We start from the raw sequence: 57,671 nt of genomic DNA, 5'->3' as shown, positions 1-57,671 counted from the left end.
CGAGCTTCATTCGTTAATGCAGACCCTGTTCAGTGAATTTTCTATTCGAGAGGATGGATACGAGTCCATCTCCCAATACGTCTTGAAAGCTGTACTGGTGATCATCGATCGAATGTCCCGTCATCAGCTCACTGCAGGTGAAATTGTTCGCAGCAACACGCTTGCCGAGAGCATTAAGGACTATTTGGATACCAACTACCGGCAAAACATCAAACTGAAGGAACTTGCAGATCAATTTCATATTGATTTCTATTACTTGATTCACATGTACAAAAATCACTATGGTACTTCCCCCTATCATTACTTGATCCAGCGAAGAATGGGTGAAGCAACCCGATTGTTAGTCTCAACCAAGAAAAAAATATGGGAAATTTCCAAACTGGTCGGGTATGATAATCCCAATTACTTCACCATTCTGTTTACGAAAACAGTCGGAGAATCGCCGCGAAGTTTCCGGAAACGAAATCAAAAGGACATGTTCGGGGATGCTGCATCCAGTCAGTAAGAGGAACGTGTTATTCTCTACAGCACAAAGGCGCTCCTTTAGGAGCGCCTCGTCTTATCGTATAAACTAACCTTAAATCTAATCTAAAGAGTAAATCGACGAACCAGCTTTTGCATATTCTCAGCCGTTTTGGATAGCTGTACAGATGATGCCGAGATCTCCTCCATTGCCGCCATTTGCTGTTGGGCTGCAGCCGAAGTAGTCTGGGCACTGTCAGCCGACACTTTCGAAATATTGGCCATTTCGGCAACCGTAGCAGAGACCTGCTCCGTACTTGCTGACAGCTGCTCTGATACAGCAGATACATCTTGGATTTGATCCACAATATGCGTTGTAAATTGTTCAATGTTGGATATCGTAGCAGAAGCTTCTCGGCTAATGCGCATTCCTTCACCAACTTGATTACGTACTTTATCATTCATCAGTGAAGTGGATTTCTCAATCAGATCGAACATTTTGCCAATGGTAGCAGCAATTTGTTCCGCACTTTGTTTGGATTGCAAGGATAACATACGTACTTCACCTGCAACAACAGCAAAACCTTTTCCGTGTTCCCCTGCTCTTGCTGCTTCAATAGAAGCATTCAGTGACAGAAGATTGGTTTGCCGAGAGATATCGGCAATGGCTTCGTTCATTCGATTGGCCTCTGCTGATAGATTGGACAGCTCGTTAATTAAAGCTGAAGTTTCTTCAACGGCTCCAAGAATATGTTCCATCTGTTCTCCGACTTGGTTTATGGTTTTCCCACCGTTTGCGACTGCACGTTCCGTCTCTTCGGCCGAATCAACAATCGCACTCGCAGATTCTGCGATCGTACTGATGCCTCTGGCCATTTCTTCCACTGCGTTCGCGGTTTGTTCCGAATTCTCCGCCCCAATTACAGCTGTTTCGGCAGTCTGCTGCATGGTCTCGGCAACATGTTGAACCGATACGGTGGTTTGTTCTGTGCTTTCCTGTATCAATTGTGATGAATGACTTAGCAACGAGGATGTCTGATTCAGTTCAGTAACAACTGACTGCAGCGAAATGGTCATTTGGTCAAAATCATTTGCCAATAAGCCGAATTCGTCTTTGTTTTTCAGGTTAACTCGTTCCGAAAGATTTCCTTCCCGTACACTGCGGGTTGCCGTTCGCAGTTTTTGCATGGGTATCATAAAAGATCTCAGAATAAAGAATATGATGACTCCGGCTAACAATACAGAAACAATAATTACCGTAAGGCTAGTGACCAGAATTGGTTTCGCTGCGGCGATGAAATCTTCATGGCCCATCAAAGCAATAACATTCCAACCCGTTAAAGCATTGACACCGTTGTAAACCTCCAAGTCATACTCCAGGTCAGTTCTCACAAATTGGGAGAAGGCCATCGCTTCATCCGAACTTGAAGCCGTATTGGGATGGACTGGTATTCCGTCAATAAGTGCTCCACCGAGCTCTCCTCCCCCACCTTTTGCAATGGCACCGGACCAAGCCGCGATGGTTCGATTGGCATCAACGACGATCAGACTTCCATTGCCTCCAACATCCACATAAGATAGCTCTTTGGCTAGTGGCTCAAGATCAAGTTTAATATTTGCCACACCTTGTTCGTTAGTTAGAGCTTTTGATATCTCCACATAAATCTTTCCGGAAACCGGGTCTTTCGTGATGTCAGAAAAAGTTAGCGCCCCATTGTTGCTTTTACCATTGGTGTACCATTCCGTACTGCGTGGATCGTAGGCTGCTTCCCCTATTTCTGGAGAAGTAATGAAATTGCCCTGCTCATTCCCCACCGTGATGGCGAGAATCTCAGGATATGTATCAGCTAATTGGTTTATTTCTGCTTGAACTGCTTCGGTGTTCGCTTCGATGGATGCGGAGCCAAACATGTGATCTAAATAACTCAATAATTGTGCTTTTGCGCCCACCAGATTGTCAATGTGCTGCCCTGTCATTGTTAACATGGTATTCATTGGATCTGTCATTCTTTGTTGAACCTGATCCTGCGCACTGTGATAGGAGAAATATCCGATAAGCGCTGTTGGAATAATGAGTACAGTAAGGAAAGCTGCAATTAGCCTGGTACTCATTAGACGTAAAACAGATGCCCCTTTTTTAACAAAAGATATTTCTTTCTTTTTATTTTTCTTTTTTTCTTTCAAATGGATCGCCCTCTCCCTATGAATTCAGAACAATACTATATATCGGTATATCTAGTAAATACTTTAATTAATGGTATATTTTTATTTCAAAAGTAATAAACAGATTTTTAGAATTGAACTTTTCTCGGTTGAAAAAACACTCGTGAATCTTCAATTTGTTTCTGAAATTAAACACAAAAAAACCCATATATATACACACCCAAAGAAACTTTGGGCATTTATATACATAGGTATTGCCTGAAAAAAATCAGTAACAAGCCTTATTTGTTTGTATTATAGCATAAATAAAAAGGATGTGTTAACTATATTCAGGTTAATTGCCAAGATGTACGCGGATCACAATATCCTGGTCATGATTGCCGAATCCAGCCCCATACAAGGTTAATCCCCCGACATTTACCGCTTGTTCCTCAACCGCGAATCGAAGGGTCCAGAATGGTTCACTCAGCTTAATATCATCTAAAGTCACGCTTGACATCTGCTCTCCATCTATGTGTGTTCCTGACGCATCTATTCGAATCGTCTTCAACAAGCCATATTGATTCACGTTACGGTGCCACCATTCCGGTGTATATTTACCGCGTGCCGCTCTTCCAAAATCCGCCGGACTCGTCCAGGTTCCCAGTACAATGCCATTAAACGTAAATGTAATATCCGATGGCCAATCGTCTCTTAAGCCGGGTGCTTCAGAAGCAATCTCCATGGAAATTTCTATAGCCTCGGCTTTCGGGTCGGGGAATAGATAGTTCGGTGTCTTGTACTCAACATAACCTCTCCCGAACCACAGTATGGAAGCTTGCACCCGCTCAGGATCCAGGAAGTAACGAGGATCATCCCATATTCCTATTTCCTTCTCTCGCGTACCCAGTCCGCAAGTTGGATGGATATCAAATGCGGTGTAATGACCAACGGAAATGGTCTGCTCTCTTATATTCGCGACTCTGCTGGCGGAAGGCAGTTCAATTTCAATCTTTTTTTGTTTGAGAAAACACATTTTGTGTGTCCCACCGTTTCGACGCACTCTGCGACTCCCAATGAGTTCTGCTTGTTCGAGTTTTCGTATGTGCATCGTCACAATGGACGGACTGAGTTCGATCTTGGCCGCTATATCCTTGACACTCAATTCTTGATCGGCAATTAACTTCATGATGTTCCATCGGACTTCACTAGCCAATGCATCGTATAATGCCATAAATTTGGATTCTCCGTTTGATCGGATCATGTACACACTCTCCTGAGACACTTGTTGAAATCATATTTATATAAATTTATAGAATATTAAAAGAAAATACAACCTATTTATATTGAAATAAAATGGATAGTGGTGTTTAATTTCATTATTCCATGCGATTAGAATTCTTATTTATATGAATTTATCATTGAGGTGAAAGAACAGATGAAGTTTAATAATCCGGTCGTTAAAGGTTTTTATCCAGATCCAAGTGTGTGTAAAGTAAACGATACCTATTATCTGATTTGCAGTTCATTTCAATATTTTCCCGGCGTTCCGATCTTTGAAAGCAAAGATCTTATTAATTGGGAGCAAATCGGTCATTGTCTGACGAAGACAAGCCAGGTCCAACTTGAACATGTGAATAGCTCAGGAGGCGTATTCGCTCCTACTCTTCGTCACCATAACGGACGATTCTATATGACGACGACAAATGATACGACACGCCAAAATTTCTATGTATGGACAGATGACATTTATGGCGAATGGTCTGAACCGATTTACGTAGATCAGGGTGGAATTGATCCGGACTTATATTTCGAAGACCATAAAGCGTACTTCATGAGCAACGGCTCTGATGATTTTGGTGTATCGGGTATCGTACAATGTGAAATCGAGATTGAAACCGGCAAGAAACTTACGCCAAGCCGTACGATCTGGCAAGGGACAGGCGGTCGTTATCTGGAAAGTCCTCATATGTATAAGATCAACGGCCTATATTATCTGCTGGCTGCTGAAGGAGGTACAGAGTACGGACACATGGAAACGTATGCCCGAGGCGCCTCTGTATCCGGTCCCTTCGAAGCGTATCCTCACAATCCGGTCCTAACCAACCGAAATCTGGGCGGTTATGAGCTGCAGGGTGTAGGACATGGCGATCTGGTTCAGGATAATCAAGGGAATTGGTGGCTTTTCCATTTGGGGTTCCGGCAAATTGGACAATGGCAGACCTATCATCATCTTGGCCGCGAAGTTTTTCTGGCGCCTGTAACATTTCATGAGGATGGCTGGTTTACAGCAGGTCATAATGGGACTACTCTACTAACCTTCGAAACAGATCGGATACCCGATTCCGTTGTTCAGGCAGAGAAAAAGTCATTTACGTTTGAAAATACGGAATGGCACAAGGACTGGTGTTATCTTAGACACCCTCATTCGCAGAATTATCTCCTACAGCCAAACAAGCTCACATTGAAAGGGACTGACATTTCGCTGGATCAACCGGATACACCTACCTTCATCAGTATACGGCAAAAAGATTTCAATGCGGTTATATCATGCGATGTCAGCCTCACCGACGGAGAAGCGGGTATCACCCTCTATATGGATGAACATCATCACTATGACATAGCTATAAGGAAAGACAACGATGGCTACAAGGTTATCGAGCGGCTTAATATCGGAGATATCAAATCCGTTGAAAACGAAGTAGACTTGGGAAGCAGTAATCAAGCAACTCTGAAAATCCGGGCGACTCATGATCGCTATACCTTTATACTTCATGCAGATGGCGAGGATATTCACTTGGGCAGTGCACAAACGAAATACCTTTCCTCTGAGGTCGCTGGTGGTTTTACAGGTGTTGTTATCGGTTTATATGCTTACGGACAAGGTGCTTTGGCCGAGTTTTCCGAATTTAAGTGTGACTATATTTAATATACAACTACACCAAATAAGACAAAAAAGAAGTGCCCTTTTCTCGGTTTTCTACGGGAAAAAGGGCGCTTCTTTTTATTAGAGACAAGGTGTCCATTCAAACTAAAAACATTTGAATATACTATTCTGTCACATATAAAAGGAGGAATGGTTTATGGCTCAATTTCTGGATGCAAGAACATCCCAAAATGCAAGTTTGGCCAACTCGATTGCTATTCCCATCTTGCTTCTGAATACACCACAGTTATTTGGCCAGATTGGATTGCTGACTGCAGGAGCAGGGCCGAATCTCAGGGTCCAATTCAAAGGAACCGTTTCGGTACAATTACCGCTGGCTCTTGCGGGAATAACAATTACTGTTGTCAGAGGAACTCTGCCAACGGGCCCGGTCATATATTCCGCAACATCCACATTTGGATTGAGTGTTCTGGCGCCACAAGTGATCACCTTCTCAGGAAATGATTTTAATCCACCACTCTTACCCCAATTAACCTATAGTGCATATGTTAGCTCCAATCTGCTTGGTACGGTTCGCGTTGGCCCTGAAAACTTCGATGGATTCGTTGTCTCGGACTAATGAGATCTAAAATCTCTCTAATCAATATATTCCAGCAAAAAAGTGAGGATGTCCTCAAAGCTAAAGCTTTGGAGACATCCTCGTTTATGGTACAAGTTTGCGTTTAATGAACAACTTACATTGTGCTAATATCAATGACGAATCTGTACTTCACATCGGAAGCCAATACACGTTTGTAGGCTTCGTCAATTTGGTCAGCTGAGATGATTTCGATGTTAGGTACGATATTATGCTCCGCACAGAAATCCAGCATTTCCTGAGTTTCCCGAATGCCCCCGATCATGGATCCTGCAAATGAACGACGATGTCCGATGAGAGACATCACGTTTACTGCTAACGGTTCCCCGGGTGCGCCTACGTTAACCAGAGTACCATCCAGAGTGAGCAATTCGAAGTAAGCGTTAATGTCAATATTGGCACTTACCGTGTTAATAATCAAATCAAAGGAACCCGCAAGTTTCTCAAAGGTTTCCCCTTCACTTGTAGCATAATAATGGTCTGCGCCGAACTGCAAGCCATCCTCTTTTTTATTCAACGATTGGGACAGAACAGTTACCTCGGCACCCATGGCGTGTGCAATTTTTACAGCCATATGACCAAGTCCGCCCATACCTACTACCGCTACTTTCTTACCTGGAGCTGCTCCCCAGTGATGAAGCGGCGAGTATGTCGTAATCCCTGCGCAAAGTAATGGCGCAGCGACATCAAGCCCGATGTTGTCAGGAATGCGGACGATGAAGTCTTCGGTCACGACAATGTGAGTAGAATAGCCGCCTTGTGTAGGCTCGCCGTATTTATCAACACCTGCGTAGGTAGGAATATTTCCTTTGAGACAATATTGCTCTTCTCCACGCTGGCAGTTCTCACATTCGCCACAGGAGTCAACCATACATCCGACCCCTACTCGGTCACCGACCTTATATTTCGACACTTCGGTTCCTACATCCGTAACAATACCAGCGATCTCGTGTCCAGGTACAAGCGGATAATTCACAGGGCCCCATTCACCATGAGCCGTATGGATGTCAGAATGACAAATGCCGGCATATTTGATTTCGATCAGGACATCATGAGTATCCAAATCACGTCGTTTAATTTCAGCCGCCCGGAACGATTGGTCCGGACCGTCCACAGCTCGTGCTTTAGCAGTTATCATAATAGTAACCTCCTGAAATGTTCATTTTTTAAGAGAAATGCTCGTTAGGGACAATACATATCAGAATAAACATTAATTTTATCCCTGCTCTTTTCTCTTGCAAACTCATCATAATCCCTCTAGTTAACTCTAGGTCAAATGTCTATTCTTAAAAAAATTTAGGTGGTTTTTAGAATACCGCTTCATACCCTTCATGTTTCTGTGAATTTTGACATCCTGAATACAGAGTGATAAAATTTCACACATATCCTAGAGTTAGCTCGAGGTCTATGCCTAGAAAAGGAGAAGACAAATGCCTTATTCGATCAGTGAAGTTGCCAAAGAATTGAATCTCACCGTATATACATTGCGTTATTACGATAAGGAAGGACTTATGCCTTTTGTAGAACGTACCCCTAGCGGAGTACGCAAGTTCAAAGATTCAGACATCGATTTCTTAAAGATCATTCAATGCCTGAAACTTACCGGTATGCCAATCAAGGATATCAAAGATTTCATCGAATGGTGTTCCGAAGGCGATTCCACACTGCAGGAAAGGTACGACATGTTTATTGAGCGAAAGGCTAGTGTAGAAGCACAGTTGGAAGAACTGAGAAAGACCATGGAAGTCATAGAACATAAATGCGCCTATTATAAAACTGCTCTCGAAGCCGGAACGGAAGAAATTCATAAACAGAATAAGATTAGTCATTCGATGTCCAACTAAAGAGGAACAAAAAAAACTAGACTCCTTTGAGGGTCTGGTTTTTTTGTGCTAATCATTGCTGCAAAGTTGCCGATTCAGTTGGTGTGTTCCGTTTATCTTAAACTCAATGGGGTCCTGTTCTTCTCGGCATCCATTACAATTCCAGATATCACTCACAAATTATTTCAACTGCTGGGCATCTGTTCTTTATATTCCGTGGGACTGAATCCCGTATACTCCTTAAAAACCTTCGAGAAATAATGCTGATCGCTGAATGATAGCAAATCCGATAATTCCTTGAACTTCATGTCGGGTTGGCATTCCATCAGCCTGCAGGCTTCTTGGATCCTCAGACGGGTGTAATATTGAACAAATGTGCTTTGCGTGACGTTTTTGATCACTCTGCTGACGTAAGATGGACTGACGTGAAACTTCATGGCGATATCATTGATGGACAAGTGGGAATACTTATTGAGCTTGATGTACTCGTCAATTTGCTCGAATAGGACCGCCTTACTTTTTCGAACATGTGATTGCAGCATATCAAAGCACTGCCCTGTCCATTCCGTTAGTTCCCGGCAAAAATCAGCATATGTCTTTTCCTCATAAAGTTCTCTTGCTCTAAGCTCCAGACCCAGCCTAATTCCCGAGCCCTGTTCTTCGTACAGATGAGCAAACGTATCCACTACTAAACCGATGAACCGTTCCACTTCTTTCACATGCACATTGTCCTCCGCCCAACGGTCCTGCAGCTCGGACAGTTTCAGAGTGAATCGATCCTTCTGATGATTTTGCATCATATGGACAAAAGCAGATTCCAACACGGAATTCAGGCAGCCTGATTCCAATCTTGCCATCGAAACAGGATTTCCAGTATCCAGTGCAAGCCCTTGTTTCAGCCGCTGCTGAGCCGACAAAATCGATGCTATTTGGTGATAGAGTTCAGGCAAATGGACGGATTCAGAAGAGAGCAGCTGCCCCCCGATGATGGCATCCATGTTGTGGGCAATTAAATGCCGTCGCAACGATTCCAGACACTCATGCACAGAAGAATATAATGCAAGAACCCTCTTATTTACGAACATGATAAATTGATGTGGCGTTTGACTCAAAAACATGTGACATGGCTGTGGAGCAAATAAATCCTCCACTATGGTCTGAACCTTCTGCTTGGTCCAGCGCTCCCGGTCTGAGGTGAAGGGCTGTTTGCGTACAATGATCATCATTTGTGTAAACAGAGAAAAATCGTTCTCTTGTTGTAATTCAGCATGACACTGGGGATCGACGATCTCTTGCAATTCCTGAAGGTTCTTAGACTTCTGTTGAGCGAGCTGCTCCATGACCCGGCCCATGACCTCCTCCAACGCCTCTTGCTCCACGGGTTTCAGCAAGTAGTCGAACACCTGCAGATTCAGAGCTTTTCGTGTATATTCAAAGTCGCTATAGCCGCTGATTAATATGACTTTCAGGTCCGGATTGGCTAGCTTTGCCTGCTCGATTAACGTTAGGCCATCCATCTTGGGCATCCGAATATCTGTTAAGAGAAGATCAATGTGCTCAAGGTGAATCGCTGCCAGGGCATCCTCCCCGTTCGTTGCCGTAGCCACTACCCGAATTGGCAAGGTAAGCGCATCCAAAAGCATCTTAATATTACGTAATATCGGTTTGCTATCCTCAACGATCATGACGTTATACATCAACTGTGTCTCTCCTTTGCTCAGTAAAAATCTTTTGTCAGCGAGCCGATGATTTGAATGGTTGCTCCTCTTTCCTCGTCCGCTTGATTATTGAAAATGTTAAAAAAAAGCCGGTTACTATACATCAGTTTAAGTCGGTTAACGCTGTTGAGTATTCCCATATTACCGAAGGACGTTGGATGATGGGGCAGTTGATTCATCCCGGCATCTGATTCCTGAACATTGGCTAAGATTTCCCGGATTTTATCGGGTGAGAAGCCTTCTCCGTTATCTTTAATTTCAAGCGCCCATAATCCGTTATATTGCTTCACTGTAATTCGAATACGCCAGGGCGGCGCAGTATTGGAAAAGGCATGCTCAATGCAATTTTCCACAAAAGGCTGAATAATCAACCGGGGTAGCCGAATCTCACTCGCTAACGCGTCAGCGCTGATGTCCCATTCCAGGTCTTCCTCATATTTTTGCTGTACTAGCGATAAATAATGTTCGGTATGCTCAAGCTCATCAGCCAGGGTCACATGTGCATAAGGTGAGGATACGATATACCGCAGACTGTCCGAGAGGTGTTTGCACATATCGGATACAACTTTGGTTCTCCCCTCCTGTGCAGCGATGCTGATTAAATAAAGCACGTTATGGATAAAATGAGGGGCTATCTGAGCTTGCAGCGCCGAATTCCGAGCCATGACCTCTTCATGCAGTGCCGCTTTTTCACGGTCAATGGATTGCTGCAATCGTTCCATCAGATCCTGAAAAGCCTCATTCAACAGCAGCAAATCATTATTCTTTGGCCTTTCATCCACTTTGAGATTCATATTGCTATAGTTGATGCGCCAGATCTGGCTGCGAAGCTTGCGGATGGGAAGCAATAGATTGCGCGTCGTCAGGAAGATGTAAACAAACGAAACCAGCATCAATGCCGTAATCAACAGAATGGACATGCTCTGTACAGAATGGATCGAGCCTAATACCGACTTTCTTGGTGTAACGATATACGTAATCCAACCCGTGCTGGGAGATGTGGAATGCGTCACGTAGTTGTTGTGTTCGTCTACATACAATCCTTCGTCAATCAATGTCTTGGCCCATTTCAACGACTTGGCAGCTGTTTCCGAGCCGGTCATCTGCTCACCTTGCTGGTTCAGAATATACACATCGCCAGCTGTAATCCCTTCAGTAAGCTTTTGAATATAAGCCTGATCCATCTGAATGCTAAGATAACCGTATACCTTGCCGTTCTGATCGTTGATCGTACGAATAAAGGAGATGGTATCCGATTCCCGGACCAGAATAAATCCGCTCCCCTCCCACTTTCGTCCAACACTACTGTTTTCCACCATGGTGCTCAGGATCGCCGGAAGATTGCCTGTTCCGAGATACGACGTAAGCAGCACGCCTTGTTTGTCATAAATTGACATGTCCTTGATATTCATACTGGGCCCGATGGCCTGAAACATAATGTCTTTCAGCTTCCGGATTTGCTTCAACCTTTCATAATTACTATGAGCCGAGGAACTTTTGTCCATTGTGACAAAAATATCCTTGCTGGACAAGATTCGCTGGGACATCTGGTTCTGCTGCTCCACATAGAGATCCACCTGTTCTCTTACCTTTGTCGCTGTCACTAGGGTATCCTGTTCTGTTTTTTGTTTGAGCGGGCGGATAACGACAATGTTTACATAAACGATAAAACAGCCCAGCACGAACAAAAGCAGTGCCAGAAACGTCAAAAAAACCTTGGTTTGCAAACTGAATTGAGTTGCCCTATGTATGAACTTCGCCATTCTTCGTAAGCTCCCCCTGTTCTACATGATCTGACATTCACAATCATTTATGTCTTACTGTATCATGCACTTGAATGAAATGATAGCGATTTCAAGTTCAGGATTTTACACATAAACGTTCAAGCACAGACATGTACCGGGGACCAATAAATATTTATAATCAAATTTGTAAACGGATTCATAAAACGTTTTAGAGGGGGATTTGCTTTGAAGACGCATAAGAGAAAAAAAGCATTATCTATTGTTCTAGCCAGTTTATTATCCATCTCGTTAACCGCTTGCGGATCAGGAAGTTCTGATTCCGGCACGTCTGCTGGCGGAGACAGCAAAAATGCCAAGGTCACCCTGGAACTGGCCATTTCCAAAAGTTCGCAGGACTCTGCCTTTATTCAGCAGGACATTCTGGATGAGTTTGAAAAACAGACCAACATTCGCGTGAATCTGCAGCTGATTCCAGCTGAACAAACCACAACCGTATTACAAACCAAGCTTGCTGTTGACGAAACGCCTGACATCATTCAATACAATCTCGCGAGCGCAGTGACGGATCTGAACCTTGAACGCAACTTCGAGATCCTGGATAACGAGCCGTGGGCGAGCAGAATTGTGAACAAAGACGTCCTGTCTTCCGGTGGTCATCTCTACAGTTTCCATGTCAGCCAGGATACAGGTATGCAAGGGGTTGTTTACAATAAACAGATCTTTGAGGAACTCGGCCTATCGATTCCGACAAACTACGAAGAATTTCTGGCCATTTGTGAAAAAATCAAAGCGAGTGGCATCACCCCCGTATTTATGCCGTACAAAGATGCCTGGGCCGCCAACATCTGGCCTGCAGCAGCGTTTGCCGATTTTGCAGCCAAGAATGAGCCAACGTTTTTTGATGATTTGAACAGCAACAAGAAAAAATGGTCTGATATCCCGGAATTCAAAACATTCCTGGAACAGCAATATGAGATATACACCAAAGGATACACCAATGCAGACGTGCTTAGTGACAGCTACGACATGGCCGTGGGTAAATTTCTGAACAAGGAAGTCGCCATGATGTTTATGGGTGACTGGCTAATTGAAGGGGTTGCCCAGCAGGATCCAAACATGGAGCTCGGCGTATTCCCTATCCCGTCTTCTGAGGATGCAAGCCTGGGAGCAAGTCCACTCGGCGGACAGCTGTTCATTCCGAAAAAATCCAAGCATCTGGAAGAGGCCAAACAGTTCCTGGACTTTATCGCCTCCAAAGAAATTGCGCAACAGATCGTGGATTCCAAAGGTTATGTATCCAATTTCAGTGATGTTACAACACCGGAGCTGCCTGCCTACAAGCAGGACATCGTGGATAATTACATTACCCCTAAGAAAACCGTGTTAACAACGGATGCCTATATGCTGGTTGACCGCAGTGAGCTGTACCGATTGCTGCAGGATCAGTTTGCAGGCGGCTTGACACCGGAAGAGGTACTGAAAGCATGGGACGAGAAGTTCAGCCAATTGATGCAAGACAAAGGTGTGGCCGGTTTCTAAGAAGATAAATACAGGTCAGCATAGCACTCCTAAGTGATATGCTGACCAAGCTATAACGGAGCGTGAGACATGAAAAGGGCTAAAAATTTATATTCGTATTACATGATATTTCCGGCACTGCTTATCTACTCCATCTTCTTCGTTATTCCTGCCATGGCAGGTTTCTACTATTCATTTACGGATTGGCGGCTGGACCGACTGGAACTGCAGTTCATCGGCTGGGATAATTTCAAGAAGATTTTCTCCGACAAAACGCTGATCCTGGCACTTCAAAACACGGCGATATTTGCGATCGTCACGGTCATCGGCAAAAATGTCATCGGTCTACTGCTGGCCGTAGGACTTAACATGAGACTAAGAACCAAGAATCTGCTGCGTGCCATCTTCTACTCCCCATCCATTCTGAGTATTCTTGTCATCAGCATTCTGTTTACACCGATGCTGCGCACGGAAGGCACGATCAATCGCTTGCTGGAATCCGTAGGTTTGGATTCATTAAGCCAGGCTTGGCTCACCAACCCATCCATTGTCATCTGGACAATTGCCATTGTCTCCATCTGGCAGAGTGCCGGTTTCCAGATGGCCATCTATCTGGCCGGGTTGCAATCCATTTCCCAGGAATATTACGAGGCTGCCACCATAGACGGGGCGAGTTCATGGAAAAGCTTTTTCAAAATCACCCTGCCACTACTGCTGCCAGCCATTAACATCAACCTGATGCTGACGCTCATCGGTGGACTCAAAGTATTTTCGGAAGTGTACGTCATGACCGGCGGAGGACCGGGTAACGCGTCTCAGGTTGTGGGCACCATTATTCTGCGCTCCTTCGGTGAAGGCAACTGGGGACTCGGTACCGCAGTCAATACATTGCTGTTCGTAGTCGTCACCATTATTGCCATTCCACTGCTGATTTTTATGCGTCGTAAGGAGGTTACCGAATAATATGGGTTATACACGCAAACTGGCCATCCGCAATTACATTGTGGAAGGGTTCCTGATTCTGGCCTCCCTGATTGTTCTATTGCCGCTCGTGATTCTGATCTTCGGTTCGTTCAAAACAAGTGCTGAAGTGCTTAGCTTCTCACTGAGCCTGCCTGATACATGGCAATTCTCAAACTATGTACGCGTCTTCGAAGAAGGCGGTCTGTCCCGGGCATTTCTCAACAGTATCTGGATTACAGGTGTTTCGTCCGTGATCAACATTGCTGCATCTTCGGCTGCATCATTCATCCTGGCACGCCGGGAAACGAAAGTTTCCGGTGCGATCTACATGTATTTTTTCATGGGGCTGATCGCTCCGATGTCAATTATTACGACCATTCGGGTCGTGCAGGGTTTGGGATTTTACGGAAGTATCACAAGCGTCATCCTGATTTATGCAGCTCTTAATACGGCTTTTAGTGTATTTTTGTATAGTGGTTTTATCAAAACGATTCCTAGAGCGCTGGACGAGGTGGCGTTTCTGGAAGGCGCAAGCGTGTTCGGTGTATTCTTCCGCATCGTCACACCACTCATTCTGCCTGTTAACGCTACGGTAGCCATCATGGTGTTCATGTCCGTATGGAATGATATCACAATACCGGTGTACTTCCTTACGGACAGCTCAACGTGGACGATGCCGCTTTCGATCTATAATTTTTACGGCAAATACAGCCGGGACTGGAATCTGATTTTTGCCAATCTGGTGCTTACTTCCCTGCCTGTTTTCATCCTGTACTTATTTGGTCAGAAATACATCGTAAGCGGTCTTACGGCTGGAGCAGTTAAAGGCTGAGCTTCGTGAGGTTAGGAACTTTAAGATAGAAATTCGAAATCTCTCAAATTGCACCAAAAAAAGCCCACTCATTAAGGTGGGTTTTCATCTTTTTGGCGCAACCGTAAGCACGATTAATTGTGCTTATGATTCGCTTTTCTTTTTAACCCGCTTGGGCCTTGTTAGTTCGAAACTATGCTTGATCATTCCATGCACATCCTCTTCCGGCAGTTTACCTTCCACATTAACCGTGTTCCAATGTTCCTTGTTCATATGGTAACCAGGTGTTACCTCCGGGAATGCATTCCGCAAGAAATCCGAACGTTCAGGATCACACTTCAGATTCACACATACATGACCGTTATAGTTGTGTAAAATGAGTGCAAACAATTTTTTGTTTCCTTGGTGGCGTATCGCCGTCCATCCTTCTCCGAATGGATGATCTTCGTATGAACTGGGATAAGACAAACAGTACTCCGTTAACTCTTCCAACGTCATCTACTCTATTTCCTCCATCTGTACATTTCTGGGTTTACTCCATTCATCTCATTCATTTTGTATGAACTGTGGTATATATGCAAGCATCCTTACTCTGCAAAAGGAAAAAAGAACCGGCATTTTCCTAGCCGATTCTTCTGGACTAAACCCTTATGGATATCGCTGACTATACCTCTTGTGCAACTGGTGGTGCTTTTTCCGGCGCTTTTTGGTTCATGATCGGCACCATCACCAATGCGCCAATGAGAAACAAAAATCCTGCTCCACTATAGATCGTGCTCAGTGAAAAGGCATCCTTCAGCGCACCTGCGAAGGACATGGAAATGACCATCATGCCTACGAACATCGGATTCAGAACCCCATTCACCCGACCGACAATCGAAGACTCTGACCATTTTAGAATCATTGTGCTGATCCCAATGTGAATGCAAGGGAACACTAACCCATTCAGAAATTGAACGGTCAGAGTGACAGGAACGCTCGTTGAGTACCCTACAATGGCTGTGCAGACCGCGCCAGCGATCATGCCGATCGCAAGAAGAACTTGCGGCGGAACCTTCTTCGCGAAAACGGCTACGATACCGCCACCGATCAGCATGGCTGCTCCGTTCACCATTAGCAGGTACTGCAGGAACTCCTCGCTTCTGCCAAGCCGCTCCGTTACGATAAACAGGTTGAGCGCTTGGGCTACGCCAACAGCGAGTCCCGCAAGAATAAACGCGAGTCCAAGCATTCGCAGCACTTGACTTTGCCAAACATAGCGAAAGCCTTCCACGAATTCTTTACGGAACTGTCCTTTAACTACAACTGTTTGTGCTTGCATATTGTCCTCTGGCAGACGAATGAGCACGAGTGCGGAGAGCAGAAAAACGATGCCCATGACAGCAATGGACACTTCAAGTCCAAACGTGCTGTAAACGAAGGTCCCGAGCATCGGGCCGAGCACCATGAAGATGGCCATTAGCGATTGAAACAGAGCCATGCCTTGCTGCAGCTGCTCTTCGGCTACATGATACTTGAACAATCGCATGCTTGAAGGTTGGGAGAACTGCGAAAGAATAGCCGAGATGAATGCGACCAGGTAGACAGAATGCCAAGAACCGTAATGGATGGTCAGAAGTACTACAAATACCGATACCGCAGATAATAAATCACACCAGATCATCGTTCGCTTCGGACGCCAACGGTCCGCAAAGGTGCCTCCGATGAACGAAAAAACAAAAATGGGTGCAAATTCTGCGACGCTGATGAGGGAGATCGCATAAGGATCATTGTTTGTTGTCTCCGCAACGTATAGGAGTATAGCAAAATTACGTACCCAGATACCGATCTGCAGGAGAACGCTTGATAATAATATCGTCTGAAGGAACCGGTTGCGAAACAGGCTAGGTGCATTGGTGCTTTTTTCGTGCCTACTCAATCTCCTCAACCTCCAATTTTTGATAAAGATGCCCATACAAAATAATGATATGACGTCTCCTTTCACATCATAATTATACGGACATCGTTATCGTGCGCCTCCTACTAAAGACTGATTTTATAGCATGTATTTCCCAATGATGATACGCTTATTTTAACTCTTCGGAACGAGTACACGAAATTGTTCGTCCAGCCACTCCAGAGCAGCCTGCAGCTGATCCTGTGGTACGGTTTCATAACGATCTCCCAGTGAAAGTTCAAATGAACAATGCCCCGTCTCATTGCTTTCATTTAGATAGGAGGTTAAGCCTATCCCAAACTGCTGAGTCATTTTCGAGAAAATAGGTTCAGCCTCAGCCTGTGCTAATGCGATGTGAACATGAAACATATTGGAAACTGGTACTTCTGGCAGCGTCCGTACCGCATGACATTGATTCAGCATAGCGGCTAGCTGCTTGGCATGTTCATAATAGATTCCCATTTTATCCTTGCGCTGATCAAAATAATATTGGGAACTGAGAATGTATGGATACAGGCCGATCAGATCCCCGCCAAACCGGCGCTTCCATACTCTGGATTCTTGCATCATGTCTGCATCTCCAGCCAATACGGCTCCTGCAATACCACCAATCCCCTTATATAAGGATACATAGACACTGTCAAACAGGCTGCATATCTCTGCCGCGGTCTTCTGATAGTAGGGTGTAATTTCAAACAGCCTGGCTCCGTCCAAGTGTAACTTGATACCCTGTTCTCGGCAATAGGCTGAAATGGCTTCAAGTTCTTCATAAGAAGGCAGTTGTCCGCCGATCTCCCGCTGAGGCAGTTCAAGTAATAGACAAGCAATGTCGCCTTCGATGGCTTTTACATCTTCCAATCGAATTAAACGATCCTTCTCCCCTAGTAACACCGCTTCTATCTGATGAAGCTCTCTCAAGGTGTTTTCTTCATGAATCTCAATGTGGCATAGCGGATGATAAGCTACGCGCTTCAGTCCCTTCAGATCGCAATAGATACGCAACGCAATCTGCTGAGACATGGTCCCACTCGGGAAAAATATAGCCGATTCCTTGCCCAGCACTTCAGCCATTTGCCGCTGGAACTGTTCAATGGTTTCCCCATTTCCGTAATGGTCGCTGTCCATCTCTCCATCCATGTGCTGAAATGCTTCCTGCAGAACTTTAATTTTGCGGCTGCCATGACCACTGACGATATATTCAGCCTGCATGTACGCTTCCATCAACGAGCCTGGTGTTTCTTTCGAACCATATCCATTAGACTCTTCACCGGCTGCATCTGCCAATTCCTCTTCCACTTCATGACCAGAATATTGACCCATTACTACCCACACCTCTCTAATAGTTATATAACTAAAATGACCTTCAGATATGTTCTGTTCTTTTTATTTCCGCCAAAACGTCGAGCAGTCAGCCTTATCCAAAATGTTAAATTCGATAATTTTCTCAAGCAAAGAGAAGTCGACCGGGAGATTCCATTTCATACGGATCAATTCCTTTGTATGATCATAACCGGCCTTCACAATCTCTTCTGAAAAATGATGGATGCCTGCCTTTTCAGGGGCAACTGCCAGATGCTGTTTGGATACGCTAAAGCCTATGATAAAAGTATCATGATCAGTAAACATCGGTTGATTCCATGCAATCTTCGGCTTTAAATTTGGAAATTTCGTAGCGACCCAATGCAGAACTTCTTCTGTTCTTGCCCGGTGTTCCGGGTTATCCATACGTGCGAGGTAATCTTCAAACTCTTCCATTGAAACTCCTCCTAGGTGTAATTGATGTTATTTAACGTGGTCCTTAATGATTCAATTCCCTTCACCCAAGTATACACTCTATTTGAGAGACTCCATATAAGAATACAATTCATCGTTGCTTCTTAACGCATAAACTTCTTGCCGCTTCACTTACAGTGAGGGTTAATCGTTTCTTTTTTAGCTCCTTCTACTTTTGCTTGTTTATCACGATGGACAAGTTATAGTTTGCATGTTCATTTAAACGTACGAGAAATTGATCCAATACTTCATTAGAAGGGAATCTGCATTCCAGTAAATAACATCCGTCCCCGCTCACTTTGTAATTATTCAATACATAATGCGCTTCGTTTTTAATAAAGGACAGAAAAGATTGATGATACGGATTGGTCAGTTTGACCGTAATGAAAGCATGAACTAAACAGTTTAATTTGGCCTGATTCACTTGTAGGGTGTATTTCTCAATGATGCCGCTTTCCTCCAGCTTTAACACTCTTGAAGCAGCTGCTTGTCCGGTGAGATGAACTTTCTCCCCCAACTTTTTCATCGTCATACGACTGTTCTGGGACAGCTCTTCAATAATTAACTTATCTATGTGGTCAATCACTTATAATCATCCCCTTTCATTTATTGTCTTCTTAATTAAAATACCAATTCGTGAAATAAGTAAAGTTAACTCTGTTATGCATACAGACGATTCAATAAAAATACTTTCAACATTCAAGTAAATGTCCGGAAAGACTTTATTTCATGCATGTACGTAAAAAACCACAACGTGTAAGCTATTTATATATTCATGATCAAAGGAGAATTGCAATGAAAATAACTCACATTCGAAATGCTACGATTATCGTTGAATATGCAGGATACCAATTCCTGATTGACCCCTTTTTGGCTGACAAAGGCACTTATCCTCCTTTCCCGAATTCGGCAAGACAGGATCAGATGAATCCGTTGGTTAGCCTTCCAACTTCGATTGACAATATAATTCGTAACATCGATGCCGTCATCGTTACTCACCTGCATTTGGACCATTTCGATGATGCCGCAAAAGAAGCGCTGCCCAAAGACATCAAAATGTTTGTACAGAACGATGCAGATGCCATAGAGGTGAAAAATGCAGGTTTTAACAACGTAGAGGTTCTTCAAATAGATACTGTCTTCCAGGGAATCGAGCTGGTTAAAACCAAAGGAGAGCACGGCAGAGGTGAAATATTGAAGCTTGCTGGTGAAGTGTGCGGCGTAGTCTTTAAACATACTAGTGAACAAACCTTATACGTTGCCGGTGATACTGTTTGGATTGAGTCTGTTGAGGAAGTGATTCATACGTACAAACCTGAAGTTATCGTCGTCAATGGAGGAGATAATCAGTTTTTGCAGGGTGGTTCTTTGGTGATGGGGAAAGACGACATTTATGAAGTTTACCAAACGGCATCCGATGCCAAAATTATCGTTGTTCATATGGAAGCTGTTAACCACTGGGGGCTTTCAAGAGAAGAGCTGAGAAACTTCTTGAAGGATAAAGGTATGACCCGGAACGTTCTTGTTCCAGAGGATGGGGATTTCTACGTAATTTAATTCAATTGGATAAAAAGAGCACTCCTCTGTCACATAAGTGACGGCCAGGAGTGCTCTTGCTCAGCTTACTTCACCGAAAGCAAGCTTTCCGAGATGAATTTCAGTTGCCCTTCCAATGTTATAGGATCATTGTATGTGTCTGAAGTTTTATCAAGCTGGAAGACATGTCCTGCCTTAACAGCAGGGAGATTCTCCCACAAGGTATTGCTGTAAACGACACTGGCATCACTTGTATCCCCTGACCATGGGCTGGTGAAAATAATATCACCTGCATACTCCGGCAGTACTTCCATGGAAATCGAGGCAAAGCCTGTCCCGCTGTCAATCGCCTCCGCTTGAGCCTTGGCTGGAGCCTTGAAGCCAAACTCGCCGTATAGGATCTCACCGCCACGACCATAGTTATGACCGAATACATACAATCCCTTCGCATAGGGATTCAGGATGGAGACTGTGCGATCGCCTACTGCTGCTTGTACTTTGGGTTTCAATTCATTGATCTGTGCTTCCCAGTTTGTGATCCAGGCTTTGGCTGCGTCTTCTCGATTGGTCAGCTTGCCGAGTTCAAGCATGAGGTCTTTATAATTAAGTTTGCCATACTGAATCTGCACCACTGGTGCAATCTGTGACAACTGATCAAGCCCTTCTGTTCCGGTATAAGCAATGATCAGATCGGGCTTGAGGCTTACCAATTGTTCCGCTGTCGGCAGCTCACCCAGATCGGTTGTCCCTTGACTTGTCAGTTGATCCTTGATGTATTTGTTGCCCATTGCACCTGACAGCGCTCCAACTACCGGAACATCCAGTGCTACAAAGTATCCTGTCGTAAATGACGTCAGATCAACGATACGATTCGGTGTTTTAGGTACTTGTACTTCTCCTGCATCGGATTGATATGTAACCGTCTCTCCTTCATCAGTTGTCGCTGGTTCAGCTGCAGAGGCTGAGTCGGTTGTCTGCTCAGCGGTACTCGTGTTTGACTCCATTGCTGTACTTGACGTCGCAGACTGTCCGCATGCACTCAATACCAGCAGTACGCTCAGTGCCAGTATAAGCAAGATCGAATTGGATCGTTTCAACAATGTAAACCCACCCTTTTAATTGATATTGATAATTGATATTGATAATCGTTATCACTTTATCATGATATAGAGAATTTGACAAGATATTTAATACATGAAAAAAGCCGCCAATGGCGACTACTGAAGTAACTTTTTGTCTGTAGGTAACAATGGTGCAGCAGCTCCGATTTAACTCTCACTTATAGGGATATGATCAACGACGGTCCACTTGTTTTTCCGATATTCCAAAATTATTTTCGAAGAATAAGAACCTTCATTGGAGCGATATTTGCTTGCATCAATACTAACTTTATTCTGTTGATCCGGCTGTTCCGGTTTTGCTATTTGCAGTAATATCCCTTTCAGGTTGGATTTATCACCATCATATAAGCCTTGTTTCACCAACTGTTTGTATGTCAGCTTATAAATCTCCACTTTGTACTTCTGGTGTAGGTATTCTACGATGTGTTGTCGGTCAGAATCACCTGGTTGAATGCTTTGATCGAAGACTACGGATATATACTCCATGTTTGTGTTAAGAGCTGTATCTGTAGATATGATTTCATCCAATGCAGCACGATAAAGTCCATCTAGACTGTTTATTGCCTCAGCATCTGTAGACCTGCCTGAACAAGCTGATGTCAGAGAAACTGCTACACAAACCAAAACACAATATAATAGCTTTTTCTGTATAATATTCCCCTCCTAGTATTTCATTATTTAAATAACGGAACTCATGATGTACTTGTTGCAAAAACAAAAAAGCAGTCCCTAAGGACTGCCCACTCAGACTACATTTTCACTTCAAGAGTAAACTGCTCCAGCTCTTCTTCGGCTTCACGCAGCAAATCCAATAACTGATCTGCGTATTCTCCAAGGACTGCCCTGCTGGCCTCAAAATGAAGCCATTGAATGGTAAGCGGCATTGAAATATAACCCGTCACACCATCCCACAACGCATCCAAATTGCGTCCATAAGATTCTCCTAATCCTAGCTTCGCCTGAAGAATGTCATGTAATTCTTCTTTTCCATGAATGTCACTTCCATTAATAATTACTTTTTTCATACCATCCTACCTTTGGTCATTTGATTTGTTCAAACGTGCGATAATGATCGGTTGTTTTATAGATTAAGCCATCACTGGAGTATAGAATTCGGTCGCTTCCCCGGGTTCCTCCTGAATAATTAATATCTGCTTCATACCAGGTCCTCCCTTTTTTCTTGGGCAGCAACCCTTCACGATTCTGAAATACATCACCGCCGATACTTTTGCCTGGAGCGACGGTTTGCAGATTGCCTTCACTTGGTTCCCAACCCAGAGCTCTGGCTTCTTTCTTCGTTATATAATTTTCCGGAAGTTCTTGATGGTCGATGATATAATTGGCAACTTCATCAAATTGGGTCAGGACAGCATTCTCCTGAGCAGGATCATCCAATGGAATCGATTCAAGCGAACAACCTGCGAACAGCATGGTTGCCAGAATAATAAGTAACGTGCCTAACCATTTTTTAATAAGCATTGCGATTTGTCTCCTTTTGATCTTTTCATCGCTCCCATTGTGCTGTGATTGCAGTGACGTGAGCTAATTTATGAACTGTTTTACCATCCATTCCCTTTCATCAGCATCGCTCATTCAGGATCATGGTACAAAAAAGTATATACCAATCAAAAGTATTGAACAATTTTTCAAATTGAAGTACGATCAGATTAATATTGTAATGGTCGTATGTAACTGGCGAACACGGTGAACCGTGAGGGAGCATATGATTCTAATCAGCCGTACGCCTGGGCAGAGGTAAGGAATCTTTATTTCCTTGCCTCTTTTTAGTTGGAAAGGGCGATGAACAAGATGACTACAGATCAACTCATTTTAAATGGACAAACGGTAGCGGACTTTATGAAGGAAGAAATGGTAGCAAAAGTTGCAATGATTAAGGAGAAAGGCATCCTCCCTTGTCTCGCTACTATTCTGGTCGGCAATGACCCTTCCTCAGAAACGTACGTACGCATGAAAGGAAATGCATGTGCCCGTTTAGGTGTACACTCCATTAAGGTCGTTCTGCCGGCTGAAACGACAACAGAGGAATTAATTCAAGAAATAAACAAATTAAACGCAGACCACTCCGTACATGGCATTCTGTTACAGCACCCTGTGCCGTATCATATCAACGAAAGAGCCGCTTTTGATGCAATCAGCATTGAGAAAGACGTTGATGGCGTTACGACCCAAGGCTATGCGTTAAATGCTTTTGGGGCAGCCGCGTTCCCTTCCTGTACTCCACAGGCGATTATCCGTATTCTGGATTTCTATAGGATTCAAATCGAAGGCAAACATGCCGTTGTCATTGGTAGAAGCCCAATCTTGGGCAAGCCTGTTTCAGCCATGTTACTAAACCGAAATGCAACGGTGACGACCTGTCACTCCAAAACCGTCAATCTGGACGAAATTGTGAGGTTAGGGGATATTGTGATTGCTGCTGTTGGCAAACCGTTGTTTGTAAAAGGCAGCTGGATTAAACCTGGCGCTGTTGTGATCGATGCCGGCTACAATAAAGGTAACGTCGGTGATGTGGACTATGTATCCTGCTTGGAGCAGTCATCTGCCATTACACCAGTACCAGGTGGAGTTGGCCCCGTGACTATTGCTACGCTTATTGAACACACAATCCAGTCAGCTTATATGCAATCTGAAAGATCATAGTCGTTATAACAGCACCCAAGCCCACTCTGTCTGATGAGGGGCCTGTGTGCTCTTCTTTTATTTTCTTGTGGAAGAATATTAGCTCGTGACTACACTTTTTGGTGGCAAGTTCTGGTGTGATCGTCAATTCCTCTGGTTTTTCACACGCTCTTATCCTCCCTACGATTTTACATATTGCAAAATAGCCGTCGCTGCACGGATTCGCAAGTCTGCATCTTCACTTTGCAATGCTTCTTTCAAAACATCGAGAGCTTGCTGAATGATCCTTTCATCTACCCTAACGGTATCTTGAACTGACATTTCAGTTTTGGGAGCTATCGAAAGCCATGGGTCCAGTTGAGCCTGTGACAAGGGATGATCGAATTTTACAACAATAGAAGAATCATTAAGCAGTGCACGTACTTTGTCATTTATCGCGGTCAGAGGAATACGCCCCAACCAGGTAACTCCTCGCCGGTGACATATCAAGTCTTCACCCGTGCCCGAGGAATCATCATAAAAATAATCACCCACATCCCCAACGTATACCCACTCATCATCGTCTATCAAGATAAAGTCCCCATCCTGCATGATATTTACAAAAGTATGGAGAGTATCCATTGTCCGGTTCAGCTCCATTTCATTAAGCGCATAGCGTTGTACGAGTTGCTCTCTCCATTCTTCAGAAGACATTTGCTCGAGATCCCCTGTAGCTGGCCAAACGATACCGATAAAGTTATTCTCCAGAAACGAAGTAGTTCTATCCACTCCGTGTAATGTAGATTGTATATGATATAGGTTCATACTAATCACTCCTCGCCCAAATCCTTAATGTAGTCTAATTGAAAACTCACAGAAGTATTACAATGTTCCACTCAAAAAGTCATTACGTTTTCATTTCCCGGAAATGAGTTCGTATATTACCTTGGTCTCTACATTATAGATGGTTCATTTTTGTTTGACTATTGGCCCGATCGCTCAAAGTTGCAACCCAAAAATCAGCCAGACCTCCTTTGCTAAGGTTGCCAGATGATGAGGATTAAGCACGATTAACAAACCAAAGGAACTGCGACATCGCAGTTCCTTTGGTTTTGCTATATATCTAACACATCTCCTTATGAATTCTTGCTCCTTGGTGATTCGGCTCCAATTGCAGCGTTTCTTCAAATCGCACTTTAGCTTCGGCTGCTTTTCCTAAGCCTAACAAGCCCAAACCCAGCATAAACAGGCAGTGAATTCGATTGCGTTTGTTCAGGTCATCCTCAAATACGAGAAAATCAGGTAATGATACGGCAAAATAATCTATTTTCACGTCATCAAACAGGTGTCTCTCTGCAAAATCAATCAGCTTGTTAAAGCGGCGTTTGGCTTCTTTCTCATTGTTTAATTGCAACCATGCCAAGCCTTGATAGTAAATCATCTCTGGAGGCTGATCGTTATAATACATGGCACTGGCCGGCTCTTCCAGACCTTGCGAAGCAACGGTCCAGTGGTACACCGCTTCTTCATTCTGGCCCAATCCGTTGAATGCTTGGCCAAGCTCGTAATGAACGTTATTCTCCTGAGCACCATCCAGCTTGCCCTCGCCCAAATTCTCGGGATAATGGAGCGCACGCTTTAATAATGAAACAGCTTCCTTAAACTTCCCTTGCTGATTGGCTTGTCTGCCGAGCTCCACAAGTGCAAGCACATATTGTCCCGTAACTTTGCCTTCTCCACCCTCCCAAGGATGAAATTGGCGCTGCAGCAGAGCAGATAACGCTTCTTCGTACTGACCGAGCATGTTGAGCAAGGACACATATTCGAGATATAGGTCATCCCGTTGATGTGTGAGCTGCAAATGCTGCTGAAGCTTTGCGATTCGCTCCTGAGCGGAAACACCCACTTTTTTGTGCAGCTGGTCCAACTCATACAATACACGAGCATCTTCCGGATTACATTGAAAAGCCTTTTCAAGCGAGGACAATGCGGCCGTTGAATCATTCCGTTTATTATAATAAGCCAGGGCAAGATTACGATGTGCCGTTGCAAAACGATCATCCAATTCCACGGATCGTTGCCAATGATGAATGGCATCTTCTGCACGCTTTTTGTCATAATACAGGTTGCCCAGATAGTAATGAGCCTTGCTGTCCAGCGGATGCGCAGCAATCGCATGTTCCAACACTTGCATGTCGAACAGACTGTTCGGAAAACAATAGTCGGATGAGGCGGTTTGAGCCAACTGGTGCTCCCGGGCTGCTTTTTCACGGAAATCCATTTTGTCATACACGTAAGCGAGTGAATAATGCACCATCGGATAGGTGTGATTGCCGTGTGCCAAACGAATCTGCACCAGTGCGTCTCTTGCCTCCTCGTACATTCCGCTTTCAGCATAATCCGATGCCAGATTCAAGTAATTATGCACATCGTTTCTCATAAACTTTTCAAGAGTTGTTCGTGTCTCCTTTGCTTTCTCATGATGTCCTAACAAATTCAAGGCGAGGGCTTTCTCGTACGCTGCTCCAAAATCCGCAATATCCAGCTTCAACGTTTCCTCCGCAAACTGAGCCGCTTCCACATAACGTCCAAGCTTGCGCAGAACCGCAGTTTTCAGGAGTCTCGACTTGTAGTTCCTTACGTTCCGCACCAAAGCTCTGTCTACAAGTTCCAATGCGTCAGCATAGTCCCCTCGTTCACAGGCAATTTGGCTTAATGCATAGTAACCGCTATCCTGATAAGCGGCAGACCATACCGCCTTATAAAACGCTGCGTACGCTTCATCATTTCGCGCCTGCAGCCTGAGTGCCAAGCCGAGTTGATAATAGGCTTCGCTGTCGTACGGATTCGGGTTACGCCAGGTCAACGATTCTATGGCTGTCCGAAAATGTTCTTCCGCCTGCTTGAACCATCCCCTGCGGAGCAGCAATGTGCCATATGCAACATTGAGCCGAATGTCGGAGGCATCCCTTCTCAGCCCTTCTTCATAATAATCCTCAGGTTCAAAGGTAGCATGCCGATATTGTTCAAGGTGTAAACCGGCCAGGTACAGCTGCTCCGTACTCTTAATCTCCTTCGGAAGAGGAAGCGGTTTGGCTGGATCGGGAACTTGTTCAATACGAGGTTTTGCCGGACGATAGGATATCAGCTGATGGCCATTCGCATCCTGAATGGTTACGAATAAATCATGTGGCTGGTCTTCTTCGTCTAACGTGACAATTGATTTATAGGTCAGTTCCGGTGAGAGCGTCGTTTTATCTTTCAAATAGCTTCTCTTCCGGCCCTTCAACTGAATGATTGCCCCCGCGAACACGGATGTGGCATAGGCCATTACAGTCGCAGTGCGAAGCGATTCGTCCACCTCCAGATTCACCGCTGCATCGATCGATGCATTTTTCACGACTCCAATATTTTTGTATGGCATGAAATACTGTGCAAACGATTTTTCCTCGTACGGCTGAAGCCAAGTGAAGTCTGGTTGGTTGTCCGTGAATACGCCTGTCATCAACTCGATATATGGCCCGTCCTCATCGGTCAAACTGCGATCCCACGCTTGCCCGAATTCGCCATTGCCCCACGTCCATTGTTTCTTCCCCGGGGACACATGATGGTTCGCTACGTGAAGCAGCCCTGCTTGAACGCCATGATCGTATCCTCCAACGAAATTGTAATCTGATTTATAGGCCATATATGACGTGGGCACAGGTATATTTTTGTATCGAGAAATGTCTACGCCTTCCGAATAATCCATCTTATAATAGGTTCCCGTTGCAATGGGAAACCTCGACACATCACGCTTGCCGTGGTCAAACACTGCCGTGACGTCAGGCGGAAATACCGTTTGAGTATGGTCATTTACCGCAACAGCTGGATTTGCCCACCACAGGAAGGTTTGCGGCTCCGAAGTCCGGTTATACATCTGTGCCTTTATTTCGAGGTAGGCTTTTCCCGGATGCAGCGTGAAGCCTGTTGTTACCTTTGTTCCGTACATTCGGTCGATCTCACTGACCCATACGGTGGCGCTGCCGTCCTCATTCTCTGTTATGGCATGCTCTACAGGACCAAAGGTGTTAGGACGATGGTGCTGCGGCCAGTTAAATTCTATACCGCCAGAAATCCAAGGTCCCGCAAGGCCTACCAGTGCAGGTTTGATAACACGGTTATAGTAAACAAAGTCATAATTGTTTGTTTTGTCCAATGCCCGGTAGATACGACCGCCGATCTCGGGCATGATTTCAATTCTCACATATTCATTCTCGAGTATGGCCATGCGATAGGACTTCATTTCCTTTTCGTCCATGATTTTATCGATTACGGGATGCGGATAGACGCGTCCCGACGAGCCCTGGTAGACACGCTTCTCCAGAAACATAGGATTTTTGTCAGGCTCTCCGGTGCCATAGGTAGGAATCTCAACATGTTCCTCCCAGACGCGAACAGCGTTTGAAACGGGTAAAGTTGACTCTCTCGTGCTCATTATTTCTTTTCCTCCTCATGTGAACTGTCGGTGTATCCATAGTAAGAAAAATGAACAGCGAAGGGCCATTCAATATCCTCTGAATTTCATGGACTATATGGGGAAACACCTCGCAGATCACTGTTGAGGGCTATTTTTTCGTTTTCGGTACGCAGACGGCGTCTCACCGAACGCTTCGCGGAACTTTCTTGTAAAATGAATGCCGCAGTCGAATCCAACATCCGTCGCGATTTCGGCAATTTGCCGATTGGTGCCGTTCAGGAGCTGCGCCGCCTTTTCCAATCTGAACTTATGAACTGTATTCAGAATCGTGTCACCCACCTGCTCCTTAAACAGATGAGACAGGCGGGACGTGGATAGACAACATCGGTTCGCCAGCTCGGGTATGCTTACTTTCTGGGCGGGGTACATCTGCAAATGTCGCATCATCTCCGCGATTCTGGGATCCATTGTCGCCGGAACATCCGGAGGAAACGTCTGTTGAATACGAATCAACGTCTCTTCCAGGGCAAGCTCAGCTAATCGGCGATGGAGTTCGGAACTTCCTTCCGAACGTCCGTGACGCACCAGCCTTTGAAGTGCATTATGCACATCATGCTGCAGCTCTTCTGATGCGATCTGCTGAAAGAAGAAACGATCAGACGTTTCTGGCAGTTTCAACCACGTGCTCCAGTTTGGGTCGGGAATGAAATGAACCCATATAAATTCCCAAAGCTTCTGCTTCGTTTCATAATGATGTGGAAGTCCCGGCATGAGGATGGCTACATCCCCAGAAGTACAGGAGATTGAATTTTTGCCATGCTGAATCACCCCTTCACCAGAAAGCGTATACATCAATAACCAGTCAATACTCCCGGATGGACGATGAATCTCGTATCCCTTCTTTTCCTCATAGTGTCCTGCAATTAATATCCCAAAGGGCCGGGTTTCATGAATAGCATAATCCGCATGTTTTTCAGCCATTATCACACTACCTCGCCATATCGTATTCCGTATAAAATATAGCTATATTGATACTTCTTGTATTTGCTATAAACAGTAGAATTCATCGTAAAGAACATATCACAAGGAGGGTATTCCAACAATGTTCCAGGTATCGAAATTATCATTAAAAAACGTGGGTGACAAGGAAATCTATCCAGGAAAATTGGGTGAGAATGGCGGAGCAAACCCACAAGGTGAATCCTTTGGATTTACGAATTATTATATGACGCGTAACGGAGAACCCTTCATCCCTGTTGTCGGTGAATTTCACTTTTCCAGATTTTCGTATTTACATTGGGAAGAAGAACTTCTCAAGATGAAAGCTGGAGGGATTCACATTGTCGCAACGTATGTATTCTGGAATTTTCATGAGGAAGAAGAAGGGATTTTTGTATGGGGCGGTAGTCGAAACCTTCGCCACTTTATCGATCTGTGCGCCAAGCTCGATTTCCCCCTAATCCTTCGCATCGGTCCATTCTGTCACGGTGAAGTTCGCAATGGTGGAATTCCGGATTGGGTACTCTCTAAGCCAATCGAGATCCGCTCCAATGATCCCGATTATCTGAAACTCGCCCGCAAACTCTACCGGGAGATTGCCGTTCAGATGAAAGGCAGCCTGTATCAGGATGGAGGACCCGTTATTGCAGTACAGCTTGAAAATGAGTTCATGCACGCCGGGGCGCCCAATGATGCCTGGGGTTACAAAACAGGCAAGTTTCTGTCTTCCGGTACGGGCGGCACAGCTCACCTCGCCGAGCTGCGTCGCATTGCGGAGGATGCAGGCATTCGTCCTCTATTCTTCACGGCTACCGCTTGGGGTGGTGCAGCCGTTCCGGAGGAAGGTTTTTTGCCCATGCTTGCAGGTTACGCCTACACGTCTTGGATACCAGCCCAGCCACCGAGCACGGAGTTTTTGTATCGCGATCTTCATGATACACCAGCCGAACCGGTTCATTTTGATGTGCCCGAATACCCCGTTGCATATTGCGAGATGGCGGGCGGCATGCAGGTCAGTTATAATGTAAGGCCGTACGTTCCAGAGAACAGCATTGAGGCCATGACTCTTGTCAAGCTGGCCAGCGGCAGCAATCTGCTCGGTTATTACATGTACCATGGCGGCTCCAATCCTGTCGGCAAGAAGGGTTACCTGAATGAGCAATTCCTGCCGAAAATCACGTATGACTACCAGTCACCTTTGGGTGAATTCGGCAGGGTCGGTGCATCCTATGACCGCATCCGCGCGATTTCCATATTTCTTCAATCCTTCGGATCGATTCTTGCGCCGATGAAGACGATACTGCCTGAGGGACAATCCACCATAGATCCGACAGATACAGAGACATTGCGTTGGTGTGTAAGACATCATAACGGTTCCGGCTTTGTTTTCTTGAATAATTTTCAGGACCAAGTCAACCTAACCAGCCGTAAGATCCGAATCGAATTGGAAACCGTCAAGGGGCACGTTGCTTTCCCGGCTGAAGGTGAACTTGAGCTCCCAGGCGGAATCGGGCTGATGCTGCCATTTAATCTGGAGCTTCATGGCGTGTCGCTTGTCAGCGCAACGACTCCTTTGTTGACGGAGATTGAAACCGACAATGAGAAAACGATATTCTTCTATGCACATGAAGGAATGGCACCGGAATACGTCGTATCCAAAACGAACCTGACGGATGTGCACGCTGGAGAAGGCATATTAACGGACAGAGGTTCTTACTACGTGATCCAGCCGAGCGTAAACAAACTTGATTCAGTCCACTTCCGCACAACCGATGGCCGTAATGTACGCTTTGTAACGTTATCCAGAGAAGAAGCACAGAAAGCATATACCTTCGAACTATGGGGGCAAAAAACACTCGTGATCAGCGATTGTCCCGTGATCTTCAACCAACATCAGCTTGTCTGCACATCGATGGGAGTATCCCGGTTTGATGTTTCGTTATATCCAGCACCTGCACACGATTTACAAACGAAAAACGCAAACTCCATCCCTTGTCAAAAGGAAGAATCGACATTCTTCGCTACCTACACGTTGGAGCTGCCTGAATATACGCCTGACGTGCTGGTTACGAAGCCTGCGGAGAAATCGGCTCTCCTGCAGTTTGCGGGAGAATGGCCCTCTCATGTTCATGATGTGTGGCTCGAGGTAGATTATGAAGGTGATGTGGCTGAAGCCTTCCTGAATGGCCGGCTTATTACGGATCACGTTTATTACGGGAAGACTTGGTCCATCGGCCTGAAGGAATTCTACACGAAGCTTGAATCCTCTACCTTGCACCTATCGATCACGCCACAGCGCCGGGGAACGGTCCATACCTTTGTCAATCAGGCGCAAATTGAGCGCTTCGAAGGTGTCGAGATTGCCGAGTTCCACCGCATTGAGGCCATCCCGCAATATCAGGTTGCCTTGTATCCTGTCAAAACTTCAGCTGCGGTTGAACATTCCCCTGTTCCACTCTCCTAAAAAACCGCCCTGAAATCGTTCAATTGGAGCGATCTCAGGGCGGTTCTGGTCGTTACCATTGCTAAATCATATTTATTGTTGAAAATAGTTAGCTCCATGGTATCCTTGAGTAGAAAATACAGGCAGGACATATGTCAATAATACGAATATTGAAAAGGGAGGAGATTCATTTGATACAACCGATTTGTTTTGGAATTATTGGCTTCGGTTGGAGAGCGGAAGCTTATTTACGAATTGCGAAGCAGCTCCCCCATCTGTTCCGAATCAGCGGCATAGTCGTTCGAAATCCGGCCAAATACCAGGAAGCTGCCGATCAATGGGGTGTAACACTTTACGAGTCGTCAAGTGAATTGACCCGTCATAGTGATTTTCTTTTGGTTGCTGTTTCCAAAACTGCCGTACCCGCAGTTCTTGAAGAACTTGCTTCACTGCACGTGCCCCTCCTGGTTGAAACGCCTCCGGCTTTCGATGAAGAAAGCTTTGCGCTAATGTCCAAGTTCGCCGAGACAAACGCACATATTCAAATCGCAGAACAATATCCGCTGCAGCCCCATCATACGGCTCGTATGGCTCTCATTTGTTCTGGAAAACTGGGTCAGGTTCATCATGTTCAGGTGTCATCAGCGCACGGCTATCATGGGATCAGTCTCATCCGTAACTGGTTATCGATATCGGATATCAGCTGCGAAATCGTTGCCCGCCGCTTCGAACTTCCGATTCTGGAAGTCCCCTACCGTGGTCGACAAGTTCAGGATCAGATCGAGAACGAATTACAAGATATCGCCATGCTGACGTTCCGGAACGGCAAGAGTGCTTTGCTGGACTTTACTCGGTCTCAATACTTTTCTCCCCTCCGTCAAAACCGGGTTCTGATTCGCGGTTCCCATGGAGAGATACGGGATAACGAAGTTACAATCAGCGTGGGTGCTGAAGCGTTTGATACATACTCGATCCATCGAATTCAGAGCGGTATGGAAGGAAGCCTCGGGCCGCTGTCATTACGTGAGCTTCGTGCTGGCCAACAGTGCCTTTACCGTAATCCCTTCTCTTCTGCCCCATTTTCCGATGAAGAGCTGGCCATGGCTGAAATTTTAACACGAATGTCGACTTATGTGAGAGAGAATATCCCTTTTTATTCTCTGACAGAAGCTCTTAACGATGTACGTTTGTCCCTTGCCATTGAGAAGTCAATCGCAACTCAAGCCCCTGTATGGGTATGAGATAATGACTTGGAAATCTCTACTAACTTCTCTATTAACTTTTAATGAAATGAATGCAAGAAAGGTGTATTTTAATGTTTGCCATGATAGTCACAGGTTTACTTCTGCTTTTTGCTGGAATAGGGTATGTCATATATCTCGTATCCAAACATTCCAAAAACCCGGATCGGTCGTCGGCTCGAGTCATGAGATTTATCTTAGCACTATCCATTATAGTCCTGTTTGTTCAAGACTACATATTCAATGAAGTACCTTCTAATTCAATTATGATTTTATTTTTTGTTGTCGTTTTAATAATCACCAGTTCATTGTTTATCAAGAATGAAGAGAAGAACAACTAATGATCTTGCATTAGAATCTAATAGAAACAAACGAACTTACTCCCTGACAGGAATAAGTTCGTTTTTGACTACTCATTTAAAGTTACGGACCAATTAGGGTCGTTATATCGTTTATCAACTACTTCCCTTTCGAGGGTGAGCTCTTCCGGAATATGATCTAACCCTTCAATTTCAAATTTATAAGGATTGTTCATGATACGATCTCCCATGCTGATGTAACCTTCTTTCCAACCATTTGGCAGACTACTTTCCAGTCCTGATACCCCTCCTAAACTCACATTATACTGTTTACCTTCCGAATCATATGCTTTCCATACCTCATAACTAATTTCATTATCCATTTCCCCGTAGAACAATACAGCGAGTTCATCTGTTTTGTCTCCTCTTTGCGATTCCTCCATCGAAGTCCCAATCAGTTCGAATTTATCTTTCAAAATCGTAAAATCTTTGGGCTCGGATAACTCCGCAGGTCTAAAAGAAAACTTACTGCCATCCACTTCTGCGATCGAATATCCATCCAATACAAAACGGTAAGGTTCATTCTCAGGAAGATACTTAAAAGTGTAACTCCAACGCATTTTCCCTTCTCCAATCACGGTAGAATCAGATGTCATCAGGCTGTTCATGTAACCGGATTTTCTGGGGTTTACTGAATGTATCTCCTCGTTATCCAAGGTTTCAAAGTGAAAGCTCAACATTTGTTTTTCCCACAAATCACCGGGGGATCTTGCCATTGCTGCTTCATCCAATTCGGTCTCCACTTCGAATCGTACTCCCTGTACCATTCGTGTGATCCTTTTTAAATTGACAGTCATTCCATGTGGTGTTGTGTAAGCTCCAGAGAGTTCCTCAACTTGGGTCTTGCTATTTGCCTCTTTCATATCCAGGTCAAAGCTGAAATTCCAATTTCCTTCTATGGAAGGTACATTTCTGTTTCCAAGCGTATTAATATTCCCCTCAATCGTTATCTTGTCCGTCTGCAGCGGCTCACTAAAAAATTCAACCATATAATAAAAATCATTTGTATATCCCATATCATACATGCTGCCCACTATGTTTCCTTTATCATCTTTAATCGTTATGTTGTTTGGTTCTCCAAGAATAAGCCTTTCACGTTCATGCTTTCCCTTTTTATCAAAAAGCTGAAGTGCAACTGTCACTCGTGTTGGATCTGCTACAGCTTCCTCAATGACAAGCGTATAACCTTTGTCCTTCACCTTAATATGTGGATTATGCACTAATCCCAGTTCCTGCGCTCGAAGAAGCCCGATATCGGGGTTGTCCTTGGCAAACAAAGATCGGATCATTTCAGCAAATGTTGGCACGGTATAGATTGTAACTGCACCTATGGCAAAAAAGAGTGCTATTGCTGCGGCAGCCCATCTCCACTGTTTAAAGTACGATTTCTTTTTCGACTTTGGCTCAGAAAGTGAAGAAAGAGCGTTCTCCACCGCTAATTGGACTGTATCAGGGAGGACCACGTCTTGTGTTTTTGACTTCAGAAATTGTTTTATCTTGTGATCAACTGGATCATGATAACTCATATTTGTCTTCTCCTTCCCCTAATACAAGCTCAGATAGCTGCTTTCTAGCCCTGAACAAACGTGACTTTACTGTACCTTCAGAAACTTCGAGCACGTTGGAGATGTCCTTGACCGACATATCTTCGATATAAAATAGCGTGACAATGGTTTGAAGCTGTTCATCCAGTTCGTCAATCACCTCAAACAGCTCAATTTGTTCGTACTCCTCCTTATAAGATGTCTTTCTTAAATCGTAAGGAATGAGGGATACCCGCTTCTTTTTTCTATTGATCTGATTGCACTCGTTAATCAATATCCGAATAATCCATGTTTTAAAATAAGCAGGCTCTTTCAGTGTATGTACATTAGAAAATGCTTTGGCAATGGTCTCCTGCATCGCATCAGCACAATCTTCGTTGTTCTTTACAATTGATCTTGCTATAACAAAGAGGCTCTGCTGTATCGCTCGTACCAATAACACAAATGCTTCCTTATCCCCTTTTCTCGCAAGTTCTGCTTTCTCTGTCAAATCCACGAAGATCTCCCCTCCTTCTCAAACTATCTATTCATTAGATACTCAAAGACTTCATTTGGTTCACAAAAGAATTCAAATATTTTTCCGGTAAACTATACCTTCCTTATTATCCAACTAAAAAACAGCCGAACATAGGAAGTCCGGCTGTTTTCTTATATCACTTATCTATCTCAAAAATGAAAACACCATACGGAGACATTTTGATTTCATTCTTATAGGATGTTCCCGACAGCAGCTCTTTGGCTTCCTTCTTGAGCTTGATTCCTGCCTGTTTGTCCGAGAAGTTAAGTAAAAATAAATACGCCTTATCGTTCGATGAACGGATACCAAGTTCAACTTCGGGCGGTACCTCCATCAAGTCATCCACCGGTGAAAATAGCCCGATTTCGTCCATGATTGCATCAACGACCTGTTCATTGTAAGCGGCCCCATAATACCACACTTCACCTTGACCTACGGCACGTTTGGTCATAGCTGGACTACCTGCATAGTACTCTGAAGCATACTCCGCTACGACCTGCACTTCGGGATTCTCCACATGAAGAACCTCGTTGAATCCGACCGTTTGCATTCCCGCTTGCAGTTGCTCCCTTTTGCCTTTCCACTGCAGTTCGGCTGCGGGAACGGTTCCTTTGACTAAGGTGAAATCCTCCACGGTCACTCCGCATAGTTCTGCAGCTGCTCCTGGAAACGGTCTCATATAACAGTGTCCCTTGAGATCCTTATATCCGGTACGGGCACCCAACAACAGGGTTCCACCTTGACTGACGTACGTTTGCAGAAGTTCTGCTGTTTCGTCTGTCATGATTGCCGGGTGAGCATAGATGATCACCTTATATTTGGACAGGTCTTCCAGAACGGTTGATGATCGCAGCGTAACAAGATCGGTGGGAATATGGCGATATTGCAGCTGCTTATACCAAGCGCGAGTGCTCTGTTGATGAAGCGGACCATGCCACTCGTCCAACTCACCATCCCACATATTATCGTAATCCTGCAGGATGGCTGCATCCGCTTGATACGTCGTACCCGCAATAGCCCGACCTATTTTAACAAACTCTTCGCCGACCTGTGCTACCTCTCGGACTCGCCGGTTGGGTTGATTGTGGTAATCATTGATGCCGTGCCAGTACATCTCCGTTCCGAACGTTGCCGTCCGCCAGCGGAAGTATACGAGTAGGTCTGTTCCGTGAAGGACGGATTGATATGACCATAATCGGATCTGGCCGGGTCTTGGAGTGCCCATACCTATACTATCAACCCAGCCGCCTGGACCAGACTGTTGTTCCATTACGCAAAAGTTCGGAGACATGTTTCGTACATTGGACAATTTCATGCTCCAAGCCCGGTCTTGCAATGGCTTTTCGTCCTCACCAGGAAATATTGTGGCAAACTGCGGATACGAATCATAGGAAAAGAAATCAAGGAGTTCATCCGTCAATTCATGATTGTCTATATGTCCGAACGTACCGTTTGTCGTGATCCAATGTTGAGGATCCAGTTCACGAATGATATCCACTTGAAGCTTGGCAAATGAAATGGTATTCGCCGATATGAATCTCTTTTCATCCAATGCCAAGTGAGGATTTGGCGATTGATTAACCATGTTACGCGTAAGATAAATTTGTTCCCATTCGGTATAGGTCTGACTCCAAAAAACGGTTCCCCATGCTTGGTTCAAGTTTTCTAACGTGTTATAACGACTCTTCAGCCACTCGCGAAACGCGATATGATCTGCCTCCGCATAAAAAACATCCATATGACAGTTGAGTTCGTTATCGATCTGCCAGCCAATGACAGCCGGATGATCTTTATATGCGATAACCATATTCCGTACGATTTTTTCACATTGCTGCCTATAGATCGGGCTGCTGTAGTTATTGTGACGTCGAATGCCGTGCCTATATAATACACCGTCTTTATTTGCATTTAAAACCTCAGGATACTTTTCGGTTAACCACGCAGGTGGAGTAGCCGTCGGTGTTCCCAGAATGACGCCCAAGCCGTATTGATGTGCCAGGTCCAAAGCCCGCCCAAAAAAGCTGAAATCGAACTGGCCTTCTTCCGGTTCAAAGATGGACCAGGCGAATTCGGCCATCCGAATAACTGTAATATTCATCTCTCGCATTCTTCGGAAATCGTCCTCCCACAACTCCTCCGACCAATGCTCAGGGTAATAACAGACACCCAGTTTCAGTTCTTCCATTTGTATTGATTTCGCCAACTTTATTGCCCCCTTAATGTACCATGCTGCCTCCATTTTATTGGATACTTTGCGTATAATAAATGACAAGATTATGCGTCTTATAATAAAATATTGTCATCAATTATCTTTCGAACTACGATCACTTAAGTTCTTTATTACTCATCACATAAAAATATTGCGTTCAAATGGAGGCTTCACGTGAAAGAACACATCTTTCTTCCGAAACCCGTTTTCCCCAGACATGTTTGCTTTCCCGATTTTATTGGAGGTTACAGTGACTTTCCGAAGCATAGTGTGAATCGGGAATATCGGAGCAAAGAAATTAATTTGGATCAATGCTACAATTTGCACTTGGTACTTGGCGGTAAAGGATTCCTGCATACCCCAACCAATAGTTATGAGTTAACACGTGGACAGGGATTCCTCTACGGCCCAGGTCTTAGACAAACGTATCATTCGGACTCCGATGATCCGTGGAGTATTCGTTGGGTTCACTTTTACGGAATTCGTCTCGAAGAATTGCTGAATGGAAAAGGAATTGACGAGCCATGGCTGTTTCAATGTTCCAACTTTCCACTTGTTACAGCGTTGATGGATAGATTCCTTCAGTTAGGAAGGGAATATCAAGTTGAGGATGAGCACAGTATGGCAGCAACGTTATATGAACTGTTGACAACATTACAATCCACAGCGAACCAAATTAATGTGCTTGTGAATCAAACCGCTGAGCGAATACGTGAAGCAGCAAACTACGTTCGATCGCATAGCCATGAGCACATCACACTTGAGCAAGCTGCTGGGATTGCCGGGTACAGTACACCCTACTTCAGCCGCAAGTTCAGTCAGACGTTTGGAATGTCCTTTCCGGAATTTCTAATGGAATCCAGGCTATTGCATGCGAAGCATCTGTTAGCAACAACCAACCTATCCATTAAGCAAATTACGCTGGAGACCGGATTTTCCCAGTCGAGTTACTTCATCCGGTGTTTTAGGAGTCAAGAAAACCTAACACCTTTGCAATTCAGAAATATTCACAATCTTACTATAGGCAGATAAATACTCTGGTTGTTTAGAAGCTGCAGATGTTCCTTTATACCGAACGTACAAGAAGACCCTACACATCTAGTGTAGAGTCTTCTTCTCTTGTTCTCATGTTTAGTTTTCGGTCACGGGTGATCAACCGTGTTTTCATTCTTCATCTTCGTCAGCTCTATATTCCAAAATATCTCCAGGCTGACATTCCAGCGCTTTGCAAATTGCCTCCAGCGTCGACAAGCGTATCGCTTTCGCCTTCCCGTTCTTCAATATTGAAATATTGGCGATTGTGATATCAACTCTCTCTGCAAGCTCGGTAACCGTCATTTTCCGCTTGGCCAACATTACATCAATATTGATTATAATAGCCATATTTTCACCTCAAACCACTAGGTCATTTTCAGATTTAATATCAATGGCTTCCTGTAACAGTCTTTGAAGAACAGCGGAAAACACCGCAATGACCAATGAAGCAAAAATAGGAACCATCCCAACAATAATAAGCCCAGGTGCATCATCCTTATCTGCTACTAGAAAAACGAATGGAAGCATCACAACATACAGGCTACAGATTACAATAGCACAATATTTTATGATTTTTAAAGATCTCACGGAGATTGAAGAAAACGCTTCGTTCTTGTCAATATAGCTCAGAAGACGGAATGAATGGTACAGCGCAATGATAAACGGTATGACGGAGACATACATTATGATCACAATGGGATACAATGAGCCGGCATAGTTCGGATTCACTGGATTGTTAGCTAACCAAGGTATGCCGAATATACATAAGGCAAGAATCGGAACGCCAACGAGCAAAACAGCCATTTTCAAAAAAATCGTGGAACCTCGTTTCACAAAAAGCACCTCTCTTGTTTTAAGTGATTTGAATTTATCATACATTTTATCGTTTTACAATAAATAATTATCGATTTTTATTGTTTAATTATTGATAATCAATTATCCCTTCCTTAAACATCCTAATAAACATATCCTTATCGGTTCATCACAGTTTGCTTTTGACCTTCCCAGGTTTATCGATCCAGTACGGAATAGCTTGTGATATAATAACGACCAGCTAATACGAAAAAAATGGAATATAAGGCGGACCTTACTCATGAAATTAGAGCGATTGATCTCGATGATCTATAAGCTGTTGAACAACGAAGTTGTTTCTGCTTCCGTGCTGGCTGAAGAGTTTCAGGTATCCCAAAGAACCATTTACCGGGACATTGATGTGATCTGTGCTGCCGGCTTTCCCATCGTATCCTATCAAGGGATGAACGGTGGATATGGCATGATGGATGGATACAAGTTGGACAAAAGCTTGCTCGGTACATACGATGTCAATTCCCTGATTACTGTCCTGCACAGTCTCTCTACAGTGTTTGAAGACGAGCGTGCGCAGGGCACGATTGAACGATTGAAAACGGTAGGGACTGAACATCAGACTCCCAGCTTAGCGGTAAACTTGGAAACTCACCGTAACGACCACGATGCGCTTCGCCATCTGCGTAAAGGCATTACGGAACATATACTTGTCCGTTTCGATTACATTAACACCAAGAATGAACGTACGACCCGTGAGTTGGAACCGGTGATGCTTTATTATAAGTATCGTAATTGGTATGTATATGGATTCTGCCGAGCACGCCAGGATTATCGGGAATTCCGTCTATCCCGCATGATGAATCTGTCCCTGACACCAGAAACATTTCAACGGCATCTTGAGGTACTAAAAGAGACTGTTTTGCCAACCAAAGAATGGCAGGATCAGGTAAGAGATGTGGTGTTTCGGGTTTCCCCAGAGGCATTAGCGGAAGCACTGGATCACTTTCAGCAGGCAGATAAGCAATTCAATGATGACGGGAGTATGACCATGCGTATCCCCGTTTATCAGCCACTCCAGGCAAGATGGCTTAGGTCCTTTCTGCTAGGCTTGGGCAGTGGGGTTGTTGTTCTAGAACCGCTTGAGCTGCGAGAGATCCTAAAAGAACAGCTTCAACATGCACTCCTGCAATACGAAGAAGTATGACACGCTGTTGTCATACTTCTTTTTTTATAATGACAACAGATTTAAAACAAATCCATTGCATAGCTAAAGGAGAAGATACGAATGACGAATTATCCAATTGAAATGTTTAATTACCACACATGGGCCAACCAAACCATTCTGGGCAGAATCAAGGAACTGCCACCCTCTGTACTGAGTCAGGAAGTGAACAGCTCATATCCCACCATCGCACATGCCCTTAGCCATATCCATGCTGTTGATCAGATGTGGTATCTGGTTTTATCAGGAACGGCGATGCCTGAGGCGTTCCAGGCATGCATGCCTTTAAATTCCAAAATACTCCTTTCCGTGAATGAGTACATCGATACCTTTGCCGAGCTAGCCAAACGATACAATGAATGGTTCCAGCACCAAACCGACTTGGAGCAAACGATTCTACTTGATAATCCATTCGCTGGCCTCCGCGAAACGAGTCTTTCCGAAATGGTGCTGCATGTGGTTAATCACGGGACCTATCATAGGGGCAATGTTTCCACAATGCTGCGTCAATTGGGTCATGCGTCCATCATGAACGACTACTCTCTTTTCTGGTATCAGGAACCTGTGCAATCCTTCTAATGTACAGCACATTTTGATCCAAGGAGCAGATCATATATTTAATGGAAATTCAAAATTTAATTTCGGTAAACGCAAGGGAAGATTTCAGGTCATGGTTACAGGCGAATTCCAGGATTGAACAATCCTGCTGGGTTGTGGTGAGTATTACGGCAAAGCCCAATACATTGCTATATCTTGACGTGGTAGAGGAATCCTTATGTTTTGGATGGATCGATGGAATTAAAAAGAAAGTATCGGAAACAGAACTCGCACAGCGATTGTCACCCCGAAGCAAAAGCAGTTCGTGGACCGAATTGAATAAAGAACGTGTAAGGCGTCTTGAAAAGTTGGGGCTTATGAGGGACGAAGGAAGACGGGTACTACCGGACATGGAGATCGATTCTTTTCGCATTATCAAGGATATTGAGATCAGGCTTAAGGAAGATAAACAAACTTTTGAGAATTTCATGGCCTTCCCTTCTCTTTATAGAAGAGTCCGCATCGACACCATTCAGAGCGTAAAAAAACAGCCGGCATTGTTCAATCATAGATTGGACAAATTCATTACAAACACAAGAGAAAACAAAATGATTGGTCAATGGCATGACCATGGACGTCTTCTGAATTATTAGATTCCCCCATCTTGGTCTATCACATGGAAGTGGTGTTGGACAGTCACCTTTTTGCCATTGGACGATATCCTATAGGTAAAAGGAGGACTGTTCATGTCGCTTTTGTTTCAACATTCTGAACTGGAGAATGAAAAGATTCCTCTGGAAGCCTGGAAGAAGGATGCCTACCAGTTGTTTGCTTCCAAAATGAGTGATCGGGAGGCTCGTTTCCCCTGCATTCCGGCGACTCAGGCCTTCGCCATGGGGCATCTCCGATATGGTTTTGTGTCATATTTGGATCCCGGGTCAGCAGATCGTAGACTCGCGGACATCATTACCGAATACGGCCGGGAATCGCGTTCTTTTGGTGATTACTCATCTTTGATTGTGTTTTTTGAATTGGAGAAAACGATGAGGACCGTTTTGGACTATGAAGAGATATTCTGGGATTTATTAAGCAAGGTTAGCGTTTTGGATGTAAAGCGATGGCCTGCAGACATTCCGGAGAACCCGGAAAATCCCTTGTGGGAATTCTGTTATGACGATGAGCGATATTTCGTCTATTGCGGGACACCCGCCCACATCTCCCGTCAGAGTCGGAGTTTCCCTTACTTCATGCTGGCTATGACGCCTCGTTGGGTACTGGACCAATGGAATGCTCATCCCAAGAAAGCAGCTGCAATTAGCCCTAAGATCCGTGAACGACTAGCGGAATACGATGCCATACCCGCCCATCCTGAACTAAAACAGTATGGAGCCCAAGGGAATCTTGAATATAAGCAGTATTTTTTAAGAGACGATGACTCCTCCCCCTCTCGATGCCCTTTTCTTCGCGCTCTACAAGCGGAAAAGGTACAAGAATAGAAGTGTTTCCCTTACTTGTCCTAAAAGTGCCCTCCTCCGAATAAGCTGTACTCTACAGTTATAAGGAGGAGCGTTCCATTAACTGGATCAAGGAAGGGACATGACCATGGAAATGTATATCAAATATGTTCTGATCGGACTAGCTATTGCCATGCCTGTTGGAGCGATCACTGTGGAAATGACAAAACAGGGTTTAAAAAATGGATTCGTTCACGGCTGGGCTGTGGGTCTGGGAGGGATGACCTTGGATACCACATTAATTATAGCGATGTATCTGGGGTTTGCCTCCTTCCTCTCCCTGCCTTACATTCAGATTCCGCTCTGGCTTATTGGAGCGGGCTTTCTTGCTTATCTGGGTTATGATTCGATCAGGAATGCAGATCAGGATATTACACCCGCCGATGAAAAAGCAAAAAAATCATTTTGGAAGACATACCGTAACGGTTTGTTGGTTGCCATTTCCCCGGGTAATCTGATCTTTTGGGTATCCGTTTTTGGTGCCGTACTGTCTGATTCATATCGTTCTGCCGGGAAGGAAAGCTTCGCTATCGCAGCTTGCGGGGTGCTATGCGGCATTCTGATTCATGATCTTGGTTTGGTTTCCCTGGTTTCCGTGACGCGAAAAGTGATGAGCAGAAGATTGATCCGTTTGGTTTCAGTTGCCGCAGGCACACTTTTGCTCGGTTTTTCATTCTATTTTTTGTATGAGTTCGTGGTGTCGCTCTGGACATATATTCTGTAATTGCCTTCGTTGGACAAACTTCATTATCCCTTGAATACTTAGACAAAAAAGGAACCTGAGTGTCGGGTTCCTTTTTTGTCTGCTTGCACAAGCAGGTCCTGATGCGGTCCACTGCTGTTTCCAGGCTGAAAGCATGTAATGAATAGTATCGCAACGGATGACTATTCGCTGTAACAGCCCTGTACTCCACCCTAAATGATCATCTCCACAATCAGGGACTATCGACGGTAATTTCACCCCTCCACTATGATACAGCTATGGTTGCATCCCCATATGAGACTCTTGAGGAAAGGAATGAAATCAGATGCAAAGAAATACGAAAACCACAACACTCTTGTTCCCAGCCTCCAGAGCACCAACGCTGTTAGGCAGAATGGTAAGAAACCGATGGTTGTATCTCATGCTTTTACCGGGTCTTCTTTATTTTCTCCTATTTAAGTATTGGCCCATGTATGGAATATTCATTGCCTTCAAAGATTACCAGCCCTTCCTTGGTTTCTGGGACAGTCCCTTTGTAGGACTCAAGCATTTTGAGCGTTTGTTTAACGATCCTAACTTTGTTGTTCTTTTCCGCAATACCCTTGTGCTTGCCGTGCTCAATATTTTGTTTTTCTTTCCATTGCCGATTATTATTGCACTCATGTTAAATGAACTTCGTCACCATTTGATTAAGCGAACCATTCAGACGTTGGTGTACATACCACATTTCATGTCATGGGTCGTTGTGGTGGGGATTGCTTACATTTTCTTAACTACAGAGGGCGGAATCGTGAATGATCTCCTGGTTTACTTCGGCGGTGAAAAAATAAACTTCCTGGCAAGCAACGAATGGTTCCGAACCATTGTTACAGCAGAGGTCATCTGGAAAGAAACCGGCTGGGGAACGATTATTTTCCTTGCTGCGCTCTCAGGCGTCGACCCACAATTATATGAAGCTGCCCGGATGGATGGAGCCAATCGGCTTCGCCAACTCTGGCATATCACGCTGCCTGCCATTCGCAGCACGATCATTATTCTGCTGATTCTTCGCTTGGGGAATTTTCTGGATACGGGCTTCGAACAGATCTTCCTGATGCTCAATGCAATGAATCGCGAGGTTGGGGAAGTATTTGATACTTATGTATACTCCGTAGGGATTAGCCAAGGGCAATACAGCTTCAGCACTGCAGTCGGCTTATTCAAATCTCTGGTTGGTTTGGTATTAGTCGTTCTGGCCAATCATTTGGCCAAGAGGTTCGGTGAAGAAGGAATTTACTAAAGGAAGGAGAACATCGGGAAATGCCAATCAAGCCTAGCCTCGGAAGTCGGGTTTTTGATCTCTTGAATATAGCGCTGTTGACTGTATTTGCTTTACTTACGGTACTGCCCTTCATCTATGTTATTGCCGGCTCCTTCGCCACTCAGAAGGAATTGTTGCTTCGCGGGTTCATTTTATTTCCAACAGAGTTTACACTGGATGCATACAAGTACATTTTTTCGACCCCCACTCTGGTGAAAAGTTTATTTGTCACCATCTATATCACCGTGTTCGGCACGCTGATCAATATATTTCTGACCTGCTTAATGGCCTATCCTTTGGCTCGCAGGGACATGGACTTTCGTAAGCCAATCCTGATGCTCATCGTATTCACGATGTTGTTCAGCGGCGGCATGATTCCTACTTTCCTCGTGGTCAAACAGCTGGGGATGATCAACACGTATTGGTCCTTGCTTATTCCCGGAGCCATCAGCGCTTTTAACTTAATCATAATCCGCAACTTTTTTCAGCAACTTCCCGAGAGTTTGGAGGAGTCGGCCAAGATTGATGGATGTAATGATTTGAGTGTTTTTTTTCGCATTGTACTCCCTCTCTCCATGCCAGCGATCGCCACATTCTCCCTGTTCTACGCTGTAGGTCACTGGAATACTTACTTTAGTGCTGTGCTCTACATTAACGATAACACCAAATGGCCAATCCAGGTGCTCTTGCGGCAATTCGTTATTTTAGCCTCTGGCGGGATTGGAGACTCCACCGCGATGGATTCGGACTATGTGTCCCCACCGGAACAATCCATTAAAATGGCCGTCATTGTTGTGTCTACTCTGCCCATATTGCTCGTATATCCATTTTTGCAAAAGCATTTCGCCAAAGGGGTATTGCTGGGTTCTGTGAAAGGCTGACGGTAACTTAAGCATCAAACCACATAAGGGGGATTATTCATGAAAAAACAACATCGGAAATCACTCATTAGCACAGGAACTCTGATCGCTTCCTTAACGTTGCTCATAACTGCTTGCGCAGGGAATAACTCCAATACCTCTCAGGAAACCGGTACGGGAGATCCACAAGGAGCACTTCCGTTGAGCATGATGCTGCCGACCTATAATGCGGAACAGATGAACGCAAATAGTTCAATTCTGGCGCTGCTTGAGGAGAAAACGAACACCGATCTTTCGGTGTCTTGGGTGCCGTCCTCATCCTACACGGATAAGTTAAGTGCTACCGTTGCATCCGGAGAACTACCGAAAACCTTTGTTGCCTTGGAGCCAAAAGCATCTTTTATTATTAATGCTGCCCGGTCGGGCATGTTCTGGGAACTGGGTCCGTATTTGAAAAGTTATCCGAATCTGAGCAAGATGTCTGATGTTGTATTGAGCAATTCATCCATTGACAACAAAATCTATGGCTTGTATCGAGAACGGGATATTGCCCGCTTTGGTTTAATGATTCGCCAGGACTGGTTGAATCATCTTGGGCTTGAAGCGCCGAAGAATTTGGATGAACTTTACATCGTTTTGAAAGCGTTTGCGACAGAAGATCCCGATCAAAACGGCAAACAGGATACCGTTGGACTCGCAGTGGGTATGCAGGGGAATAATATCGCCGGGTTTAAAGATATCTTAGTGTATCTGGGAGGTCCGAATGAGTGGGAACTGAAAGACGGCCAGTTAATCCCTGCGCACATGACCGATGCTTACATGGACACCCTGAAGTTTTACAAGAAACTATATGATGAGAAGCTTATCAATCAGGATTTTGCACTGGTTCAGGACGGTCGATCCGTGATGTACAAAGGGAAGGCTGGATTATGGATTGACAATATGCTGGACGGTAAAAATATCGAAGAGAATATTAAGAAGGTCACACCAGATGCCAAAATCCATCTGATCAACCGAATTTCAGGTCCGAACGGAGATGCCACTCGGGCGGGTACGGGTTACCTGGGAATGTATATGATCCCGAAAACGAGCGTCAAAACGGAAGAAGAATTGAAGAACATTCTCGCGTATTTCGACAAGGTATCTGAAAAGGATATGCAAAACCTTTTGAAATATGGCGTGGAAGGAAAGCAATATAATGTGGAAAACGGAGAATACAAGCCGAATCCGGATCCGAAGTTGCGGGCGGAAATGACGGACAGTAACCAGTTTATGATTTTGCAGGATCAGGTTGAAAACTTTGGTACGGAACTGGAGAAGCTCAGCACAGAGTTGTTCAAAGACAACGCCACGTTCGCCATACCTAATCCTGCCTCCCCTTTTATCTCGAACACTGCCATAGAGCTCGGCAACGAACTAAATAAAATCATTCAGGATGCCACAGTAAAATTTATCATGGGAACTGCCACTGAAGCAGATTGGGATCAGGCAGTGGAAAAGTGGCTGCAAGGCGGCGGAAGCAAAATTATTGAAGAAATCAATGCGGAATACACCAAGTCTGAGAACAAATGACATAGGATAATGCACCTTTCATCCTCATAAATGGGCCCCGTAGGATGACCATTCAACTGGTTGTACTAAGGGGTCCCTTAGATTTCAAGCGTGCATGGCGTCGTTACTATTCTTCCCGGTACTTTCCGGGCGTTGTACCTGCAATTTTTCGAAATGATCGTATAAAGTTTGCCGAATTATTGTATTGCAGGCGCTCCGCAATTTCAGCAATTTTCATGTCCGTATTCTTCAGCCATCTCTTGGCCATGTCCATCCGGTATTGAGTCAAATATTCCCCGAAGTTAACCCCTGTCTCCTGACGAAACACACGACTCACATAATGAGGGTGGTAATTGATCCGGGCTGAGCAACTTTCCAAGGTCAGCTCGGAATCAAACTCACGATGAATCATGTCGATGACGGCTTCCGAAATATGCTTGAACTGCCTTTCACGGCGACTCTCCAGCTCCTTGGCGTACGGCTCAACAAATAAAGTCCAAAACCAGGACTGCATCTCGGTAACGTTTCTAAGCTTAAACAATGTGTTAATTAGCGAAGTCTCATCTCTCTCGATCCCTTCCACAGGAATAGAGTGCTCATGACCGAATTTGAGGAAATTCACCAGCAAGCGCAACAATGACAGATGATAGTGCTGAAACGGCGTATGGGACGGAAACAGCTCCTCCATAAAGTTCTTCAATTCAATCTCCGATTGATTCAGGTCCCCTGCTCTTATGGCATCAAGCAATGCCTGCTCTTTGTCTTGAGGAAACATGCCCAGATCATTTTTTTGCGGCTGCACGTCTTCAATAAAGAGAATTGACTCCTGTCCAAGTCCTACACTGAATTTCAGTGACGTCATAGCTTCATGTAAAGCGACCCCTGTATGGTTAAAAGAGTTGAACGGACGGCTAATCCCGATACTTACTCGGATCCCGAGATATTGAGAAATTGCCCTTTGGATATTTAATGATAACGTGAATAGCTCCTCTTTGAGTTCAGCTCCATCTTTGGATGATCCCATCAAGGTGACTTGGTAATCGGTTGTCACCACCGGAACAAGCCTGTCTTCGCCAGGCACCAACTCACCGACCATATTACTGATCGCAAATAACAATAAATCGTGATTTCTCTCCTCGTAGCGGGTACCTTTAAGCGTATCGATTTGAACAGCCAACAAGCTCATGGACGGCCATGGCCGCTGCACGCCATACAATCCCAATTTCTCCATAAAGTCAGTATGGCTAATATCACCGTTCAACAATTTATGCATAAAAAACTCTTTTAGTTGGCTTTGTTGGCCTTGCAGCTCATTCAAGATAATGGAGTGATTACGAATCAGATCGTTAACCCGTTCTCCGATGACTTGCAGCTCGCCTGTCGCTCTCTCTCTTTCTGCTGGCGGGGAAGTTACAGCGGCAAGAGTCGAATAAATGGATTGAATCGGGCCGTACATTCTCTTAGATCCGAACCAGGCAAGAATTAAAGTGATAAGCAATATCAAAAAGCATACAAGCAAAGTAATCCAGCCAATAATTTGATTCTGTTCGTTCACTTGTTTATTTGAAGCAACGGAAACATAAACCCAGCCATTGTATGAGGATTTTCGATATGTGACGGTTACTGTCTCCCCCTCCAGCTCAGAAACATACTGGCCTTCATTCGTATCTGTCTTCTTAAGCGCTTGGAGATAAGCTTCACCAGACAAGCTGCTTCCCGGTAAAGCGCCCTCGTCACTCCGATGGATCAGCTTTAAATCGCGATCCAATATGAAAGCGTTTCCTACTTTGCCGTTTTGAATAGACAATGTTCTTCTTAACACGTCAGGAGATAAAGCTACGCTGATAAGACCTTTCGGATTAGCCGCATTAAAAGGGTATTTTTTCACGAAGTACACAGACTCGAACGTATTCGGCAGATTATCCTTTCCCATGATCCAAAAAGACCCGGCTTCCTCATGAGAAAATGCTTCCAGTTGTGACCTGAATTCAGGCGAGCTGTATTCATTCACTCCGGTGCTTGTAACCATCCATTCCTTATTCAAACTGTACAAGTAAATTTCCTTGATCCCCAGCTCGTAAGTTTGAATGGTAGCGATCCCTTTATACAGCTCATGCACCATCTCAAAATCCTGATTCGTAATGGGTTTGGTAAATGCCTGTCTAACGATGGGAGACTGTAGAAACTGCGTTGCCGAATTATCAATGGTGCGAAGCATCTGCTCTACACCCATTTGCGTTTGTTGCAGAAGCAGCTTGTTGCCTTCATTCACCTTTTCCTGGACGGTCAGAGAGGAGTTATAGTAGGAGAAGGAGCCTAGGACAATAACCGGGAGAGTTCCTATTACAATTGAGAATAACAGCAGTTTCCACAAGTAAGATAGGGACCGTAATTTCATAATGCCTCCTCCGTTTTCCGGTTCATTACCTTATTACATTAGTTCCCAAATTAAGATACGTCAACCCGTTATTACTTCGTCTTGCAGCCACTCTCAGCCCTTGCTCCACTAATCTACTCTATTAATCGTATGGAAGAATGAAGTCACCAGAATTGGCGTCAACTCTATTAAATTGTCCAAGCACTCTTGCTAAAAAGTACATATTCTAGCATATAACCAAAAAGGAGTGGATCGCATGGCAAAAGAGATTTTGGACTACAGTTCCAATGTTGTTACTCCCATTACCGGTGGAGTTAATATTCCTGTGCCCATCTTCCCAGCAGGGGTTGAGATTGCTGCCGCCTCCGTATTCCTTAATCCGTCTAATCCCGCTGCTGTCAATAACAGGGTAGAATTGCAGGCTTCCATTGGATTGAGATTCGTCGGTGCAGGCAATATCAGAGTGCTGGTTCGGATATGGAGGGCAGGCCAGGAAATCTATTACGGATTGGAAAGCAATGTTTTTGACAATAACATTATGATCAACGTGAGCACGGTAGATGCCGCACCATTAGGCTTGCAAAACTATCAATTGATTATTGAAAACCAGACACCCGCTACGACAGCATTTGTCACTGGTCCACTCGTATTCACCGCTACAGCCTACGGCCAGTAATATGGAGTGTGGAGATTAAATCTTACTCTTTATATTCCTGATGTAAAATCCCCCGATCCTTAGTTACAAGGATTGGGGGATTTCTGTGAGAAGATTTAATTTATGAGCTCGTGCTGGCAGCCAAAACTGCAACAATATCGCCATTGAATCCTTCACTCATATTAGTTGTAACCCACGCCTTGATAATAGTAGCCCAGCGATTTCATGAAGTCGGCATTCAACATGTTTCGGCCGTCGAAGATGTTGGGCTGCTTCATCTGTTTACTGAGCTTACTCCAGTTTAGGTCATGATACATCTTCCACTCCGTACATATAAAAACAGCATCTGCATCTTTAAAGCCTTCCTCAGGGGTAGTCATGGACTGAATGTTTGAATTCTTCAAATATGAGGGAAGTTTGGCGACCGGGTCAAACAATTTAATATGTGCTTGTCCGTCAGTCAATACCTGAATGAGACGGATCGCAGGAGCTTCCCGTATGTCATCCGTATCAGGCTTGAATGCCAGGCCAAGAACCACTATTTTTTTGCCTGCGAAATCTCCTAACCTTCTTCTTGCTTTCTCAACCATATACAAATATTGTGTTTCATTAACCTCAACGACATTCTTCAGTACCTGTAGTTCCGTATTATTATCCTTTGCTATACGGAGTAAAGCTGCAACGTCCTTTGGAAAACATGATCCACCATAACCAATTCCCGCTTGCAGGAAGCTGCTGCCAATCCTTTGATCAAGTCCCATCCCAAAAGCAACCTCTTTTATATCTACCTCAAGTTTGTCACTTAATCTGGATAGTTCATTAATATAAGAAATTTTTGTGGCTAGAAAAGCATTCGATGCATATTTAATGAGCTCTGCGGTCCGCGGTGTTGTTACCACAATGGGACATTGAACTGAAGCGTAGAGGGTCTGAAGCATTTTGGTCGCTTTAGTACTCGTCGCGCCAATGACAACCCGGTCTGGATTTAGAGAATCCTCCATGGCTTTACCTTCCCGCAGAAATTCAGGATTGGATGCAACATCATAAGGATAAGATGCTGCCTGAGACCGCAATATCCATTGAGTCACTTTTTCCTGTGTCCCTACGGGCACGGTACTCTTGTTAACGATGAGTTTATAACCGTTCATATAACGACCAATATCTTGTGAAACCTGCTTCACATAAGTTAAATCTGCATTTCCATCAGTAAGCGATGGAGTCCCGACACATATAAATATTACATCATTCTCTTGAATAGCTTTTGCTTGATTTGTAGTAAACATAATCTGACCGGATTTAAGATGTTTTACCAGTAGTTCCTTGAGACCTGGCTCATAGAAATAAAGTTCACCTTTCGTTAATTGATCGACCTTGTGTGCATCTGTATCAAGTCCTACTACTTTCCAGCCCATCTCGGCAAACACCAAGGCAGTGGTTGTACCCACGTAGCCTGTCCCAATCACAAGTATTTTCATTCCTCGTCACCCTTCCTTCTCGCTTCTAAGCCAGCCAGGGTAGAACCGGTCCCAACTACCGTATTAACAACAGCGTGTGATAGTTGCTTGATATGAACATTACCTAATAGAATGCTGTCTCTGATGTAGCAGCTTTCAATAGTGGAATCTGCACCAATAGAAACGTAAGGACCAACCACACAATCTTCTAGAATACAGCCTGCTTCTATAGAGACTGGGGCAATAATCTTGCAATTTTGTAGAATCACCGAAGGATGAATATCATTTTCAACTGGCATCTCCCGAAGCATTTTTCGATTGGCATCAAGCCATCTCTGTAAAGTTCCGACATCAATATTTGCTATTTCAGCTTGCTGATAAGATACCGAGTAGCCCTGTTGGATCAGCCATTGGATCGCATCTGTAATTTCATACTCTCCTCTGGCCGAAGGTTCTATCTTTTTGGCAGCTTTGAAAATAGAAGAAGTAAAACCGTATGCTCCTAATACCGCAAGATTTGATTTGGGAGCTTTCGGCTTCTCTACAAGCTTCACAATCCGGTGGTCTTCCACCTCTGCAATGCCATAATCCTGAGGACTGTCCACTTCCGATAGAAGCAGCGCAGCATGATTCCCATGTTCTACTATTTGCTTTTTAAGTTGAGAGAGTGAAATGGAAATTAAGTTATCCCCCAAGAGTAAAATGAATGAGTCCTGACCAATAAAATGCTCTGCTTGTAATATGGCATCTGCGATTCCTTTTGGTTCTTTTTGATAAATAAACGTAATATTCGTACGACTCCACCTAGTGACACTCTCTAAGCTGCTTCTAATGAGTGATTCTTGCGATTTTTGGATTACTATTCCGATCTCAGAAATCTCTTGTTCAACCAATTTATCTATACAGGAGTGCAACAAGGGAGTATTGGCTACAGGAATCAATGATTTTGGATAAGAGAACGTGAATGGATACAAGCGGGAACCTTTGCCAGCACATAGAATTAGTCCTTTCAAGTCGTTTCCTCCCTTCTAATTTTCACTTCTGTATACTCTATGAAAAACAAATATATTTGGATTGGACGAATATCTGATAGATTTTATAGAAAGGCTCTAACAGCCTTGAAACGTTTCTTAGAAAACTAAGTTTTCTAATTCTTATGAAATGGTTCGTTGACGCTTGTGAAAATTTTCTGAAGCCCATTCATTCCATCGGTCATTCGCATAAGATGACGGCAAAAGAGCCGTTGGCTTCATGCTAACCAAAGGAGACTGAAATGGTATGAAAATAGTTCAAATATCTACAAATACACTTCCCGTTCCCCCAGAAGATTATGGCGGCACTCAGCGCGATATTCACTACCTGACAGAAGAGTTGGTTCGTCGAGGTCATGAGGTCATTTTATTTGCTAAGAAAGGTTCGAAAACCAACGCCACAAGGACGTACGAATATCCCACTGATGACCCGGATCAGCAGTTGGATTTCATCATTAAGCGCATTCCTTCGAATGTGGATATTATCCATGATCACTATGGCATTGTTGCGAAAACAAATCCGCCCATTCCTACGCTCCACAACTCCCATTCCAAAAAGGCAAAAGGATCACAAATTCCTGTGTTTGTGAGCAAGAAAATTCGTGATAAGAACAAGAAAGGTTACTTCGTGCATAACGGGATTCGTCTTCGTGACTATACTTTTCGAACCAAGAAAAAGGGCTATCTTTTATTTTTGGGTAGAATCATGAAAGAAAAAGGAGTTCATTTAGCGATTGAAGTTGCACAAAAAACGGGGAAAGAATTAATTATTGCTGGGACAATTAACAAGCCTGCATATCAAGAGTATTTCGATAACGAAGTCAAACCGCATCTTAATGAAAAGATACGATTTATCGGTCCTGTCGGTGGAACCAAGAAAATTAATTTGATTTCAAGAGCAAGCTGTGTGTTATTTACCTCTACATGGAACGAACCCTTCGGACTTGTGCTTATCGAAGCTTTGGCTTGTGGTACACCGGTACTTGGATTCAAAGCAGGGGCCGTTCCGGAAGTGCTAAAAGGCTTACCACAATTACTATGTAACTCTACAGATGATATGGTTCGCAAAGTGAAATACCGTAACAAATTCCCCACCGCAAGAGTTTGCCGATCCTATGTAAAAAAGCATTTTTCGGATAAAGTCATGGCTGACAATTTTCTTAAATTGTATAAAAAAGTCATCACGAATAAGGAATACAAAATTGTCCGTCAGTCGGTGTGGAACACCAGAAAAAATCTGATTCTAAAAAGGAGTTGAAATCAGTGGCTTCAATCATAGCGTGTACCATGAGACCTGAATATATGGATAACATTTTTGCAAATTATGCACGACAGGAATGGCATAACAAAGAAATGATCATCATCCTTAACAAAGATAGTATGAATCTTAAAAAGTGGCGAAAAAAAGCTAAAGAATACGAAAATGTTAGAGTCTATAAGCTTCCTGAGAAATATACACTGGGAAAATGTCTTAACTGGGCCATTGCCAGAGCAAAAGGTTCGTTTATTGCCAAATTTGATGATGATGATTATTATGGAGCTCATTATTTAAAAGAATCCATCCTTGCACTAAGAGCACGCAAGGCACCTATTGTTGGTAAACACACAACGTATATTTATTTTGAGGCGAAAAAAGCGCTTATGGAATACCGACCCGGACAAGAGAATGTGCCTGGCAAAAGGATTAAAGGCGGGACATTGTTTTTTCGTAAAAGGGTATGGAAACATGTGAAATTTCCGGAGGATACGATCGGAGGATCAGATGCCAAATGGTCAAAAAAATGCCGCAGAGCTGGCTACTCCGTATATTATGTGTCGAAGAAAAATTACGTTTGTATTCGAAGAGAGAACATTCAGTCACATACGCAGAAACGGGATACTGAGGAATATATGAGAAATTGTAAATTGGTTGCCTACACGGATGACTTTATACCTTATACAACCGATACTATTCCAGATGAAGATACCAGTAAAGAAGAATCCAATTCACTTTCAAATGGCTCCATTTAGCAAATTGGACATTTGAAGCGAAGAATGGGCTGTTCCTGTAGTGAAACTACTTTAGGGACTGTCCATTCTATTCGCCATATCAAACAACATTGCCGCACATTTGGTCATGATACCCTACCTTAATTTCCGAATACTTTCGTAATCCGTATATCTCTTTAGCCATTCAATGTCCTGACTTCTGTATCGTTTTAAAATTTTGTGTTTTTGCTTTATCAGATCTTCAGGCAATTTATATTTAGAGCGTTTAAAAATATACATCTTCTCCTGTGCTAACTCTCTGACAACCTGATGCAATGCTTTGTGTTGAGTATGGCCATACTCCCCTTTTTTATTGTGGGTCACTATCATCGTGATCTGAGGATTGGCTTGCAGCACCTGTGCGATATCTTTTTTCAAAGCCTTTCGGTTAAAATCTCCTTCCCATTTATCTTTATAACTCCACATTTCATACTCGGCTCCTACGTCTTTCATTGCTTTTCTAAACTCTCTTGCCCGCACTTTGTTTTTGCCGTTGGTTACACAGATAACTTTCCACCCTTTTCCCTTTATAAGTTGAGCTCCTCCAAAGATTATTTCATCATCAGGATGGGCTACAATCATCAATTTATTGAACATTGTCTTCCCTCCAAATCTTTAGATGAAGGAGTGATATAAGCCAAGCAGCTTATCGACGATACCAGAGATATTAAATTGCTTCTTAACGAATTCTCGTCCTGCTTCTCCCCAATTTTTTGAACTTTTCTTAGACCTTAATGCAGTAAGAATCAAACTTTCGATCTTGCTTATTTCAAGAGTCTCCTTGGCTCGGTGATCTCCGAAGTAATACCTCCAAGCAAGCTTGAAATTATCTGGCTTCACAATGCCAAATATCCCCTTTGCACCGATCGCTATGACGGGCCGCTTGCAGGACATCGCTTCAAGAGCTACTCGTCCCGTTCCTACAACAACGTCACTAATGGAGAAAAAGGATGATGTATCTAGGCGTTCACCCAATACATGAATCCGATTACTGTGTTTTCTAGCTGCTAGTTTCTTGACACTATTCAATCCCGGTCCACCACCAACCACTACGACATGTATGTTTGGGGATGAATCCATACAGCGCTGTGCAGCTCTTAAAAAACTTTTACATATCTCTGCTTTTTCATCCTCAATACGACTGACATACAATAGCACTTTCGACTTACTGGCAATGTTTAATTGTGCGAGCAACTGCTTGTTCCTGTTGTATCTAAAATGCTGCGTATTAATTCCATTTGGAATTAATACAGATTGGATGTTTTTCTCTTCCAGCCACTTTTTAACCGGCCAGCTAACGCTTATAACCGCGTGACGACTATAACACCTCTTCATTATTTTCGTGATTAGTGCCCGAGGATAGTATGTCCCATGTATGGTGTAGACAAAAGGGATTCTCAGCTTTCTGCTGAGGGCGCTGCCGATTATTCCGGTAGATTCATGGTGAGCATTGATGACGTTGATCTTATGCTTGATAATCCATTGCTCTAATCTTTGCCGGTCGTTTATTTTCGTAAATATTGGACAACCAAGCGCCCTGAACTTGGACAACAAACTCCCCCGTTTACCTGCTACATAAATGGAGACCCCTCTTTTTCCCATCTCTTCGACAACGGCAGACACATATGTCTCTGTTCCTCCCACTTCAAATTTATCTATGATCATAAGCAACCGAAGAGTTGGCTTTTTCATGAATTTCCCCTCCCATAAGGTTATCATTCTCACTCCTTATAGTATGGGGTGTTAATGGTTGTCGTTACCGGAATTTACCCAGGAAGACAAAACAGGCGATTTATAGGTTTAAGAATTATATCTACTCTTACGATTCTCTGTTTTTGAGCATAAAAAATCCCCTCCTTTCGACAAGATTAGATCCATTTTCTGGATGTCTCTTTTTCTCTCGTCTACTAAAAAGGGATAATACCAATATAGACTTGTTACTTCTTAAGTCTCAGTTTAATTCGGCATCTGGACGGTTACCACTTCTTTTCCTTTCAAATTGTCATTGGTAAACTGCATCGCTTGATCGTATCCGGTATTCCGCAATTGATCCCTCAACTCGTTAATAATGCTCATGGCAGCTTCATCCGATTTTGCAAAAACAGCTTCCTTCCAGGCGTCTCCCATCCGGTCCATGGAAGGTTTCAACATTTCCCATTCAGGGGATTTGGTGATGACATCACCCGGGTTATAAGCTGTTATAACCTGAATACCGTTCGGACGCAGTACCTTACGAGCATGATCCATTGCATCCAATCTGTCCTGATCTGCCCAGATGTCCCCACCTGCATACGAGTTAATGCGATCAAGTCCGGTTAACGATTCCAAACCGATAGAGATCCCTACGTTTTTGCGAACTTTACCGGATTGATCCGCTGCGAATTTATCAAACCATTCCTTATTGGCTGCGGGTTTGCCGTCCTTCATATCCCATTGAACGCCTTGCACCCCGTATCTGGCCAGCATGAAACCTTCGTCAGAAGCCATATAATCCAAAAACTTGAGCGCAGCATCTACACATGCACCTTTGCAGCTCTTGGTAATAACCGTTACGTTGTTCCCCTGAATGCCAAGATCCACGGGACGACTCGGGTCGACATCAGCCCGCTCTAGCGGACCGACGGGAATGTAATCGCTTCCAGGATGAGAGGTGACGTATTCCTTGGAAGCATCCAAAATGGCCGGATAATGTGCCGCAAGAATGGCAATACGACCCTGATTGATTTTTTCTTTGGCGATGGGATCTGTCTGGGTAAATACATCCGGATCGAGCAGGCCTTCTGCCAGCAGTTTTCGATAGAACAGCATGTATTCTTCATAACCTGGAGTGAAGAAACTGTGCTCAAGCGTACCATCGCCCTTGTCTACGTAACTTGCTCCCGAGTAAAACATCGTATTGCCGATGCCTACAGACCAGCCATTACTGAATCCACCCAGCGGGAAGACAGGCTGACCGTTCTCCTGCAGGTTGGCGTCTTTTATCTTTTTGAGAAAAGCATAAAAATCCTCTTTCGTCACCACGGACTGCGGGTCCACACCTACCTTCTCGGCAATGTCCTTGCGTACATAGAATCCGTATAACCAATCAATTCCGTCTTCGTTCGTAGCAGGCTGATTCTGCAGTAGAAGATATTT

50 protein-coding genes and 1 riboswitch (2 of these 51 only partly in view) are annotated in these 57,671 nt (G+C 44.2%); of the genes, 23 read left to right on the top strand and 27 right to left on the bottom strand.

Features of this window, described 5'->3' with window-relative positions; genetic code table 11:
• Positions 1 to 505, top strand: the 3' portion of a protein-coding gene (locus tag AAIH57_RS04210) for an AraC family transcriptional regulator (protein WP_430020649.1). The gene continues 365 nt to the left of window position 1, outside the view; the window shows 505 of its 870 coding nt (coding positions 366-870); its start codon lies beyond the left edge, outside the window; it ends in the stop codon at positions 503 to 505.
• Between the two features lie 83 nt (positions 506 to 588).
• Here AAIH57_RS04210 and AAIH57_RS04205 read toward each other — a convergent pair whose 3' ends face one another.
• Positions 589 to 2,574: a methyl-accepting chemotaxis protein gene (locus AAIH57_RS04205; protein ID WP_430021330.1), complete on the bottom strand. Its 1,986-nt coding sequence runs from the start codon at positions 2,572 to 2,574 to the stop codon at positions 589 to 591.
• A 385-nt stretch (positions 2,575 to 2,959) separates the two neighbouring features.
• Complete coding sequence (locus tag AAIH57_RS04200) at positions 2,960 to 3,868, bottom strand: ArsR/SmtB family transcription factor (RefSeq protein ID WP_430020648.1); 909 nt, start codon at positions 3,866 to 3,868, stop codon at positions 2,960 to 2,962.
• Between the two features lie 174 nt (positions 3,869 to 4,042).
• Here AAIH57_RS04200 and AAIH57_RS04195 point away from each other — a divergent pair, with 174 nt between their 5' ends.
• Positions 4,043 to 5,533: a glycoside hydrolase family 43 protein gene (locus AAIH57_RS04195; protein WP_430020647.1), complete on the top strand. Its 1,491-nt coding sequence runs from the start codon at positions 4,043 to 4,045 to the stop codon at positions 5,531 to 5,533.
• A gap of 154 nt (positions 5,534 to 5,687) precedes the next feature.
• Positions 5,688 to 6,110: a hypothetical protein gene (locus tag AAIH57_RS04190; protein WP_430020646.1), complete on the top strand. Its 423-nt coding sequence runs from the start codon at positions 5,688 to 5,690 to the stop codon at positions 6,108 to 6,110.
• A gap of 115 nt (positions 6,111 to 6,225) precedes the next feature.
• On the opposite strand, the gene AAIH57_RS04185 is transcribed toward AAIH57_RS04190, so the two are convergent.
• Complete coding sequence (locus tag AAIH57_RS04185) at positions 6,226 to 7,266, bottom strand: NAD(P)-dependent alcohol dehydrogenase (RefSeq protein ID WP_430020645.1); 1,041 nt, start codon at positions 7,264 to 7,266, stop codon at positions 6,226 to 6,228.
• Between the two features lie 292 nt (positions 7,267 to 7,558).
• On the opposite strand from AAIH57_RS04185, the gene AAIH57_RS04180 reads away from it, so the two are divergent.
• Positions 7,559 to 7,972, top strand: coding sequence for a MerR family transcriptional regulator (locus tag AAIH57_RS04180; RefSeq protein WP_175394806.1), 414 nt, complete (start codon positions 7,559 to 7,561; stop codon positions 7,970 to 7,972).
• A gap of 164 nt (positions 7,973 to 8,136) precedes the next feature.
• Here the strand turns inward: AAIH57_RS04180 and AAIH57_RS04175 are convergent, their stop codons facing one another.
• Together AAIH57_RS04175 and AAIH57_RS04170 are read right to left on the bottom strand one after the other, a co-directional pair.
• Positions 8,137 to 9,648 (bottom strand): response regulator transcription factor, encoded by a 1,512-nt coding sequence (locus AAIH57_RS04175; RefSeq protein ID WP_430020644.1) that lies wholly within the window; start codon positions 9,646 to 9,648, stop codon positions 8,137 to 8,139.
• Positions 9,649 to 9,668: 20 nt separating this feature from the next.
• The gene (locus AAIH57_RS04170) at positions 9,669 to 11,432 is read right to left on the bottom strand and encodes a sensor histidine kinase (RefSeq protein WP_430020643.1); all 1,764 of its coding nucleotides are present in this window, start codon (positions 11,430 to 11,432) and stop codon (positions 9,669 to 9,671) included.
• A 207-nt stretch (positions 11,433 to 11,639) separates the two neighbouring features.
• On the opposite strand from AAIH57_RS04170, the gene AAIH57_RS04165 reads away from it, so the two are divergent.
• From AAIH57_RS04165 to AAIH57_RS04155, 3 genes are all read left to right on the top strand, one after another.
• Positions 11,640 to 12,953, top strand: coding sequence for an ABC transporter substrate-binding protein (locus tag AAIH57_RS04165; protein WP_175394803.1), 1,314 nt, complete (start codon positions 11,640 to 11,642; stop codon positions 12,951 to 12,953).
• A 69-nt stretch (positions 12,954 to 13,022) separates the two neighbouring features.
• Positions 13,023 to 13,895, top strand: coding sequence for a carbohydrate ABC transporter permease (locus AAIH57_RS04160; RefSeq protein WP_175394802.1), 873 nt, complete (start codon positions 13,023 to 13,025; stop codon positions 13,893 to 13,895).
• 1 nt (position 13,896) lies between these two features.
• Positions 13,897 to 14,727, top strand: a complete 831-nt coding sequence (locus AAIH57_RS04155; RefSeq protein WP_175394801.1) for a carbohydrate ABC transporter permease — start codon at positions 13,897 to 13,899, stop codon at positions 14,725 to 14,727.
• A gap of 123 nt (positions 14,728 to 14,850) precedes the next feature.
• Here AAIH57_RS04155 and AAIH57_RS04150 read toward each other — a convergent pair whose 3' ends face one another.
• The 5 genes from AAIH57_RS04150 to AAIH57_RS04130 all read right to left on the bottom strand — a co-directional run bounded on the left by AAIH57_RS04150 (position 14,851) and on the right by AAIH57_RS04130 (position 19,001).
• Positions 14,851 to 15,204: an MmcQ/YjbR family DNA-binding protein gene (locus AAIH57_RS04150; protein WP_175394800.1), complete on the bottom strand. Its 354-nt coding sequence runs from the start codon at positions 15,202 to 15,204 to the stop codon at positions 14,851 to 14,853.
• A gap of 166 nt (positions 15,205 to 15,370) precedes the next feature.
• On the bottom strand, positions 15,371 to 16,624 hold the full coding sequence (locus AAIH57_RS04145) for an MFS transporter (protein WP_430020642.1): 1,254 nt from the start codon (positions 16,622 to 16,624) through the stop codon (positions 15,371 to 15,373).
• Positions 16,625 to 16,777: 153 nt separating this feature from the next.
• Positions 16,778 to 17,863 (bottom strand): threonine aldolase family protein, encoded by a 1,086-nt coding sequence (locus AAIH57_RS04140; RefSeq protein WP_430021329.1) that lies wholly within the window; start codon positions 17,861 to 17,863, stop codon positions 16,778 to 16,780.
• 162 nt (positions 17,864 to 18,025) lie between these two features.
• On the bottom strand, positions 18,026 to 18,397 hold the full coding sequence (locus AAIH57_RS04135) for an iron chaperone (protein WP_430020641.1): 372 nt from the start codon (positions 18,395 to 18,397) through the stop codon (positions 18,026 to 18,028).
• Positions 18,398 to 18,584: 187 nt separating this feature from the next.
• Entirely contained in the window at positions 18,585 to 19,001 is a 417-nt protein-coding gene (locus AAIH57_RS04130; protein WP_175394796.1) for an Lrp/AsnC family transcriptional regulator, read from the bottom strand.
• Between the two features lie 209 nt (positions 19,002 to 19,210).
• On the opposite strand from AAIH57_RS04130, the gene AAIH57_RS04125 reads away from it, so the two are divergent.
• The gene (locus AAIH57_RS04125; RefSeq protein ID WP_175394795.1) at positions 19,211 to 19,972 is read left to right on the top strand and encodes an MBL fold metallo-hydrolase; all 762 of its coding nucleotides are present in this window, start codon (positions 19,211 to 19,213) and stop codon (positions 19,970 to 19,972) included.
• Between the two features lie 65 nt (positions 19,973 to 20,037).
• Here the strand turns inward: AAIH57_RS04125 and AAIH57_RS04120 are convergent, their stop codons facing one another.
• From AAIH57_RS04120 to AAIH57_RS04110, 3 genes are all read right to left on the bottom strand, one after another.
• The gene (locus AAIH57_RS04120; RefSeq protein ID WP_175394794.1) at positions 20,038 to 21,051 is read right to left on the bottom strand and encodes an ABC transporter substrate-binding protein; all 1,014 of its coding nucleotides are present in this window, start codon (positions 21,049 to 21,051) and stop codon (positions 20,038 to 20,040) included.
• 770 nt (positions 21,052 to 21,821) lie between these two features.
• Positions 21,822 to 22,097 (bottom strand): barstar family protein, encoded by a 276-nt coding sequence (locus AAIH57_RS04115; RefSeq protein WP_430020640.1) that lies wholly within the window; start codon positions 22,095 to 22,097, stop codon positions 21,822 to 21,824.
• A gap of 16 nt (positions 22,098 to 22,113) precedes the next feature.
• Positions 22,114 to 22,551, bottom strand: coding sequence for a ribonuclease domain-containing protein (locus AAIH57_RS04110; protein ID WP_430020639.1), 438 nt, complete (start codon positions 22,549 to 22,551; stop codon positions 22,114 to 22,116).
• Between the two features lie 199 nt (positions 22,552 to 22,750).
• Positions 22,751 to 22,830, top strand: a riboswitch (ZMP/ZTP riboswitch).
• 51 nt (positions 22,831 to 22,881) lie between these two features.
• Here AAIH57_RS04110 and AAIH57_RS04105 point away from each other — a divergent pair.
• The gene (locus AAIH57_RS04105; RefSeq protein WP_430020638.1) at positions 22,882 to 23,733 is read left to right on the top strand and encodes a bifunctional 5,10-methylenetetrahydrofolate dehydrogenase/5,10-methenyltetrahydrofolate cyclohydrolase; all 852 of its coding nucleotides are present in this window, start codon (positions 22,882 to 22,884) and stop codon (positions 23,731 to 23,733) included.
• Positions 23,734 to 23,892: 159 nt separating this feature from the next.
• Here AAIH57_RS04105 and AAIH57_RS04100 read toward each other — a convergent pair whose 3' ends face one another.
• The 3 genes from AAIH57_RS04100 to AAIH57_RS04090 form a co-directional block, all read right to left on the bottom strand.
• Positions 23,893 to 24,516: a hypothetical protein gene (locus AAIH57_RS04100; protein WP_430020637.1), complete on the bottom strand. Its 624-nt coding sequence runs from the start codon at positions 24,514 to 24,516 to the stop codon at positions 23,893 to 23,895.
• Positions 24,517 to 24,814: 298 nt separating this feature from the next.
• Complete coding sequence (locus AAIH57_RS04095) at positions 24,815 to 28,168, bottom strand: DUF5107 domain-containing protein (protein ID WP_430020636.1); 3,354 nt, start codon at positions 28,166 to 28,168, stop codon at positions 24,815 to 24,817.
• Positions 28,169 to 28,285: 117 nt separating this feature from the next.
• Positions 28,286 to 29,131: a helix-turn-helix domain-containing protein gene (locus AAIH57_RS04090; protein ID WP_430020635.1), complete on the bottom strand. Its 846-nt coding sequence runs from the start codon at positions 29,129 to 29,131 to the stop codon at positions 28,286 to 28,288.
• A 121-nt stretch (positions 29,132 to 29,252) separates the two neighbouring features.
• On the opposite strand from AAIH57_RS04090, the gene AAIH57_RS04085 reads away from it, so the two are divergent.
• Together AAIH57_RS04085 and AAIH57_RS04080 are read left to right on the top strand one after the other, a co-directional pair.
• Positions 29,253 to 31,613 (top strand): beta-galactosidase, encoded by a 2,361-nt coding sequence (locus tag AAIH57_RS04085; protein WP_430020634.1) that lies wholly within the window; start codon positions 29,253 to 29,255, stop codon positions 31,611 to 31,613.
• A 170-nt stretch (positions 31,614 to 31,783) separates the two neighbouring features.
• Complete coding sequence (locus tag AAIH57_RS04080; protein WP_430020633.1) at positions 31,784 to 32,833, top strand: Gfo/Idh/MocA family protein; 1,050 nt, start codon at positions 31,784 to 31,786, stop codon at positions 32,831 to 32,833.
• Positions 32,834 to 33,242: 409 nt separating this feature from the next.
• Here the strand turns inward: AAIH57_RS04080 and AAIH57_RS04075 are convergent, their stop codons facing one another.
• From AAIH57_RS04075 to AAIH57_RS04065, 3 genes are all read right to left on the bottom strand, one after another.
• On the bottom strand, positions 33,243 to 34,718 hold the full coding sequence (locus tag AAIH57_RS04075; protein WP_430020632.1) for a DUF4179 domain-containing protein: 1,476 nt from the start codon (positions 34,716 to 34,718) through the stop codon (positions 33,243 to 33,245).
• Positions 34,705 to 35,232, bottom strand: a complete 528-nt coding sequence (locus AAIH57_RS04070) for a sigma-70 family RNA polymerase sigma factor (protein WP_430020631.1) — start codon at positions 35,230 to 35,232, stop codon at positions 34,705 to 34,707. Before AAIH57_RS04070 ends, AAIH57_RS04075 begins: the two co-directional genes overlap by 14 nt.
• Positions 35,233 to 35,389: 157 nt before the next feature.
• Positions 35,390 to 37,456: a beta-galactosidase gene (locus AAIH57_RS04065; protein WP_430020630.1), complete on the bottom strand. Its 2,067-nt coding sequence runs from the start codon at positions 37,454 to 37,456 to the stop codon at positions 35,390 to 35,392.
• A gap of 180 nt (positions 37,457 to 37,636) precedes the next feature.
• Between AAIH57_RS04065 and AAIH57_RS04060 the strand changes: the two genes are divergently transcribed.
• A complete protein-coding gene (locus AAIH57_RS04060; RefSeq protein ID WP_430020629.1) occupies positions 37,637 to 38,494 on the top strand; it encodes an AraC family transcriptional regulator in 858 nt (285 codons plus the stop codon).
• Between the two features lie 132 nt (positions 38,495 to 38,626).
• On the opposite strand, the gene AAIH57_RS04055 is transcribed toward AAIH57_RS04060, so the two are convergent.
• Together AAIH57_RS04055 and AAIH57_RS04050 are read right to left on the bottom strand one after the other, a co-directional pair.
• Positions 38,627 to 38,845, bottom strand: coding sequence for a helix-turn-helix domain-containing protein (locus AAIH57_RS04055; RefSeq protein WP_175394781.1), 219 nt, complete (start codon positions 38,843 to 38,845; stop codon positions 38,627 to 38,629).
• A 9-nt stretch (positions 38,846 to 38,854) separates the two neighbouring features.
• Positions 38,855 to 39,331, bottom strand: a complete 477-nt coding sequence (locus AAIH57_RS04050) for a DUF2975 domain-containing protein (RefSeq protein WP_175394780.1) — start codon at positions 39,329 to 39,331, stop codon at positions 38,855 to 38,857.
• A gap of 259 nt (positions 39,332 to 39,590) precedes the next feature.
• Between AAIH57_RS04050 and AAIH57_RS04045 the strand changes: the two genes are divergently transcribed.
• From AAIH57_RS04045 to AAIH57_RS04010, 8 genes are all read left to right on the top strand, one after another.
• Positions 39,591 to 40,508, top strand: a complete 918-nt coding sequence (locus AAIH57_RS04045; RefSeq protein WP_430020628.1) for a helix-turn-helix transcriptional regulator — start codon at positions 39,591 to 39,593, stop codon at positions 40,506 to 40,508.
• A gap of 81 nt (positions 40,509 to 40,589) precedes the next feature.
• Positions 40,590 to 41,105 (top strand): DinB family protein, encoded by a 516-nt coding sequence (locus AAIH57_RS04040; protein WP_430020627.1) that lies wholly within the window; start codon positions 40,590 to 40,592, stop codon positions 41,103 to 41,105.
• Between the two features lie 41 nt (positions 41,106 to 41,146).
• Complete coding sequence (locus tag AAIH57_RS04035) at positions 41,147 to 41,716, top strand: YdeI/OmpD-associated family protein (protein WP_430020626.1); 570 nt, start codon at positions 41,147 to 41,149, stop codon at positions 41,714 to 41,716.
• A 93-nt stretch (positions 41,717 to 41,809) separates the two neighbouring features.
• Positions 41,810 to 42,559, top strand: a complete 750-nt coding sequence (locus tag AAIH57_RS04030; RefSeq protein ID WP_430020625.1) for a YqcI/YcgG family protein — start codon at positions 41,810 to 41,812, stop codon at positions 42,557 to 42,559.
• Between the two features lie 106 nt (positions 42,560 to 42,665).
• Positions 42,666 to 43,301 carry a LysE family translocator gene (locus AAIH57_RS04025; RefSeq protein ID WP_430020624.1) on the top strand — a complete coding sequence of 212 codons (636 nt, stop codon included), beginning with the start codon at positions 42,666 to 42,668 and terminating at the stop codon, positions 43,299 to 43,301.
• Positions 43,302 to 43,605: 304 nt separating this feature from the next.
• Positions 43,606 to 44,559, top strand: coding sequence for an ABC transporter permease (locus AAIH57_RS04020; protein ID WP_430020623.1), 954 nt, complete (start codon positions 43,606 to 43,608; stop codon positions 44,557 to 44,559).
• 20 nt (positions 44,560 to 44,579) lie between these two features.
• Positions 44,580 to 45,461 carry a carbohydrate ABC transporter permease gene (locus tag AAIH57_RS04015; protein ID WP_430020622.1) on the top strand — a complete coding sequence of 294 codons (882 nt, stop codon included), beginning with the start codon at positions 44,580 to 44,582 and terminating at the stop codon, positions 45,459 to 45,461.
• Between the two features lie 39 nt (positions 45,462 to 45,500).
• Positions 45,501 to 47,012 carry an extracellular solute-binding protein gene (locus AAIH57_RS04010; protein WP_430020621.1) on the top strand — a complete coding sequence of 504 codons (1,512 nt, stop codon included), beginning with the start codon at positions 45,501 to 45,503 and terminating at the stop codon, positions 47,010 to 47,012.
• A gap of 106 nt (positions 47,013 to 47,118) precedes the next feature.
• On the opposite strand, the gene AAIH57_RS04005 is transcribed toward AAIH57_RS04010, so the two are convergent.
• Positions 47,119 to 49,389 (bottom strand): AraC family transcriptional regulator, encoded by a 2,271-nt coding sequence (locus AAIH57_RS04005; RefSeq protein WP_430020620.1) that lies wholly within the window; start codon positions 49,387 to 49,389, stop codon positions 47,119 to 47,121.
• A 235-nt stretch (positions 49,390 to 49,624) separates the two neighbouring features.
• Here AAIH57_RS04005 and AAIH57_RS04000 point away from each other — a divergent pair, with 235 nt between their 5' ends.
• Positions 49,625 to 50,044, top strand: a complete 420-nt coding sequence (locus AAIH57_RS04000) for a hypothetical protein (RefSeq protein WP_430020619.1) — start codon at positions 49,625 to 49,627, stop codon at positions 50,042 to 50,044.
• Between the two features lie 161 nt (positions 50,045 to 50,205).
• Here the strand turns inward: AAIH57_RS04000 and AAIH57_RS03995 are convergent, their stop codons facing one another.
• Together AAIH57_RS03995 and AAIH57_RS03990 are read right to left on the bottom strand one after the other, a co-directional pair.
• Complete coding sequence (locus AAIH57_RS03995; RefSeq protein ID WP_430020618.1) at positions 50,206 to 51,498, bottom strand: UDP-glucose dehydrogenase family protein; 1,293 nt, start codon at positions 51,496 to 51,498, stop codon at positions 50,206 to 50,208.
• A complete protein-coding gene (locus tag AAIH57_RS03990) occupies positions 51,495 to 52,490 on the bottom strand; it encodes a sugar phosphate nucleotidyltransferase (RefSeq protein WP_430020617.1) in 996 nt (331 codons plus the stop codon). The genes AAIH57_RS03995 and AAIH57_RS03990 overlap by 4 nt, the downstream gene beginning before the upstream one ends.
• Before the next feature lie 265 nt (positions 52,491 to 52,755).
• Here AAIH57_RS03990 and AAIH57_RS03985 point away from each other — a divergent pair, with 265 nt between their 5' ends.
• Both AAIH57_RS03985 and AAIH57_RS03980 read left to right on the top strand, forming a co-directional pair.
• On the top strand, positions 52,756 to 53,766 hold the full coding sequence (locus tag AAIH57_RS03985; protein WP_430020616.1) for a glycosyltransferase family 4 protein: 1,011 nt from the start codon (positions 52,756 to 52,758) through the stop codon (positions 53,764 to 53,766).
• Positions 53,767 to 53,771: 5 nt separating this feature from the next.
• On the top strand, positions 53,772 to 54,518 hold the full coding sequence (locus AAIH57_RS03980; protein ID WP_430020615.1) for a glycosyltransferase: 747 nt from the start codon (positions 53,772 to 53,774) through the stop codon (positions 54,516 to 54,518).
• Positions 54,519 to 54,632: 114 nt separating this feature from the next.
• Here the strand turns inward: AAIH57_RS03980 and AAIH57_RS03975 are convergent, their stop codons facing one another.
• The 3 genes from AAIH57_RS03975 to AAIH57_RS03965 form a co-directional block, all read right to left on the bottom strand.
• Entirely contained in the window at positions 54,633 to 55,133 is a 501-nt protein-coding gene (locus AAIH57_RS03975) for a PIG-L family deacetylase (RefSeq protein WP_430020614.1), read from the bottom strand.
• Between the two features lie 18 nt (positions 55,134 to 55,151).
• The gene (locus tag AAIH57_RS03970; protein WP_175394769.1) at positions 55,152 to 56,228 is read right to left on the bottom strand and encodes a glycosyltransferase; all 1,077 of its coding nucleotides are present in this window, start codon (positions 56,226 to 56,228) and stop codon (positions 55,152 to 55,154) included.
• 264 nt (positions 56,229 to 56,492) lie between these two features.
• Positions 56,493 to 57,671, bottom strand: partial view of an extracellular solute-binding protein gene (locus AAIH57_RS03965; RefSeq protein ID WP_430020613.1) — the 3' portion only. The gene runs 474 nt beyond the window's last position; 1,179 of the gene's 1,653 nt are visible here — the last part of the coding sequence; its start codon lies off the right edge, out of view — the gene reads right to left on this strand; it ends in the stop codon at positions 56,493 to 56,495.

Source organism: Paenibacillus sp. MABNR03 (genome assembly GCF_050455445.1).
Lineage (GTDB): Bacteria > Bacillota > Bacilli > Paenibacillales > Paenibacillaceae > Paenibacillus > Paenibacillus xylanilyticus.
Note: the sequence above shows the minus strand (reverse complement) of the source record. Positions and strands in the feature narration are given on the sequence as shown.

Excerpts from the sequence above, each read along its gene's own strand:
- AAIH57_RS04205 (WP_430021330.1), bottom strand. The coding sequence starts at position 2,574 with ATGAGTACCAGGCTAATTGCAGCTTTCCTTACTGTACTCATTATTCCA.
- AAIH57_RS04200 (WP_430020648.1), bottom strand. The coding sequence starts at position 3,868 with ATGATCCGATCAAACGGAGAATCCAAATTTATGGCATTATACGATGCA.
- AAIH57_RS04195 (WP_430020647.1), top strand. The coding sequence starts at position 4,043 with ATGAAGTTTAATAATCCGGTCGTTAAAGGTTTTTATCCAGATCCAAGT.
- AAIH57_RS04190 (WP_430020646.1), top strand. The coding sequence starts at position 5,688 with ATGGCTCAATTTCTGGATGCAAGAACATCCCAAAATGCAAGTTTGGCC.
- AAIH57_RS04185 (WP_430020645.1), bottom strand. The coding sequence starts at position 7,266 with ATGATAACTGCTAAAGCACGAGCTGTGGACGGTCCGGACCAATCGTTC.
- AAIH57_RS04180 (WP_175394806.1), top strand. The coding sequence starts at position 7,559 with ATGCCTTATTCGATCAGTGAAGTTGCCAAAGAATTGAATCTCACCGTA.
- AAIH57_RS04175 (WP_430020644.1), bottom strand. The coding sequence starts at position 9,648 with ATGTATAACGTCATGATCGTTGAGGATAGCAAACCGATATTACGTAAT.
- AAIH57_RS04170 (WP_430020643.1), bottom strand. The coding sequence starts at position 11,432 with ATGGCGAAGTTCATACATAGGGCAACTCAATTCAGTTTGCAAACCAAG.
- AAIH57_RS04160 (WP_175394802.1), top strand. The coding sequence starts at position 13,023 with ATGAAAAGGGCTAAAAATTTATATTCGTATTACATGATATTTCCGGCA.
- AAIH57_RS04155 (WP_175394801.1), top strand. The coding sequence starts at position 13,897 with ATGGGTTATACACGCAAACTGGCCATCCGCAATTACATTGTGGAAGGG.
- AAIH57_RS04150 (WP_175394800.1), bottom strand. The coding sequence starts at position 15,204 with ATGACGTTGGAAGAGTTAACGGAGTACTGTTTGTCTTATCCCAGTTCA.
- AAIH57_RS04140 (WP_430021329.1), bottom strand. The coding sequence starts at position 17,863 with ATGGAAGCGTACATGCAGGCTGAATATATCGTCAGTGGTCATGGCAGC.
- AAIH57_RS04135 (WP_430020641.1), bottom strand. The coding sequence starts at position 18,397 with ATGGAAGAGTTTGAAGATTACCTCGCACGTATGGATAACCCGGAACAC.
- AAIH57_RS04125 (WP_175394795.1), top strand. The coding sequence starts at position 19,211 with ATGAAAATAACTCACATTCGAAATGCTACGATTATCGTTGAATATGCA.
- AAIH57_RS04115 (WP_430020640.1), bottom strand. The coding sequence starts at position 22,097 with ATGAAAAAAGTAATTATTAATGGAAGTGACATTCATGGAAAAGAAGAA.
- AAIH57_RS04110 (WP_430020639.1), bottom strand. The coding sequence starts at position 22,551 with ATGCTTATTAAAAAATGGTTAGGCACGTTACTTATTATTCTGGCAACC.
- AAIH57_RS04105 (WP_430020638.1), top strand. The coding sequence starts at position 22,882 with ATGACTACAGATCAACTCATTTTAAATGGACAAACGGTAGCGGACTTT.
- AAIH57_RS04100 (WP_430020637.1), bottom strand. The coding sequence starts at position 24,516 with ATGAACCTATATCATATACAATCTACATTACACGGAGTGGATAGAACT.
- AAIH57_RS04095 (WP_430020636.1), bottom strand. The coding sequence starts at position 28,168 with ATGAGCACGAGAGAGTCAACTTTACCCGTTTCAAACGCTGTTCGCGTC.
- AAIH57_RS04090 (WP_430020635.1), bottom strand. The coding sequence starts at position 29,131 with ATGGCTGAAAAACATGCGGATTATGCTATTCATGAAACCCGGCCCTTT.
- AAIH57_RS04085 (WP_430020634.1), top strand. The coding sequence starts at position 29,253 with ATGTTCCAGGTATCGAAATTATCATTAAAAAACGTGGGTGACAAGGAA.
- AAIH57_RS04075 (WP_430020632.1), bottom strand. The coding sequence starts at position 34,718 with ATGAGTTATCATGATCCAGTTGATCACAAGATAAAACAATTTCTGAAG.
- AAIH57_RS04055 (WP_175394781.1), bottom strand. The coding sequence starts at position 38,845 with ATGGCTATTATAATCAATATTGATGTAATGTTGGCCAAGCGGAAAATG.
- AAIH57_RS04045 (WP_430020628.1), top strand. The coding sequence starts at position 39,591 with ATGAAATTAGAGCGATTGATCTCGATGATCTATAAGCTGTTGAACAAC.
- AAIH57_RS04040 (WP_430020627.1), top strand. The coding sequence starts at position 40,590 with ATGACGAATTATCCAATTGAAATGTTTAATTACCACACATGGGCCAAC.
- AAIH57_RS04035 (WP_430020626.1), top strand. The coding sequence starts at position 41,147 with ATGGAAATTCAAAATTTAATTTCGGTAAACGCAAGGGAAGATTTCAGG.
- AAIH57_RS04030 (WP_430020625.1), top strand. The coding sequence starts at position 41,810 with ATGTCGCTTTTGTTTCAACATTCTGAACTGGAGAATGAAAAGATTCCT.
- AAIH57_RS04025 (WP_430020624.1), top strand. The coding sequence starts at position 42,666 with ATGGAAATGTATATCAAATATGTTCTGATCGGACTAGCTATTGCCATG.
- AAIH57_RS04020 (WP_430020623.1), top strand. The coding sequence starts at position 43,606 with ATGCAAAGAAATACGAAAACCACAACACTCTTGTTCCCAGCCTCCAGA.
- AAIH57_RS04015 (WP_430020622.1), top strand. The coding sequence starts at position 44,580 with ATGCCAATCAAGCCTAGCCTCGGAAGTCGGGTTTTTGATCTCTTGAAT.
- AAIH57_RS04010 (WP_430020621.1), top strand. The coding sequence starts at position 45,501 with ATGAAAAAACAACATCGGAAATCACTCATTAGCACAGGAACTCTGATC.
- AAIH57_RS04005 (WP_430020620.1), bottom strand. The coding sequence starts at position 49,389 with ATGAAATTACGGTCCCTATCTTACTTGTGGAAACTGCTGTTATTCTCA.
- AAIH57_RS04000 (WP_430020619.1), top strand. The coding sequence starts at position 49,625 with ATGGCAAAAGAGATTTTGGACTACAGTTCCAATGTTGTTACTCCCATT.
- AAIH57_RS03995 (WP_430020618.1), bottom strand. The coding sequence starts at position 51,498 with ATGAAAATACTTGTGATTGGGACAGGCTACGTGGGTACAACCACTGCC.
- AAIH57_RS03985 (WP_430020616.1), top strand. The coding sequence starts at position 52,756 with ATGAAAATAGTTCAAATATCTACAAATACACTTCCCGTTCCCCCAGAA.
- AAIH57_RS03975 (WP_430020614.1), bottom strand. The coding sequence starts at position 55,133 with ATGTTCAATAAATTGATGATTGTAGCCCATCCTGATGATGAAATAATC.
- AAIH57_RS03970 (WP_175394769.1), bottom strand. The coding sequence starts at position 56,228 with ATGAAAAAGCCAACTCTTCGGTTGCTTATGATCATAGATAAATTTGAA.